Consider the following 57,671-nt stretch of genomic DNA (forward strand, 5'->3'; position numbering starts at 1 on the left):
ACCAATCGCCGCCACAGAAGCCTTCAGCAGCAAGCCAATAGCCTCTCCAAGCGTGAGGAAAAAACGGGTCATATCAGGACTGGTCAGCGTCAAATCCTGCCCTTCCGCGATCTGGCGCTTGAACAACGGCACAACACTTCCGCTTGTACCCAGCACATTGCCGCCGCGAATACACACAAAACGGGTGCGCTCGCTCAGATCGTTGGCACGAATCATCAGTCTTTCGCCAATCGCCTTCGTCATGCCATATACATTCACCGGGTCTACTGCCTTGTCGGTAGAGACGTCAATAACCTTGGCGACTCCCTGCTCAATGCTGGCCCGGATTACATTTTGCGTACCGTATACGTTCGTCTTGAAAGCCTCTTCTGGCTGTCTCTCGCACACGGGGACATGCTTCAACGCCGCCAGATGGAACACATAGTCCATCCCGCGACATGCCTCTTGTAATGCCTGAAGATCCCGAATATCACCTATAACAAAATTCAACCGGGGATCAGACTGGAATTGACGCTGCATAGCAATCTGTGCAAATTCACCGCGTGAAAAAATACGAATTTCCGCTGGTCCTTCCTTGAGTAATTCCGCCGTTAGACGTTGCCCCCAAGATCCCGTTCCTCCGGTCACCAGCAGTTTTTTGCCTTTGAACAATATAATCTCCTCCTGACCGTTACGAATTGACAGTGCCCGTCCCCAGAAATTCAGCCAGCACAGCCTTCATGTCATCCTCTGTCAGCCGATCCTTCGCTGGCACTTTTTTTACAGAAGTATTTGCGGCATGGATGACGTTCACATAGTTGCGAAGCGGAATGACCTCATGCGGCAGCTCCGTTACATATCCGTGCGTACCCTTCCCAGGAATGGCGACACGGTAATCGTTCAGAAAATCCTCCACTCGATAGCGAAACACATAAAAAGAAGGCGAACGGTGAAATACCGGTGCCATCTGACCTTCTACGGCATCCCACAGGTAACCCATCTGGTTCACCAACGCGACCGTATCCGGCTGAAATTCGTAATCATGCAACTGCTGCACAAACGATTGATGATACAAATCGTCGGAATCAATTCGCGCAATAAGCAGTTCGTCCGCGCCTTCGATATACGCATTAATGCGGCGCTTGCTTTCGATGCTGGTACCAAAGCGGATATGGTCGGGAATCGGCTCACGCTTGGCTAATTCATCCTCCACGATGTCACTGCATCCTCCCGCCAGCTTGACGACAGACAAGAAATCCGCATTCGTCTGACTGAGCAAGCTGCGCAGCGTAAAGGTTCTGAATACATCCAGCCGCTCGCTGATCCACTCACGTGTCAGCCGATTGGGATTCATCCCGTAGTTATTAAAATTAATTTCAATCACAATCTTGCGATTCATTCATCTTCCTCCCTTTCAACCGTCTCCTCACAAGTTATGAAACCGCCGGGGAAACGGCACGTACAAATGCATCAACTCTTTCAATAAATAGGTAGAATCCAAAAAGAATAGCTGATCATACAAAAACCTTGCCGCTTTCGACATATGATAGAATACAGAGTTTTTTGCACCATTCTAAAAGCTGAAGAAGAAGGATAGACAGGGAGGAAGCATGATATGACTAAGCCAAAGTATCTGGAGATTGACGAGGTATTGAATCATTTGAAGTTGGCACTGGATCAACAGCAGCCCTTCTCGCTCATTCGGATTGGGGATGGTGAAAATTTGATTTTGTCTCAGGATACCGTCTGGCCGATGGAAAAGGTGTTGCAGGAACGTTGGGCAGTCAAAGCCAATCTCGGGCAAAAAGGATTGTTTCTACCGAATACGAAATTGCGAGATTCGGTAGCCGAGGCGGTACGCAAAGTCGATATTGCTGGCATCCTGCCTTATGATGACGAATCTATCAAAGCACCGTCCTATATGAAGCGGGAGCTGACCGACCAGGTTTTTAACCATTACAGCCTCTCTCCTGCGCTGACCTGCCATGCCTGCCTGAACCGGTATTTGGCTGAGACACCCGCTTTCTGGGACATGCTTAAAAATCGGCGCATCCTGCTCGTCACCCGTACAGCCGCCGAAGTGAAGCCCGTCCTTGAAGCCGAGCCGTATCAGCTGCATATCCCGCACACGCTTGCATTTCATCAATATGAACAAATGGATAAAACGCTCCAGTGGATCGCAGCGCATAAAGATGACTTTGATATTGCGCTATTCTCCTGCGGGGTCAATGCGGTCGTACTGGCGCAAAAAACGGCAGAACTAACTGGCAAAGTAGGTATAGACTTCGGCAAGGCAATTAATATCGTAATGTTCGGCAAAGCGAATTAATGGATAGCCTCTGCTTCTCATATCAAAAAAGCACTAGCAAATTCAAGATTTGCTGGTGCTTTTAGCTATCACAAACCGTCCTAAAGTACGTGGTCGCATGGAATATCTAAATAAAGCCTTGAAACCTTGCTAGCTTAAAAATAGACTTTGAGATTTCATGTCACTTATTTTACAATATTATAGAAACTAGCATTAAATTGGAGATCACGAGGAGGATATCGTAAATGACACATAACAAGAAATTGAAGACATATCCACTTACAAAAGCTAAGCATGTAAAGGTTCATGGTCGAACTACGCAAACACTTACACCACTAACTCTGTTTTGGACAGGCAGCGGCATTGAATTGAATATCAAGGGCTCGGAGCTGTGGATTGAAATTGAGGCCGATTACCAGGTGTATGAGCACTGGATCAGTATTGTCATCAATGGTGCCCCGATGAGTCGCTTGATGGTGACCGCAGGACGGCATTGGATTTGTCTTTTGAGAGGAATGAATCCTAACATGGTTAAAAATGTCCGGGTGGTCAAGGATGTCCAGCCTATGAGTTTTGACTCGCGCATCTTGTTGCAAATTCATGCCCTGAAGGTTGACGGAGAATTGCTGCCGGTCACAGATAAGCCTTACAAGGTGGAATTTATCGGTGACAGCATTACCTCGGGAGAAGGAACGATTGGAGCAAAGGAGGAGACAGACTGGGTTCCCATGTTGTTCACGGCACTACATAATTATACAGCCATAACTGCCGAAGCACTGAATGCCGATTACCGAGTATTGTCACAAAGCGGATGGGGTGTCCTAACGAGTTGGGATAATAATCCGCATGCAAACATACCAGCATATTATGAGCAGATATGTGGTGTGCTCAGCGGAGAGAGAAATGAAGCATTAGGGGCATTTTCCGATCATGATTTTACCTCATGGCAGCCGGATGTGGTCGTGGTGAATTTGGGGACTAATGACGGGGGAGCCTTCTATTCTCCCGCATGGACGGACCCAGCAAGCGGGAAAGTGTACAAGCAACGCTTGAACGAGGACGGGACATTCAATGAAGAAGATTTACAAGCTTTTGAAAACGCTACCGAAAATTTCCTTGTCAAGCTTCGGACCTGTAATCCTGCTGCCCATATTGTGTGGGCCTATGGGATGCTTGGTACTCCGATGATGCCAGCGATCTACCGGGCGGTAGACGCGTACAAGAAAAGAACGAGGGATCGGAATGTGTCCGTGTTCCAACTGCCTAACACGACGGAAGAAACGTTAGGGTCTCGCAGCCATCCAGGGCTTCTCGCCCATACCAAAGCGGCAAATGAGTTGACAGGGTATTTGCGAGAAATTTTAAAGAATTAGAATCCAGGAAGCAGAATCAACTCTGTTGAACCACTCTCTTGAAGTAAACATAACATCACAACACCCAGGATATTTGTGTTCTGGGTGTTGTTGACAATCATAGGAGAACCATAAACAGGAGGCAAATTCTTAATAAAGAAATACTCGTCTGATCTATTTAGAAAAAAGGAGTCGAAGCGATGCCAGTAAATACCTCTGGACCGTTACGTACGGTCGTCGATACCCCGGAAATATAAGAGGAATACACTGTTTGTATCGCCCATGGCGCGGAAAGATCCTGTGCATTAAAAGCTTGCGTTTCAGTGGCTCCTGTGACGCCAAGTACACCCTCTGCCCGGTAAATAACATCGCTCGGATCGTAGTCGGTGCCACGTACGATTTCAACCGCATACGTATCACCAAGTTCACCAATCAGACCTATGGAACCGCTAAAGGTCACAATCGGACCCGGTACAAGAAAAGTTCGCAGGGTAATCAAACCAAACCGCTCCGGTTCAGGACCCAGCTGGACATCGGGACCCTCACCTGATTTTGATGAATTTGTTGAACTTCTCATATCCAGAAAAAAACCCATTGCTTATCCCTCCAAATTGCAAGATACTCCATGATATGCGAGAAATTCTTAAGCGACTTGGACAAATTAGCAATAAATCTATCAATTCAGCTTAAAATAACCGATAGTAAATACATATGATATAAGCACTAGAAATGAATATGTAGATAGAAAGCAGGGGGTTTGATGAAACAACTGAAACGACTGAAAACATTAACACTACGTAAGAAATTAACAGCAGCATTCTTGCTGGTCATGCTTGTTCCTAGTATTATTGTCAGCTCTTTTTCTTATCAGGCAGCGTATAACCAGACAGACCAGCAATTAATGGACAGTGCGACGACTAGCGTTACCGCAGCCGACCGCGCAGTCACCCAGACGATTCAAGCCAAAATTGCAGATATCGAATATTACGCTACTACGATGACGGCCAGTGACAACACTCCAGAAGCAGATGCAGCACTCCTGACGGAGCTGCAAATCTATTTGAAAATGCATGCGGAAGCCCTCGATATGTTCGTAGGAACTCCTGAAGGAAAACTCATTATTGGCAAAGCCGTAGGCTCCACAAACGATCCTCGTGAGCGTCCGTGGTACAAACAGGCCATGGAGAAACCCGGACAAACCGTAATCAGCCCTGTCGGACTCAATACAGCTAAGGTCGCCGTTGTGTATATTTCACGTACGCTTCCTGACAATAGCGGTGTTCTCGGTCTTTCCCTGAACCTGAATAATTTAAAGGAAATTACGAATTTAAAAATCGGGCAGCAAGGTTATGTCATGATATTGGATAACACCAAGCGTATCGTTACTCACCCGATAGAAGTCAGCGGAAGTACGAAATTGGGAGAAATGTTGCCACAACTGTTCACCTCCAAGGAAGGCAGCTTTAATTACAAACTGGATGGCGTAGCCAAAAACCTGATTTTTAAAACTAACGCTCTGACCGGCTGGAAAATTGCTGGAACGATGGACAAGTCGGAAACAAATGCTTCCGCCAAACCGATCCTCATCACGACCATCGTGGTGCTGGTCATTTCAGCTATCGTCATCGGTGTGCTGGCGCTGTGGCTAATCAGCAGTATACTCAAACCGATCCAAAGATTGCGTAATTCTATGGATGCTATCAGCCAAGGCAATCTTTCCATCAATGTCGCTACGAACAGCACAGATGAAATCGGCGACTTATCGAGATATTTTCAAAAAACGGTGGATAGCCTGCGTAACATGATCAAAGAAATCCAAGCCATGACAGGCAATCTGTCAGCCTCCTCGCAAGAGCTCGCCGCAGGTGCAGAACAAACAACCCGCGCGATTGAACATGTGACCGAAGCCATTCAGGATGTGGCCGCAGGCAGCGAAAGACAAGCCAACAATGCCAAAGAAAATCAGGATCGTGTGTCAGGTATGTCAACAGATATCGCGGCTATGACCGAGGCCATGACTGAAATGACCACGTTCTCTTCTCAGGCCATTCAGGCGTCGGATACAGGCAGTGAACATATCGGCAATAGTGTCGTCTCCATTGACGGCATTCGCACAACAGTGGAAGAGCTGGATACGATTATTGGCGCATTGAGTGAACGATCCGGACGAATCGGAACGATTGTCACGGTCATTACCGAAATCGCCAGCCAGACCAACCTGCTCGCCCTGAACGCTTCTATTGAAGCAGCACGCGCCGGAGAGCATGGTAAAGGCTTTGCAGTTGTAGCGACTGAAGTCCGCAAGCTAGCGGAAAACTCAGCTCATTCGGCACAACAGATCCGTGAGCAAATTCAAGGGATTCAAAACGGCGTATCCGAGGCCCTGACCTCGATGGAATCTGCCAAAGAGCGCGTAAGCGAAGGCATTAATTCCGTGGATCTGTCCGGCCGCTCCTTCTCCCGAATTCGTAGAGCGATCGTTAAATCGGCGAAGCAGCTTGACAACGTCTCAGCTTCTACAGCAGGAGTAGCACAAGGAACAAGTGCAGTGGTCGGCAGTATGGAGGAAATTACACGTATTGCCGAAGAAGCCGCATCCCATACCGAGACGGTATCTGCGGCCGCAGAGGAACAGCTCGCCTCCATGGAAGAGATCGGTTCCTCTGCCGCAGATTTAACCCGTCTGGCAGAACAGCTCCAAGATTTGCTGGCACAGTTCCAATTGGATGAAACAAATAACAGTTCTGACCGATAAATAGTAAGAGTCTTCACGACAAAGGAGGAATGAAAACATGGATATCGCAGCATTATCAACAGGTATGAGCCAGGCCAGCTTGGCGCAAGCCGTGAGCGTGAAAGTATTGGGTATGGCTAAGGATCAAGCTGGTGAACAGGGACAAGCACTGATCCAGATGATGGAAAAAAGCGTACAGCCTCATCTCGGAGGTCAACTGGACCTTCGGGCGTAGCTTCACCGCTATTCGACGGGCGATCTGTTCGGTTCTAAACGGACCGGAGCAGATCGCCTATTTTTTTAACACATCTACCATCGCGATTTTTCGTTCAGCGCAAAACGTAGTAAACTATACATATCGTCCACGGCCTTGGTTCGGAGGATAGAGCAAAAACCGCACAATGAAAGAGGAGGATACATAAATCATGAGTTATTCCGCATATTTCGAAAAGGTCAGAGAGCAGCAGCTTGATGAGCTGAAGGATTGGTTGTCCATTCCGAGTATTTCCGCATTATCCGAGCATAAAGGAGACATTAACAAAGCAGCCGATTGGCTTGCCGCCAAACTGACGTCTGCCGGATTGGAAAACGTTGAAATCATTCCGACTAAAGGCCATCCGCTGGTGTATGCGGATTATCTGCACGCACCCGGTAAACCGACAATCCTCGTGTACGGTCACTATGATGTACAGCCAGTCGACCCGCTTCATCTGTGGGAAACTCCACCGTTCGAGCCGTCGATCCGTGACGGAAAGCTGTATGCGCGCGGAGCTACAGATGATAAGGGTCAGGTATTCTTGCACATTAAGGCGGTCGAAGCCATTTTGAAGCAGGAAGGCAAGCTGCCGCTGAACATCAAATTTTGCATCGAGGGCGAGGAAGAAGTGTCCAGCCCGAGCCTACTTGAATTTTTGCAGACAGGTGCAGACCGTCTGGCTGCCGACGCTGTACTGGTATCCGACACCTCCCTGATCGAAAAAGGCAAGCCTGCCATTTGCACAGGTCTGCGCGGATTGTGCTCACTGGAAGTTTCGATCCACACCGCCAATACGGATCTGCATTCTGGCTCCTTTGGCGGCGGTGTGCCGAACGCGTTGCATGCCCTAGTATCCTTGCTGGCAACGCTGCATGACGACAAGGGACGCGTCAGCATCGACGGTTTCTACGACGATGTCGCGCCGCTATCGGCTGAGATGAGAGCAGAGTTCGTGAAGCAAGATTTCAATGAGAGCAAGTTGCAAAAGGATCTTGCGCTTGATTCCCTGTACGGCGAAGAAGGATTCAGCTTCGTCGAGCGTGTCGGGGCACGTCCGACGCTGGAGCTGAACGGCGTGTATGGCGGCTTCCAGGGCGAAGGCACGAAGACGGTCATTCCGAAGGAAGCTCACGCCAAAATTACGTGCCGCCTGGTTGCCAACCAGAATCCGCAGGACATTCTGGACAAAATCGAGCGCCATCTGCGCGCCCATGTTCCGACAGGTGCCACGCTGAACATCCAGCAGGGTGAAAAAGCGAACGCGTTTAACATCGACCCGTCACACGCATTTCTGCAAGCAGCGGCAGATGCTTTTGAGAAGGTATACGGTGTACGTGCCCTGTTTACCAAGGACGGCGGCTCCATCCCAATCGTGGAAACTTTCTCCCGTGTGCTAACTGCACCCGTCGTATTGATGGGCTTTGGCTTGCCGGATGAGAACTTACACGCGCCGAATGAGCATTTTAATTTGGAAAATTTTGATAAGGGTCTGCTGACCATTGTGGAATTTTTGAAATCTGTGTAAGCTGATACCAAAAAAGCATTCACGGCATGTGATCAACCATGCTTCGTGAATGCTTTTTTACATTGGCTGCCGTCGCCTAAGAAAAACGGGTGTAGCGCAACAGACGAACCAGCCGATTCAACCGTTCTATTTCCCGATCCAACTCGTGAAGCGGTTGCCCGGCCAAAGCAGCGTTCGCTCTCAGATCACGCAGCGGGTTCATTTTCCGACCCATAAGTTTCAACACCGTGGCCTTCCCCATGTTGTTCACCACCGCATATTGCGTTAGCGGGTCAAGCTCAATCCACAAAACATGATGATGCTGAAAAAACGACAATAGTTGCTTTTTCAATTCTTCAAGCTCACCTGTAATTTGCGGATGATGATGAAAAGCCACATAGCCCATCACCCGCAGGTCACTTATGATTTGTTCCAGTTGAAGCGTTTCGTTTATGTACACATTATTCGTCCTCATGCGATTCCTTGCGCCGTTCGTATAATTTTCCCGGATGACGTTCACCACCTGACTATCGTTATCTTTTTATCGGTATGCTTCCATCATATACAAAAAAACAACCGGCTTATACGCCAGTTGTTTCCCGTTCCACAAAATACTTATTGGTCATATAATGAGCCTTGCCTCTGGAAGTGTCGACCATTCCCTTTTTGTTATCGAGAAAAACAATTTCCCGGCATTTGGTGCAATACCACTTGGTCCGCTTAAAGGGAGATTCCGTTACATACGAGGTACCGCATTTGCAATCTACTTTGATCAAGGTTTCTGTTGATTTGTAAGCTTGGGACAGCTCCTTCAAGCCTGTATCCGGCTGTTGAACCGGGATAATGACTTCCTGATAGCTTGAATACTGATTATGAACTTTAAAATCAGCCACCAGTTCCGCATGTAGCCCAAAGTACTCTTTGCCAATCTCGGTTACAAATTTTTTGCCAATTCTGTAACACTCAAGCCATTCCTGTATCTGTTGATTAGACAAAGGCACTGTGCCCTTGATACCGCTATTTAATGTGTAAGTCATGATGTATAAAGTATCATCTTGTCTATGTCCGTACATGAGAAGCCTCCTTATAATACACTTGATAATGTACTACAAAGCGCAAAAAACATCAATTTTATTATTTGGCAAAAGGTTATAGCTGATTTATAAAGCTCAGGGAATGCACATATAGAATAAAAGCAACTGACCTGGGTCAGTTGCTTTGTCTTTCCACATAGTATTTGTTGGTCATATACCACGCCTTGCCTTTTTCCGTATCCACCATACCCTTTTTGCGATCCAGGAACACAATGTTATTGCATTCCTTGCATGACCACTTGGTCCTTTTATGCGGCGACTCTTCTATATAGGAAGCTCCGCATTTGCACTCTACCTGAATTAACGTTTTATACTGACTGTACGCCTCTGCCAACGGGTCTACGTCTACAGCTTTACTTACCACCGCAGGCTGTATCATGGATATATGATCCCGCTGCTCCGAGTATTCATTATGTACCTTAAAATCTGCTACCAATTCAGGATTCAAACCAAAATACTGTTTACCAACTACCGTTACAAACTTGCTGCCAATTCGATATGCTTTTATCCATTCCTGAACCTGCTTACTGGATAGGTCGACTGTTCCCTTTATACCGCTGTTCAGCGTATAGGTCATCAAATGTTCGTTTTGTGTCATATGTCTCCCCGTTCACCTCCGATCAAGAATATACCACAGGTAGACCTAAGCAAAAGCTACTTACTGCTACCTGAAGCAACGAGCTTTTCTGCCTTGTGATCCTTTTAATACAAGTATAACTCAAAACCCGAGCTGTCTTCCATTTTGTCTATATCCTGAGCACTGATTTCGCAGGGATCTATACTCGCCTCCTTAGACTATCACAAGATGCATTTTTATCTTTTTATCACTTTGTGGTACAGTCTTCTACATTAATCATTCATGCGAGTTGGCGGATAAGCTAATGGTAGTTTCTTCCTTCCTTATATATTACAACACTTTTGTACAAATTCCTACATGTTTCAGCGGTGTAATCGTTTTTTTCGTCACCTTGCCAGAGTAAGTGCTCCCGCTTATACTCAATAGCCTTTTCATATGTACCACCAGGTTCGCAACATACATTTTGATGAATTCTTCATTAGGGAGTTGAGCGTACCAGAGATACTGGCTTTTCATTTTATAGAGTAAAAATAATTTCCAAAGACCATTTTCGTTTTTTGAATTCATTCGTGTGATATATTTTCTCTTAGGGAGGCGAATCCATTTTGGAAAGAAAAAGTGTTATGGTGTATGAAGATATAAAAGAAAAATTACAATCTATAAAAACAGAGTTAGGTTTGAGTAATGAAAATGATGTTGTCAGTTATTTGATCAGTGTATATGAACACTCCGATTCTCTGCCCAAAAAATCTCAAATTCAACTCATTAAACTTATAAAATAGAAACACCAAAAATCCTTGAGTGTATAAGCGCCCAAGGATTTTTGGTAACGTAATTAATCAGGTATTTGAAAACACATAAAAATATTTTTATCTGTAAAATGTTCTTAGCATCTCCTGCGCAATCTGATCGACCTCTTCCAATTTATCGTTTTCACTCGGATTAGTGCTGAGCCTATTTAGTTCGTATGTTAGCTTTCCAAGTAAAGCATTAGGAAGCTGCTTACAAAAATGTATAAGCACGAAATACTTCCACGAACTATCGTTTGAATTTAATATTTGCCGGATGACTGGGATTAGCTCCATATCGAACTGGAACAAAATATTTCTTACTTCCGCTGAAATGGGCCAATTACTGTCTTGTAACCAGGTAAAAAGCTCAGGAATGATGGGTCGAATTTCTGCCTTACTGCACAATTTCAATTGATTAATGCTATCAAAATCCGACTTATGTTTAGGGATAAGATCGTGAGGATTCACCATGTGGCCTCCTTTACCTGGTTATTCCCCAAACATCTATGATTAATCTTTTTGGTTCAGTTTCTGCATTACATTGGAAATACATTTTGAAGCACGCACTCAGTAATTAAAAAAACAGATCATATCTTTTTACTAAATTATTAAAACGAATAGCCGTGAACGGTTTTCACTGAATCCTCATTGCAGCTATCACTGTGATATTAATGGACTAAGAGTATAAAAAGCTGTACCATACACGTGAGTTGTATGTCTTTCATACCAGTCGAACCGATGTACAAGTCGTTGAATAATTTTTTTCTGGGATCCACTTCCCACTTTCACCTTTAAAATAACTCCAAGCAGGTGACTCATGCCTAATCATATAAATCAGATTACCATCACGCTCAGCCCGTAGAAGTATTGATTATACCCTTGGTTTCTCCTGCGGGCTGAGCCTTTGCCCAAGGGAGCGTGATGGTAATGAAGCCTAACCGAAAAAAACGTAATCAAGCCTATTTTAGACATCACAGAAAGCGGGTTATTCAGCGTAAGAAACGACTTTCAGCACACCGGGGATGGGTCGTCAAATTCGACGGTGTATTCTCCAAAGGGAAAATTCATTGTTCCTGCTGGATGTGCAGCGCAAAAACAAAACGACTTGGCTATCCCAAATCGGAGTTATCAAGAATAGCTAACTGTCAGGAACAGCTTCTGGATTATGATTTTTAAACTACAAATGATCAAAACAAGCGAATGTCTTTTTCTGCGACAATCGCTTGTTTTTAAGTTGACTCACTTGGCAAGGTCATCCTACAAAACAAAAGCCTTCTCGACCAGCCTTCACTTTTGAAGGATCATCGAGAAGACTTTGCACCCCGCAAGGAACAAGAGGTCAGATTTTTAATTCGCCAAGCCTGATTAATTCCACGACCGCCTGTGAACGACCTTTTACGTTCAGTTTCTGCATTACATTCGCGATGGGGTTTGAAACACACCAAGTTTGTTGTTAAGGTAAAAGGGCACTACTTTTTTATCCAATTGATTTTGTTTGATAAATTCATCAAAATCATCACTTGTGTCCATAACCAATCTTTGTCGATTGTATTTGTCGTACTCTGCTGTCGCCAACTTCTCTGCAATCTCTTGCGAAATACTTCCTGCATTTATCAGAATATCTCGCTCATTGAATTTCAGGAATGAGTCCAGCTTCTGGGTCCAGTCCTTCATATACATCGGGGATTGACGTTCCGCCTGATCTTCCGCATAGTCCAGATACATCGTTACGATGCGATTCAACGTTTGTATTTCTTTATCGGTCAAATAGTTCTTGGCTACGGTTATATCGCTCTTCCTTACTTTATCGCCTTTCCAGCTCGTTAATCCCATATTGCCTTTATCAGCGCTTGCTCGCTCGGCAATCAGCTCTGCCGCGGTATGACCATGGACGGCAAAATGAAGTTTGTTTTGTACAGTAGCGAAAAACTCTTTGGACACACTGGAATGGGGGTCATAATCAACCGATAAGGCGTAGATATCCGTAATCTTGCGATAGAACCTTTTCTCCGATGCACGGATGTCGCGAATACGCTGGAGCAATTCATCGAAGTAGTCTTGTCCAAAGTGACGCATATCTTTCAAACGCTCATCGTCCATTGTAAAGCCTTTGACAAGGTACTCATTAAGCCGCTCGGTTGCCCACCGCCTGAACTGCGTGCCTCTGTGCGAGCGGACACGATACCCGACAGCAATAATCATTTCAAGATTGTAATGCTTGACCTTGCGTTTTATTTCTCTTGAACCTTCAATTTGAACTTGTAAGTATTCCTTACAAGTTGCATCAAAAGCTAGTTCATTTTCTCCATAGATGTGTTTAATGTGAAGCGTAATGTTTTGAGACGTAGTCTGATATAACTCTGCAATTGCCTTCTGAGTCATCCAAACGTTGCCGTTCTCCAGTTTCACGTCTATTTTGGTATTCCCATCTTCTGTCTGGTATATTAAGATATCTGTACGATTGTCCAATTTCTCAACTCCCACTCCTCCCCAACTAACGCTTACGGAATCATACGTTCTTATTTTATCATATTCGAAGTAAACACATTGACAATAAAGTCTCCTATTTTACAATCCTCGCCCTTTTTTTATCTATATTTAACATATGTCACAGCCATTTAAAGCTTTTTCACTCCAATTTACTTAACGAAGTTTCCAATCTCAGCACTAAGAATCGGTGGTTCAAACGGTTCAAACCGCTTAATGAAACCGTTTGATCCAGTAGACCATTTTTGTAATACGTATATTTGGCATCTGGAGATGAAGACTCTGTTCCCGCTGACGTTAACCGATTAAGGTCATCAAAGGTATAAGAGATTTCGCTGCCAAATGGCTCCCTCAGCTTAGTTCGATTTCCAATTAGTCATACTACTTGTTTACTTACCTGATTTTTCTCATCAGTTATTTTAATAACCTGTCCCAGTTCGTTAAATTCTCTTCACTTTTGGTTATATTTCGCCTCACCTTTGGCATTAGCAACGGAAGCACGACGATCCATCACATCATAATTGTAGGAAGTGCTATTTTATTGCCATCCTATGCTGTTACGTTATTGCCGCTAATCTTGTCGCAGCTATGTTTGCCCAATAATTGTATTTTTTAGAAATAAAATATATTTTATGCATTTTTAAAAAAACAAAAGCCTTCCCGACCAGCCTTCACTTTTGAAGGATCATCGAGAAGACTTTGCACCCCGCAAGGAACAAGAGGTCAGATTTTTAATTCGCCAAGCCTGATTAATTCCACGACCGCCTGTGAACGACCTTTTACGTTCAGTTTCTGCATTACGTTGGAAATATGGTTACGCACCGTCTTCTCACTAATAAATAGTTGTCCGGCGATGTCACGTGTTGTTTTGTCCTGCACAAGCAGTTCAAATACTTCACGTTCACGGTGAGTTAACAAAAACTTGTTTTTGTGGTCGTTACCCTTCGTCAATTTCACCCCTCCTTGCTCGGGTTTTGTGTGGTGTAACAAGGTTAAGGGATACAGTCAACACATTTTATGTCACGTGCTTAGGTATGGTTCAATATGCGGATAAAAATGGGCCTAGGCACTTATTTTCAGCCTTTGCAGAATCGTTAGACTCTGCGTCTAATTTTATGTATTGACAGGCATATGGGGCAGCCTTATGATAAGAAAAACCGCGACTGATAATCATTATCAAAATAATGATACATATAGATATCGCGCAACAGACTATTGTTCATGGCCGCTTGGCCAGAAAGGGTGTTCATTAATTATGAAATTACGTTACGCTGTACCGGCCGGAGTGCTGGTTTCTTCTATTCTGTTCGCAGGTTGCGGCCAAACCGGAACTGCTACTCAGCAGCCTGCTGCAACGACCAAAGATGTGGGAGCAACTACACAGTCAACGACTCCTGCGGCCTCTGCCCCCAATTTTGATCAAGCGGTGGCCGCTTACCGTGCCTATGCCATAGAGCAATGCGATACGTTTGTGAAAAAGACAGAAGAATTCACGAACGCGGTCAAAGCTGGCGAGCTGGACAAAGCCAAGGCGCTGTATGCTCCTGCACGTATGTACTATGAACGGATTGAACCGATTGCAGAAGCGCTGGGCGATCTTGACCCGAATATTGATGCGCGTGACGGTGATGTAGATGCAGCAGATTGGCGCGGTTTCCACCGGATTGAAAAGACATTATGGGAAGAAAACACCACCAAAGGGTTGGACGAGTTTTCCGACCGCCTGTTGAGTGATGCAAAGCTGCTGCGTGCCAAGGTGGAGACGGTCAACATTGACGCCAGTCTGATGGTAACGGGTGCAGTCGAGCTGCTGAACGAAGTATCCACCTCCAAGGTGACGGGTGAAGAGGAACGGTATTCCCATACGGATTTGTACGACTTTGCAGCCAATGTAGAGGGCGCACAAAAAATATATGAGATTTTGAAAACAGACCTGAACCAAAAAGATGCAGCGTTGGAAACGCAAATTGGCGAGCGCTTTGAGGCATTGCAGAAAGAATTGGCTCCTTTCAAGAAAGGCGAAGGCTATGTATCTTATACGAAGCTGAAACCGGAAGAAATTAAAAAGCTGAGCCAAAACCTCGATGCCCTGGCAGAGCCGTTGTCCCAAATGGGAAAATTGTTAGGAGTGTAACGATATGAAAGGCTTCAAGCGGCAAAAGGGAACGAGACAGGAACCGCAGCAGCGTACAGATTCCCGTGAAGAACAGGTTGATCTGGTCAAAAAGGATGCTAAGTCAGAGGATGTTCTGCTAGAAAATGATGTGCTGTCAGGAAAGAGTAAATCTGTATCACGCCGGGATCTATTGAAGCTGGCCGGAGTCGGGGGACTGGGTCTCCTGCTCGGCGGCGGTGGCGTGGGGGCTGTGCTGACAGCCAGCCAACGGCTTGAAAGCATGATGACGGAAGCGGATACCAAGGATGTGGTTCCTTTTTACGGGAAGCATCAGGCGGGTATTGTGACTCCGGCACAGGATTTCATCTGCTTCGCCGCCTTCGATCTGACGACGAGCGACAAGGAACGGGTACGCAGCCTGTTTAAAGCCTGGACAGAAGCCACCGCTACGATGACTTCCGGCGCGCTGATCGGCAACGATAACGAAAACCTCAACCTGCCTCCGTCCGATACGGGCGAAGCGGCGGGGTTATCGCCGTCACGGACGACGATTACCTTTGGTGTAGGTCCGTCCTTTTTTGATGGGCGCTACGGTCTGGCAGGGCTTAAACCTGCCGGACTTCGTGAGCTGCCCCGTTTTCAAGGAGATGCGCTGGACGATCAATGGTGCGGTGGCGATATCGGGGTGCAGGTATGCGCCAATGATTTGCAGGTAGCTTTCCATGCCCTGCGTAATTTGGCGCGTATCGCCAGAGGAACGGCGGTGCTTCGCTGGACACAGGAAGGCTTCCAGCGGACAGCACAGGCCGATCCGGCGGGAAGCACGCCGCGGAATTTGCTCGGCTTCAAGGACGGTACGGGGAACCCGGATACCTCCAAGGCTGATGAGATGAACCGACTGGTATGGACACAGGCGAGTGACGGTCCTGCGTGGATGGGCGGCGGCAGCTATATGGCTGTGCGGCGTGTACGCATGCGGGTAGAGGTATGGGATCGCTCGACACTGGGCGACCAGGAGGATACCTTCGGACGCCATCGCAGCAGCGGGGCCCCACTGGGCAAGGCCAAGGAGTTCGACAAGCTTGATCTGGCGGCCACAAGTCCGGAAGGCAAGCCGATCACGCCCCCCACCTCTCATGTGGCATTGGCTCATGGGGACGGGAGCATTAATATTTTGCGGCGGTCTTATTCTTATTCGAGCGGATTGGACAAGCAAACAGGACAGCTCGATGCCGGGTTGCTGTTCATCAGCTACCAACGTGATCTATTCAAGCAGTTCGTCCACATTCAGGAGAAGCTTGCGCGCAATGACAAGCTGAACGAATATATTGTACACAAAGGCAGTGCGGTGTTCGCCTGCTTCCCGGGTGTATCGCAAGGCGGCTACATCGGGGATACGTTATTTTAGCAGCAGGCCAGGAAGGGGATTTATATGAATCGGCGCAATAAAAGCTTGGGATGGGTGTTTCTGCTGGTGGCTCTGCTGCTGACAGCAACTCCGTTCATATCCGGATCCGGGTCGGTCGCTTTCGCACAAACAGATACCAAAGCTGCTTCCAATGATCAGCTCATGCCTGTGGTGGGTGGCGCACTGGTGGAGGCGGGACAATCCCAATGGACGGAAGCCTCCAGGGACGTCAAAGAATTCCGTACGCTGTGGGAAGCTGCCAAAACAAACGGCGGTGATGCAGCCCATATCGCAGCGGTGGACAAGGCTCTCACGGATGCAGAGCAGGCGCTTGCCAGCGGCGGCGGAGAACCAGCGAAAGCTGCACTGTCCGTGCTAGCTCGTTCGGTCAACGAATTTGTGACTGCTGCGGAAGGCGACAAACCCGCCCCGGCTGGAGCCAAAGCAGCGGAAAAGCTGCTCCCCATGGCGAAGGGCAGTCTGGCTGCCATGCAAAAAGGCGACTGGACTGCGGCCCGCGCTGATTACGACCGGATCGTAAAAGCATGGTATCAGGTGGAGACACCGATTCGTTCGGACAATTTTCCGGTATACAGTGCGCTGGAAACTAAAATTAGCCTGATTCGCATCTCCATGCAAGCCGAGCCAATACGACAAGAGCAGGCTCTCAAGGAAATGCAGGAACTAACGGCTTTGTTGTCGGATTACAGTCAAGGCAAGTTGGTGAATACGGGTCAAGAAGCTGTTGCAAACAACACGGCTAATGGCTCAGTAGTCTCGCTAAGTGATGCGGTCAAGCTCCTCGAATTCGCACGGCAGGATGCGACAGCCAATCAGCCTGAGCAAGCGGCTGACAAGGTAGGGCGGTTCATCGCCCTGTGGCCTTCGGTTGAAGGACATGTGCAAATTTCCGATCCGGCGTCCTATACCGCGATTGAAAATGAAATGACCGAGACTTCCGGTTATCTGCTGTCTTCTCCACCGAACACAGTCAAAGCCATCCAAACCCTTGATCAGATGCTGGAAAGGCTCCGTCCGTTGACGGAAGAACGTTCCTACACCGCTTGGGATGCGGCACTGATTTTGCTGCGTGAGGGGCTGGAAGCCATTCTGGTGCTTGCGGCTCTGCTGGCGTATGCCAAAAAAAGCGGCGAAGCTGTGGCTGGTCGCTGGATATGGGCTGGTGCCGGAACGGGGCTGGTGCTGAGCGGAATCCTGGCGGTGCTGTTCACCACACTGGTCGCGGCCGCCACATCGGGCAGCATGCGTGAGCTGCTGGAGGGTGTGACTGGACTGGTCGCGGTTGTGCTTATGCTGACCGTCGGTAACTGGCTGCATACCAAATCCAATGCTGACGCGTGGAACCGCTTTGTCGAGAACAGCGTAGACAACGCGCTGGCGCGTGGTAGCCTGTGGTCGCTGTTCGCCGTTTCTGCGCTCGCGATTTTGCGTGAAGGCGCCGAGACGGCTATCTTTTATATCGGTATGGCCCCGGCCATCGAAACCTCTCAATTGCTGATTGGTATTGGCTCGGCAACTGTCGTGCTGGTTGTGCTGGCATTGGCGATTATCAAGTTTAGCGTACGGTTGCCGATTCGCGCCTTTTTCCTGACGGCCACTGTACTGATTTACTATCTCGTATTCCGGTTTCTGGGCGAAAGTATTCATTCGCTTCAGGTGGCTGGCAAGCTTCCGGGGCACACGGTCTCTTCGTTGCCATCCATTAGCTGGCTGGGCATGTATCCTACTTGGGAAACGTTTATCCCACAGGTCGCTGTGCTGATCTTCATGGTGTGGCAGCTTGTACGTCAGGAAATGCGCAGCTCCAAGCAACGTTAAAGTCCAAACTGCAACACATACAATTGAGGATTTTGCAAAAATCCAGCACGCGACTTCCAATGAACAATATATAGATCGAAAGGGTCTAGTTCGTCTATATATTGCACTTTCGAGCGACTGGAATCGAATTTTGCAAAATCCTGAATGCAAAAATAACGAAAAAAAACGTCAAAACGCAGGTCCGATCTCTATCGGCTCCGACGGTTTTGGCGTTTTTTTAGTCACGAGAAGGAGTGCTGACTTTTATGATCAGAAAATATCCTCCAGCAACGGAATCATACGCTGGTGATGGAGCAAGTCTGTACGGTCACCGTGCTCACGAATCACGTGTACCTCACCGCGAAAATCCAGCAGCTCCGCCGGCGTAGCATGTCCCAGAAAATGCACCGGACTATAGCTTAGTCCATAAGCTCCTGCATTCGGAATGACAATATAATCACCCTCCTGAATCGGAGGAAGCTGCGCTTTTTTCACAAGACAATCCTCGGGTGTACAAAGCGGTCCGACAATGCTCACGGTTTCCAGATCCACGGTTGCTTCTGGCTGAAGCTCCCCTATCCGGTCTGCGGCCTTCCCTAATTTTAGCTCGACAGCAGCAGCCTCTTGAACAGGAATGTCCTTCCCCTGCCCTATCTGAATCGCCACTTCCTGTCCCTCTCCTTGCCCGCGCATAATTCGCACCGGATAGTTGTCCCTAATCCGACGTCCTCGAAAGGCAGCCGAGGCATAATGGTTCATACCGCCATCAGCTACAACGAACTTCTCTCCCTTGGATTCCTTCGTATACAACGCCCGACAGACATACATTCCTGCCTGAGCAACCAGATATCTGCCGCTTTCGATGATCAGCATAACACCTGGCAGACGGGATCGAGTCTGCTCGGCCATTGCGTTCAGTCCATCAATCACTTGCCCCATATCCAATGGCTGCTCATGAGTAAAATAAGGAACGCCAAATCCGCCGCCCAAATTTACCGTATGCATCGCCACACTATACTGATCCTGTATGCGTTCTGCCAATTGAAGGGTATTCGAGAATGAAGCTAAAATCTGATCCGCTTTCAGCATTTGCGTGCCTGTATACACCTGAATGCCCTGGAAATATACATGTGGGCAATCTTCCAGCACCGTAAAAAAGTGATCCAACTGCCCCTCGTCCACACCAAAGGGACGAGGAACGCCACCCATTTTGATCGTCGATCCCGACAAATCGTTATCGGGATTCACACGAACCGCAGCGCGGACAAACAAGCCTGCTCGGGCAGCAATATCCTCCAGCAAGCGCAGCTCCCGCACCGACTCGACATGAATGCAGCCGATTCCACAGGCTACCGCCTCACTCAGTTCGGCTACCGTTTTTCCCGGCCCGGCGTACAACACATCTTCTGGGGCATACCCGGCCTCCATCGCGACAAACATTTCCCCGGCCGAAGCGATTTCGACGCCACAGCCTAACGTGCGAAGCAATCCCGCCAAGGCTACGTTGCCATTGGCCTTGAGTGCGTAATGCACACGCACAGCCGGGTGCAGCCGGGATAGCAGCGAGCTGACATGAGCATGTAGCGCGTCGCCATCGTAATAATAAAATGGCGTCGGATGTTCGCCGAAGCGTTCCAGCAAGGCTTCGTCCTTTTTATCCATCTGCTGAATCTCCCCCCTTCTTCTTCCTATTCCGCATAGATCGTCTGGCCTGAACGGGCGGCCTCATGAATAGCTGCCAGCAATCTGACGCGCTCGGCGGCCTCGTGGAACGGAATAGGCTCCGCGACTCCCCGGATGATATCGCAGAACGTGTCCAACTGATTGACGTAATAGTTCATGGGCTCGAAAACGGTTTTGATTTTGGAGTCTATCATTGTATCCTTCGTTATTTTCGTCTTGAGCGTTATTTTATAAAAGCCCAGATTCGCCCGAAAGCAGTCCTGCAAAGTAACTACCGCCGAATCAAAGGTTAATACATGAGCGCAGCGGTATGGCCGCTCGAATGAAAAGAGGGCGGATGCCTCCAATCCCCCCGGATAGCGGGCCTGTGCACGAAATGTCCAGTCACAGCCGTTAGGACCGTCGAAATCCGATTGACTGCGGAACTCCGCCTGCTCCAGTCCAACGACTGCCTGAAGAAACTGGAGCCAATACACGCCCAAATCCCAAAAGCATCCCCCGCCCTGCTCGGGTCGGGATCTGTAATTCTCCGCATGCCCGTCCTTTGCGGGAATGCACAGGCTGGTCGCTATGGAGCGCAAACAACCATAGCGACCGGAATCCACGATATTGCGCAGCTCGCGCTGCCAAGGATGATGCTGCACCATGACTCCTTCCAGCAGGTGAGCGCTGCTCTGCCCGACTGCCGCTTCCAGGGGAGCCAGCTCCGCCGTATTCAGACATAACGGCTTCTCCACAAGCACATGTTTGTGAGCCTGTAATGCTTTACCGATCCACTCCGCATGCAGATCGTTACTCAGCGCAATATACACGGCGTCAATCTCCGGGTCGATCAGCATATCCTCGGCATGCCGATAAACGACACTAACGCCAAAACGGTCCGCCAAATCTCCTGCCTTGGCAACGGTCCGGTTCGCAAGCGCGGTTACACGGGCCCCCGCAACGTAACGGATCGGCTCCAGCAGCGCACGAGGGGCAATGGCTGAACAGCCAATGAGGCCAAAACGGATATCACGTACCGCAGGCTCTTGCGCCGCTGCGGCGGTGTTCATGACCCCTTCTCCAATCCCGCTGAGTTTACTTGCACCTGGACGTTCCTCACATATGACTCCACATAGCGTGGTGTCTGACTACGTAGCTCCACGATCCTCCGGTGCATGTCCTCCAGAATCTCAGCGCTGCCACCATAGATTTGCATCCACGTATCGTACCGTATCCCCAGTCCCAGCCGTTCCCACAGATCCGCATTATGCATTTCATGCACACCGAACGGCTCCAGCATAATGAGTGGAGTGGCTGTGGCGAACGAATCTGTCAGACTACCCCCGCCGGGCTTGCTGACAATGGCCTGGACATGACATGCCTGGTCCAGCATGCTATGGTAATCCGGCCCGGCCTCATACAACGTCTCCTCGCCAGCCTTCACCTCACCGAAAGGCGGAAAAGTATGCTCCCCGGCTTCATTCCGCTTCCATGTTCTCCACTGCGGGTCCATCCGGAAATAACGTATACCGTCCCGCTGCTCATCCGGCTGGTCCTGATCATACAGCAGCAAATCCAGCTCCCAACCCGCCTCTTCCAGCCGTCCGACCTTTTCACGGTACGTGCCCATACCCCAACCGCCGCCGTGCACAAACAAGCGGGATTTCCGGGCCTCAAAGGGAACATGCTCTACAGCCGGGACATCAATATAGTGGCTGACTCTATTTGGGTCATTTTCAAAAAATGTCATTTCTCCACACCCATCGGCAAAGTTCGGGTTATGCTTGGCCAGATTTTTCCATGAAGGAGAAGGCGTCGAGTCCATATATACAATGTCCACATGTACCGATCCCGGCTCCCTGCGCTTGCGATACTCCTCCAGCACATACATCCAATGGCCGGACAAGCATATAAAATGCCGCCGATCTTCCTCCATCCATCGGGTCAGCAGCACTTCCATGGCAGCGAGATCAAGCGAATTGCGCATATCCTGCGGAACCTTCTGTGACATTAAGGCTACAGCGAAATTATCATGGTAAGCTTTGCGGCTTTTGTCCACCTTGAGACGGGCCGACTCAGGCAGTACATTTTCAAATACGTGAATCGCCGTCTCCACACCCAACCTGCGAAGACCCGCTTGCATCAGCAAGCCGGGAGTATAAAAGCCCAATCCGAAACCGGAACACAAAATCGTTACCTTCATACTCTTGTGCATACTCATGCTCATACGCCTCCCGTTTAATTCAGCACTGTAAAATGATGCTCCGCCAAAAAATGCTCCAGCTTCGTAGTCAGACGCATTTTTTCCTTATCACCCGCGGCAACCAGTTCCAAATAAAGACGACCTTTTCCACGTGCCCGCTCACTTCCAGTTGCCCTTTCTTTACCTTGGATATTCGCTACGCCTTCAGGCCCACCAGACACGGAAAGACCGTCACCACTGCTAATCCCGCTAACACGAACCTGCTTGGCAGATGACCTGCCCCCGCGCTCTGTTGTATTTCTGCTTGGCGTGCTTTTATCACCTGCATTCCTGTTTTCGCCATCTCGTCCGCCCGTGTTCACATACAGCGTATTGGCGCCCAGCGGCATGACGCCTTCTTCACTTTCGCCTGTGAACAGCAGTCCTTCACATTCCAGCCCTTCCAGCAATTCTTCATAGGACAAACTGCCATCATGGGACAACGAATAATTCGTCAACGTGCCACGCATATTTTTCCCAGCCAAAAAGGTGTCCAATTGGTGCTTGATCAGACTCATGGATTTACGGGCGTTAATTTCGATAATAGGCTCCAGCTTCCCGCCGCGAAGTGTCATCGAGTCAATGCAGACGTCGCCGTAATAACCGTCCTGATACAGCTGCTTCCCTACATCCTGCATTAAGCGAAAATAGCCCTCACGCTCCAGCCGCTCCATAAAAGCCTCATCCGGCGACAACGATTCCCGATAGGCGAATTGGGTGTTAGCCAGCCACTGCACAGACAGGATATCGACACTTCCGTTATCACCAATCGTAAATTGGCATGAAAAATCCTGCTCCTTCTCCAAGAAAGGCTCCAGGAGGAACAGTACCCGTTTGCCTTTTCGTTCCTGCCCACGTAAATACGATACAATTCGGTCCAGCATCTGTGTTGAGGTAATGTGCAGGTTTCCTTTGCCGGATACGCCAAAATCATCCTTGATTAAAAAGCTTCCATCCCGCAGCAGCTTGCGTCCCGCCTCAGCTACATCCGCAAACGAAGTCACAATATAGCCGGGATGGCGCAGTCCAAGACTGCGTTTTAAATCAGAAGAATAGGTTTTGGCATTCACCTTGCGGATCGTTTCCAGCGGCGGCTGATGCAGCGTAATACCCCAAGCGCGTGCGGCCTCCTCCACATGAGGCAAACCCGCAAACGGGCTAAGCACACATCCCTCCAGTTGCGGAAACCCCGTACTGGTATCGGCCTTGCGACTGCCCAGCAGTTCAAAAACGGAAGCCGCCGACACATTCCCCGCCTGCTCCGTTCCGTCAGTCAAATCCCGTTCATTTACAGCCGGGCGAAAGCCCAACTGCGCGATATACTGACGATGCACAGGCGAAATAGCATAGCGGGTCAACAACGCGTCTCCCGGCTGGCAAAAGCTGAACAGCAGCTCATCCATTGCCGCCACAATCGCAGAAGAAGCCCGGTCAGGAATGGCGGGCAAGGAAGCTAACTGGGCATCCCGCCAGTAAACCTCCGCTTCGAACGTTCCCATATACAAATGACGCTGGTTCGGTGTCGCATTCATATGATTCGCTTCCTTTCCTGCTTCGTTATTAGCCTGCTATTACGGTAGCGCTACTGGCTTGCACTTGTATAATCGCGCAAGGCAAACTGCCATATAAAGCGGATCACCGCCAGTAGCCAGATCGGGGCGAGGAATGCCCATATGATCAAGCCGGGTTCCATTTTGCCCAGAATAAACATCGGTGGAAAATTACAAATCACAAACACCGGAAGCACGAACAAGCCGATACGCTGGATCAGATTACTATACACCGCCATCGGCACATGGTTCGTATCGAAAATGCTGTTGGATAGTTCTGTCACCCCGTTCGTGCGGATGATCCAGAAGGCTAGCAGTTGGGGCAGCAAAAACACGGAATAGGCCGTCAACACCCCGCAACCGAGCAACACAGAAAAGCCCCCCGACCGTTTCAAAGTTAAACGGCAGACCGAGTTTATACCAGCCAATGCCCGTCATGATTCCGCCGCCGACTACGTTTGGAATGGTGTAGCCCAGCTCAAATTGCCGCAGCGTCACCATAAATTGCAGGGACACCGGCTTGGTCATGAGCACATCCAATGAACCGGTACGGATTTTGTCAGGCAGACTTGTAAAATTGCTGTAGAACAAGCCGCTGTAAAAACCGCTCATCATCGTAAATACGCCGATATATAACAGCACCGCGTCAGGAGACCAGCCGTTAATATCCGTTCCGGCCCGGTATGGAACCGAGGCGTACAGCAGCTTGATGAGCAAATAAGCGGTTTCGACCAGAAAAGCAGTAATGAAATTAATGCGGTATTCCATCTGCGACATGACGGAAAACTGGACGAACTTCCAGTACAGTCGGATATAACGTCCAGCATTTCGGAAAACATTTTTCATGTTAACCTCCTACCGAGACAAAGCGTTTGACCCCGGCTTGCCACACCCGGCGCGATACGGCCGCCAGCACTACAATCCAGAGCCATTGCACGCCAATGCCTTCAGCGGCTTCCAGCATGGTCAGCTTGCCCGTTAATGCGTTCACCGGAAAAAATACGGTGTAGCTAAACGGGAGCAAACTGAACATGCGGGCCAAAACGTCTCCAAAAATCGTCAGCGGAAACACAGTGCCACTAGCTACATAAATGACGAGCGACAACGTGTAAAATAGTCCCCCCGATTCCGTCACCCAAAAGGCTATGCCGCTCAGCGCATAATAGACCACAAAATTGAGCACCAGCGCCCCCGGCAACGCCAATATGTAAAGCAGGATATACGACAGCCTGAAGCTGATTTGACCTTCCAGGCTAAGACACAGCAGCAAAATCGCAGCCGCCAGCAGCACTACTGCGGACTGTACCGCCTTGCCTCCAATAAACCGACAAAAACGGTAAGCAAAATAGTGTACAGGCTGCACCATGAATTTGGGCCAGTCCGCCTTCTTTGATGTCTGTAGCAATTTCGTATTCAAAACCCGTAGCGATCAGCTTACCGGTTACCCCTGCCATGACTACATACACCAGCATTTCCGGCAAAGAGTAGCCCAGCACCCTTGCTTGTCCCGAAGAACCGAATACCGCAAGCCAGAGAAAAATTTGCGTCATGATCGGCAGCATGAACCCCGCCATCTGGAGCCAGTAATTGGCCCGGTATTCCATTTCGTTTTGCATGCCAAGCTGGAGCACCTTCATATATTTGTTATTTCGCATCAGCTAGCCTGCCTCCATCGTACAAATTGGCTATCCCCTCTTCCAACGGGACGTCCTCAATCGTAAAATCAACGACAGGCAGCGCATCCAAAATCTTTTTGGACCAGGTCAGAGTATCTTCTGCATCCAGCTCAAATACCGCCTCCAGCTCCGAGTTGGAGCGCAGCTTGCCAAGTCCCGCCAACGTCAGGTTAGGCACAGGGGTCTCCAGTCGAACCTTGAGCAACTTGCGGGCGCCGATCACCTCATTCACCTTGTTCAAATCCCCGTCATACACCAGTCTTCCCCCGCTGATAATGATGGATCTGCTGCACAAGTCCTCAATATCCTTCATGTAATGGCTTGTCAGCAGGATGGTCGTCCGGTGTGTGCGGTTATAGGCTTTGAAAAACTCGCGAATGCGCCGCTGAGAAACCAGATCCAGTCCAATGGTCGGCTCGTCCAGCAAAATGACCCGTGGACGATGCAGGAGCGCGGCAATCAGCTCCATTTTCATACGCTCGCCAAGAGATAATCGCCGAACCTGAACATGAAGCTGTTCCTCCACCCCAAGCAAGGTAACCAGCTCGTCCAGCGCCTCTTTGTAACGACTTTCATCTATTTCGTAAATAAGCTTGTTCAGCTCGAACGACTCGCTTGCGGGCAAATCCCACCAGAGCTGGTTTTTCTGTCCCATCACGATGGAAAACTGCCGTTTAAACTCCTTTTGCCGCTTCCACGGGGTAAAACCAAGTACAGATGCCTCCCCCTCACTGGGATGAAGAATGCCGGACAGCATTTTGAGCGTCGTTGTTTTGCCCGCCCCGTTCGGGCCGAGAAACCCGACGATTTCACCTTCCTCAATGGTGAAGCTGACATCCCGTACGGCCTCCTTGGTCAGCTTTTCCCGCCTGAACAGGTTTTGTAATGATTTGCGCACGCCCGGCTCCTTTTTATAGTACGTAAACGTTTTCGACAATTGATTCAATGTAATGGACGGCATTCAATTCTCCTCCTCTTTCATCTGTCCGTGACACCTTGTTGAGCATTCCTGATACGATTTGCCTGATACGTTATGCCTGAACTACTCGGCTGCTTGCTCGGCTAAAATCATCAATTCCTCCAGCATATGCCGCTGTTTGTCAATCAGGCCGAGGGCGCGGTCGCTAATGTCAGGCATCCGATGCTTGCGCAGTTGAAGACCTGTTTTGTAAATATGCAGATTGAGCTTATGCCATTCCGCATTCAATGACTGCGCCAGTTCCATCACATGCTGCGCTCGCGGTCCCAATGTGGCTTCATGCAGCATGCAATAATCCGCTGTGTAATCGGTCAGATGAAGGGCACTGCCCAAACGCAGATTGTAATAGATTTCATGGCAGTACGTACGGAAGTCCGCATCCTCCATGTCTGTCAGCAGGCGGAAGTCCTCGACAAAGGCCCGGTATCCCTCATCTCCCCGCTTGACCTGTTTGCCAACTGCGACATTTCCGGGGTTATTTCCCAGGTCATTGGACGAAGGTACACCTCTCCAGACCGCTTCATGTCCAGTCACATATTGACGAATATGGTATGCACACGCTGCATGCAATTCGCCTGGCGAAAGCGGCGCGGGCTGTTCCACCACCCAGGCATATTCAATAATGCCCTGCATCAGGTCGTCGAGCCGGGCCGAACCGACGTAAGTCATGGCATGGCCCGAAGAATCCAGCAGGAAGCTGTCATTTACCTGTGCTGTTCGCTCCTGCAAGTCCAGTCCAGACAGCTCAATGACATGGCCCCTTGGGTAATTTTTCACATACACGTCGTGGTAGGTTAAAGCGGTACTCGATGTGTGCAGCATCGTACCGTAGCCTGATGTCAGCGCCCGCAGCAGGTCGGTTTCATCGCTTACACCAACAATCCACGGCTCCACCCGAATCACCGGACCGCCGCTGGCTGCCATTTCCTGAAGCTGCTCCGGATATTTCTCGGGACCGAAGCGCTTCAAATCTCCGCTATATTCCGCGCACATACTGCCGCACAGCATGAACAGCTCGGATTCCGCCATGTTCACGCCATACCGCCGCAGCGAGGTGCGCAGGGATGAATATACACAGTGCTTGCCTGGAGGAGCATCTATAATTTCTTCAGCAGCGTAATCGACAACGGAGTCATGAACATCCTCCATGCCGGATACCTGCATAGGCTTGATCTCTGCCGCCCCCTTATGCATATTTGCCCAGCAGACGTTCAATACCTCGAAGTGTGGAAAGATGCTCCAGCACCAGATCGTCGTCCTCCATCGTAATATCCAGCTCATTTTCCAGCTCTACAATCAATTCAACAGCGGATAGGGAATTCAGCCCCAAGGTTCGCAAATCTTGCTCCGGCGTCAATTGTTCCAGTTCACCTGGAGCCAGCTTCAATACCTTTTCCAGCAAAGGTACTACATGGTACACATCTGTTTTCATCCTAAATTCCTCCCGATTATGAGCTTGCCAATCCCGCAATGACATCTTCCAGCCTGTGCGCATAGGCTTCGGCTTCCTGCCAGCTATCTGCCATAATAAGCGTGAAAATCCGATTCACATACCCCCGCTTCACCGGAGTACCGGACAACGTACCTGCTGTATAAACAAACACCCCTTCGGGGCGTTCGGGCGTGTAGAGCAAGCCTTCCTCTGCGAGCAAGCCGCACAAGCGGCTGTAGGTCAGCGGTGTGGCGGTAACGTTGCGGTAGTAGCGGGACAGCGTTTTATGCTGCTCTCCCAAGACCGAAGACAGGAACGAAATATAGGTAGACAGGGTAAACCTGCCGTTAATCTCGATCACCGGAACCAGCAAGCCTCCTTCATCGACAAAGCCGTCAATGGAAGCCATGCCTGTATAACCGATGGAATACAGATACGTTCCCAACTGGTAAGCGCAGCGTCTCACTTCTTCTTCCAGCGCAGCGCCAAGCTCAGCCGGAACGCGGGACCCGGTGTACACCGTGCCGTCCACATTTTGCCTTTTCAGCGAAAACATTGTCACCCCACCGCCCTCGTCAATACAGAGCTGGTAGTTCAGATCCATCTGCTTGTTATGCCAGCGCTCCACCAGCCAGCCTCCCGAAGAAGGGGATGAGCCGCCAAAGCGTTTCATCACACTTAGCAGCGTATCCAGCTTGGACAGCTCGTCCAGCATATACATACCTTGTCCCGATGCGCCATGCGGCTGCTTGATGATCAGCTTCACAGGCCCGTCCGACAAGTCGTCCAGTCTGCCGCACTCCCTGCGGATCGCCGCTTCGTCCGCGCATACGGCTCCCTCACTGACGGCAAAACCGAGCTTTTGCGCAGTCAGGCGGCTGAATATTTTATCATTCACCCGAGCGCTGACGGAGGACGGAGCGCCGATCAGTTCCAGTCCACAGCGCTCCGCAATCGCTTCCTCCTGCGGGGTAACCGCATACGGAACGAGCCACGCTTTGGCACGGCTACTACTGTGGCCTGCTTCCGCAACCACTCGCAGCCGTGCCAAAAGTGCCTCGTCCGCCAGCACCAGCTCCGAAATCGGCGTTAACGGATCAGTCGGCTCCGGCACCTCAATACGCGGCAGGCTAAAGCCCAACCGCTGAAGCATGTCCAGAAAAGCCTGATCCGGCTGTTCTCGCAGCACGATCACATCCTGACTTCGGCACAACAGAAGATTCATTTCCTCCATCCGATTTACCACCTGCTGTTCATCACGATCTACCATCCCCCCTTACGGGGGGACGGATGCCATACCTGCTCTGCGCCAATATTAAACAGCCAAATCAGGACTCCATGATCGCGTTCATGGGCAAGCGCTTCCACAAGGTTAATGGTTTTAGTCGTCACGTCCTGTCATCCCTCTCTTCCATCCAGTAAGAAACAACTGCGATCGAAACTAAATATATTTCAGGGAGCCAGCTCCGTGCAGATACAATACGCTGCATTTGGAGCACACCGGCGTTAATCCTTCGTGATTAATCGTTTGGCGTGTTTTCTCATACGCATCCGAATTCCAGATTTCCTTCAGACTGTGCTCTCGCAAGCTTCCAATCGTGAATTCGCTAAAAAATTTGCAAGGCATCACCTTTCCGTCCGGCAAAATATCCGTTCTGGAGGTGAGCGCCAGGCAATGATTGGAGCAGCGACTGACCATTTCCTCGCCATGTATAAATTTGTCGATTTCCTCATAGTCCAGACCGGGCTGATAGCGCACACGAATGTTCCACGTCCGCTCATTAATCCGCTGTAGCTCCTGCATCAAAGGATCGATGTTATCCGGGTTGATTTTATATTTGAAAGCATGCCAGCTACTAATATTTTTTTCCTCCAGTTGTCGGAGCCAAGAAAAGTTTTGTGTAAAATAGTCATCCATTTTGAGGGAAGTCTCTTTGGAAATGTACCAGGGGAACGTCAGCAGCACCAGATCCAGCCTCTTGTCCTCCAGCATTTGCAGAAACTCGTACATCCGTCCGATCATGTTATCGTTAATGACGGCATGGACGGTCACCCGTCCCTTGTACAATCCCTGGTCACGCAGTTCAATCAGCTTATCCATCTGCCGCATCGTTTTTTGAAAGGTGCCTTTACCGCGAATCAGATCATGTTCTCTTTCAAAGCCTTCAATCGCTATTAACAGCTCCAGATTTTCAGATAAATCCAAAATCCGGTCCAAATATTTATCAATGAGCAGTCCATTGGTACAAAAGGTCATTTCGCGCCGATCTTCGGCCAGCACGTCCAAAATTTCGTCAAAACGCCGATGAAACATCGGCTCTCCGCCCCACATATACAGCCGGGACTTGGCCTCCTTCGTCTCGCTCAAAATTTGCCGAAGCATATCCGGGGCAAGATCCATGTTTTGCTCTTCTTTGTCCATTTGATGATGATAGCCTTCCTCGTTCCATTCAAAGCAGTGCGTACATCTCAGGTTGCAGCGGTTGGTCAGCTTAATGCCGATCGTCTGGGGCATGTCCGTTTTGAAGGCAGGGTCTTGTGTTGCGTTACGGTAAGATACAGAAGCGTTTTTCAGGTTGCGCTTAATGAGCTTGAACGCTTTCTCATCAATCAGCACATTGCTTTTGGGCTGCATGCTAACACCTCGTTTAATGGATTTTCAGGCACATGTACCAAGCTGTACGTCAGACTGTCTCCATTCCCTCCGGGTGCGGCGCTTTTTCCGCATCGCTGATCCCCTGAATGTAGCTGCAAAACGCATCTACCGAGCTCAAATGCTCCAGCTCAAAGGAATCAAAATCAATTTCCACGTCAAACGCATCCTCCACTTGCAGCATGAAATGAACCAACTGTAACGAATCCAGTCCTGCATCATGAATAATGTCCGAATGTCCATCCAGCTTACCGACCAGCTCAGGATCTTCCTTGACCGCGCTGATCATTTCAATCACTTGGCTTTGCATAGCAAACTCCTCCTTGTGAATGATCCTATTCGTTCCGCCCGACAATGCCATCTGCAAAGCTCCTCGAAAAATTCCTACACTGGAACTTTATTCAATTATACTCCTCCATGGAAGAGACAAGTCAATAGGTGATTTTGTAAATATATCGCACAATATGTAAATTAATGTGTGTTTTTTTCTACAATTTTCGCTATCTTTTTTTCGTAAAATCTAGCTCACATCTTGCTTGCAAGTGCGACAGGATTATTTTACAATAGATATGAAAATAATTTTCTTTTTAATGTTTATTTTTACGATATTTATTTTCATGTAAAATACTCTACAGCCAAAGGAGCGCAGCTCATGTCCCCCATTCTTCATACCTTAACCCACAGATTGGAGCAGCTTCCCGTCCAAGAGCGCAAGCTGGCGGAATCCATTCTGCAATCTCCGGGAGATGTGCTGCATCTGGGCATTCGGGAGCTGGCGGAGCGTTGTGGTGTGAGTCCGGCGACCGTTACGCGGTTTTGCAAATCACTTCATTTTAAAGGCTATCCCGATTTCAAAATGAAGCTGGCCGCCGAGCTGCCCCGTTCTAATAGTGACGGTGAAGCCTCCTATCAGGACATCGTCGCCGGAAATTCGCTCTCTCGTATCGTGGAAGCTATAGAGGCGAATCATACCGCATCTATTGCGGACACGACCCGACTGCTGGATTTCAGCAAGCTGGAGCAGGCGATTGCATGGCTGTCCGCCACAAGCCGCATTGATCTGTACGGCATGGCGACTTCCTCGATTGTGGCGCAGGATTTTTATCAAAAGCTCATTCGAATTGGCAAAAATAGTACCGCCTTCGCGGACTCGCACATGCAGATTACCTCTGCCTCCTCGCTTGGGCCGGGAGATGTCGCCTTTGCCGTCTCCTATTCGGGGGAAACACAGGAAACCATCGCGGCTCTGCGCTGTGCACAGGAACAGGGAGCCAGAACATTATCCCTGACCTCCTTCGGAAATAACACGCTGGCAGGTGTTGCGGATATTGCGCTATTTTCCTCCTCGCTGGAAGAAGGGATGCGGCGTGGAGATATGGCGTCCCGCATTGCCCAGCTTCATATCATAGATATCCTGTTTACAGGTATGGTCAGCGCGGATTTTGACAAATATATTCCGAGACTGGAAGGTTCGTATCAGCAAGTAAGCAAGCTCAAAAAACAACCAGGGGGCCACTAAAGATGAACATACGTATTTTGAACAGCCGTGAAGACCTGAATGCTACCGCTGCCGCTGTGATCGCCAGTTTACTGCTGAACAAGCCTCAAGCCATGCTTGGGCTTGCTACCGGAAGTACACCTATCGGCATTTACCGTCATCTTGTAGAAATGTACCGTAAGGGACAGGTGAGCTTTGCACGAGCCTACTCCGTGAATCTCGATGAATACGTTGGTCTTCCCCCGGAACATCCGCAGAGCTACCGCAGCTTTATGAATGAGCACTTGTTTCAGCATATCGACATTCCTCTTGCCCATACACGCGTACCTGACGGTAATGCGGCTGATCTGGCAGCAGAATGTGCGGCCCACGAGCAGGCAATGCTAGATCATGGACCCGTGGATCTCCAATTGCTCGGCATTGGTCACAACGGTCATATCGGTTTTAATGAACCCGGGCACGGCCTGACCGGAGCCACACATGTGGTAGATTTGGAAGAGAGGACGCGTACAGCGAATGCCCGATTTTTTGGCAATATAGATGATGTACCCAAGCAAGCAGTCACAATGGGGGTAGGCACGATTCTGAAGGCGAAGCAAATTATACTGGTAGCTTTTGGCGCGGATAAGGCAGACATTGTAAAGCAGGCTTTCACCGGACCTGTAACCACAAAATGCCCGGCTTCCCTGCTGCAATGTCATCCCAACGTGCTGATTTTACTGGATCAGGAAGCGGGAGGCTGGTTGAATTGAACTCGGATGAAACGATTTTTGATTTAACCCAACTACTGTATGGACAAGTCGTTATTGGGGATCACATGATTGAAAAAGGGGTTGTCGCAATTGAGGGGCAATCCATCGTATATGCTGGTGCAGAGGATGATTTGCCTGCTGATCTAATTGCAGCAGTAGTGGAAAATCAGGGTGATGGGGCAGCGGTGGGGGCAAACATCATGCGATTGGAAAGCGGCTACCTGCTGCCGGGCTTTATTGATATTCATGTTCACGGCGGTAACGGAGAGGACTTTATGGACGCCGATCCGCAGGTACTGGATACGATTACCTCTTTTCACGGCTCACAAGGAACGACCGCCATGCTGGCTACCACCATGACCGCACCAAAAAAGCGAATCGACCAGGTGCTAAGTGAGGTTTACGCCTATATGGCGCAGCCTATGCCCTATGCACAACTGGAGGGCGTACATCTGGAAGGGCCGTTTATTAGCCCGAACTGGCCGGGAGCGCAAAACCCGGAGCATATTCAACTGCCGAATCTGGCCTGGGCGAAGGAATGGGAGCAGCGCTATCCGGGCCTTGTCCGCCAGTTGACGCTTGCACCAGAGCGGGAAGGCGCGCTAGAGCTGATTGCCTGGCTGCGCAGCCATAACATTACTGCGGCTCTCGGTCATACGGATGCCACGTATGAAGAGGTGGAACGCGCAGCGGCGGCGGGCCTGAACCATGCGGTGCATACGTTCAATGCCATGACTCCGCTGCATCACCGCAAGCCGGGAGCCGCCGGAGCCGTGCTTACCGATCCGCGCATTGAAGCGGAGGTGATTGCGGACGGTATCCACGTGCATCCGGCAGCGGTCTCCCTGCTCGCCAAGCTGAAACGGGAGCACAATCTTATTCTTATCACCGATGCTATGTCTGCCACCGGACTGGAGGACGGGCATTACACACTCGGTGATTTACCAGTAATCGTGCAGAGCGGTGTGGCACGGCTGGAGGATGGCGTGACTCTGGCAGGAAGCACGCTGACGATGATTGAAGGCTTCCAATATCTGGTTCGTCATGTGGGTCTGACCATTCCCCAGGCATCACAAGCCGCCAGCCTGAATCCGGCTAAGTCCCTGAACATTGCGCATCGAACAGGTTCGCTTGCAGCAGGCAAACAAGCAGACGTTCTGTTACTGGATGCGGACTTAAAGCTGCAAGGCGTATGGATTAAAGGAATACGAAGATAATTTCTTCTTATGATTCCCCTAAACCAAAGAGCTATCCCTCAGCGATTTCGCCGAGATGGATAGCTCTTTCTTTGGCATTACACACATATGTGGTGAATTAGCGATGATTCATAGGTGCAGGGGTATAATTTTGTGGACGAGTTGGTGCGGTTGTTGATCCATCTGTTGGATGAGTTGCACCAGCAGCAGGAGTCGGGAATACCCGTTGGATGATATCCGCCAATTGGGCACTCATTCCTTTGATCGGATGACCGTTTTGCACACTGCGTGTAAAGTCAGTGGTATGCTTTACAAAATCGGGGTTAGCCGATACATACACCTGTTCAATCGAAGGTGCAAATTGCTTTACCTTGTTGGCGATGCGACTTTTGACGGCTTCGGTCAACGTACTAGGCTCATACGCAGTTCTTGCGCCTTCCACTGTGGTGCCATCCGTGCGTCCGATATCCGTGCGGGTACCGTCCGCCAAGCCACGAATCATACCATAAGAACCAGTACCCATCGTGCCGTACAATCCGTCACCACGACGCGGAGGTGTTACGGGTCGGCTCATTCCATTGTCCGTAATTCCCGGCGCTATGCCATCGGTGGTATAGTTGCCTCTTGTACCATCCACCCCATACGTAGTCATGCCATGTGTATTCATGGGATGCTTAGTACCTTTAACGCTTGAAGTACCTACACCGGTTCCGTTGGCTTGGTCCTTCAAGGAAACCGCTACATAAGCATTACGGTTACCGACCAGCACTGTCGCAGATTTTACATCCGGCAACTCGGATATACGTTTGGACAAATTGCGATCGACTTGCAGATTACCAATTTGGTGTCCAGTTCCATTGGCATTTTGGTTTAAACGCATCCCGTCCATACCATTGGACTTAACTCCGAAACGGTTCACACCATCCATATGATGTGTACTTTGCGCGTTATAGCGGGTAGTGTTCGTGCGGACATTATGATTCGCAGTCCCACACCCTGTCAAAGCAGCCATACTGGCGAGCAAAGCAGCAGAAATCGTTAAACTGATTACCTTCTTAGTCCCTGGCATGAACTCATCCTCCATACATATAAAATGTGTGACGAGATTAGGATGCGCTATGATTCTCAGGGCTATCCTGACTAAAAAATGACTAAATAAATAAATTTTTAATGTAAATATGAAATACAATTGATGATTTACCACAAGATGGCATGTATAATAAGGTTGAAAAATACTTTATTTTACAAAGGAGGATTTTCAGTTTGAAAAAGATCACCGTTTTGATGCTCATTTTTTTGTTATCCGTCACTCTTGTCCCTGTCGGCGCTTTTGCAGGCTCCACTACACCCCAACCCCCGAAAGATCCTGGAGGAAGCTGGGCAGAAGGCCCACCACCTAATCGCGTGGATCCTGCCAAGCCCGCACTATTATTTGTACATGGTTTGAACAGCAGCGCGGAAGTCTGGAAGAATAATAACGACATGCTTCAGCGCGCACGTGACGCCGGATACCAGACGGCCACCGTTAATCTGTACGATGCAAATGGCACATCACAGGATATGTGGGACAATGGTAAGCTTTTAGCCGACAAAATCAAGGTCATTAGTAATCACTTTGGAAAAAAACTCATCATCATTGCCCACAGCAAAGGTGGAGTGGATACTCAAACCGCTCTTGCATATAACGGAGCCGCTCCCTATGTACAACGTGTGATCACCCTCAGCAGTCCCCACCATGGCTCACAGCTTGCAGATCTTGCTTACAGTAGCTGGGCCGGATGGCTGGCAGATATTGTCGGCTCACAAAATCCAGGCACCTCCACTTTACAGACATCTTATATGAAGTATTTCCGATCCAAGACCGATGCACTCAGCAACGCGACTACAATTCCATTCTTCACGTTTGCTGGTGATAACTGGTCTGACGGAAGCGCTTCCTACATACTGGGCGGACTTTATCTTTCATCCTTTGGCAAAAATGATGGAGTAGTCGCAGTCGACAATGCCAAGCTTCCCGGTGGACGTGTAGTTAAAGTCGGCCCCTGGGATCATGCCAAAGTTCGTACCGGCTCTTATGTCTTCTCCCTGATCCAACCTTACCTCCAAGCAAACACTCCAGCATTGAATCAGGAAACTGAAGCACTTTCAGCAGCATCTTCCTTGCGTGCTTCCGCTTTAACATCCACCTATAGCGAGATCGACAATTCATACTTTATCCGCGGCGGAAACTATAACGGAAAAGCCTCCGAAATCCTCACCGTTGAAAATGGTGTCAAATCCATTAATATGGATTGGATCAGCGATAAACGTGTGAGTAAACTGGAGCTGACCAAGCCTGACGGTACCAGCGAGATCGTTAATCTGAAAGCAGGTTATGATGACGAAATTTTTGCTGGTGCCTGGCATCATAACGCCGTCATCAAAAATCCAAAACCGGGTACCTATAAACTGAACGTCACGATTCCTGATAAAGGAGCGTATCTCCTGATCGCCCGTTATCAGGCCGCTCAGGTTCCTGAGCTGAAATATAATCTGAATGCCGTAGGTCCGAAGCTGAATCTGCAACCACAGGATTCCCCTAAAAGCGTTACACAAGTCACGTATCAGGTTCAATATTACGGTGATCCACAGCAAGGAATTACTCCTGCGTCCACAGATCTGACGGTACAACAAAAAGCGGTTAACCCCACCGGACAAATCGAGCTGTCCAAAGCGGACAAGCCCGGCATTTATTCCGTAACCTATGAAATCGAGGGAACTACAGAGGCAGGCTATCCATACCGCCGTACAGCTGTTCAGTCCATTTATATTGACGCTGACGGGAATAAGTATGTTGATTAAACTCCCCCACGCAATCATTTATATCATTCACTAAAACAAAAAGGTGTAGGCCCTCAAAAGCCTGCACCTTTTCTTTTCTGTATCATAATAATGGCATCCGGTTTAATCACTTCAAATATCGTCACGCTTCAAATCTTCTATAAAATCAGTCACAATACTTTGGACGGCATCTTCCCGGGACATTCGGATATACCGACTGGTTTTCTGAATATCTTCCTCGAACAGATGAAGTATACTGCTCATAGCTTCCTGATCTCCGTTTCGTGCTAATTTGAGCAGTTTGATGAACTCAGCATCTGAGATAATTGACGCAGCATTTTCTTTTTCCATTTATTCACCGCCTGTTGGGATAGCTTCAGCTCTCTTGCAATCTGTGCTTCGGTTTTGTCTAGTATGTAAAGGTCAAAGATGATGGCTTTTCCGATCTCAGATGGTAGAGAGTTAATGAGCTGTAGAATGTACATTTTAGAGTTTGCAGAGTCTGTAAAAGATGGAGTAGCGACGGCTTCGTTCTTTTCCATGACAAATTCATGATTGGTTTGTACCCGGGCACGATACTGGATTCTCCATGCAATGCGATACAGCTTCTTACGATATTGTTCAACCAATGTTAGCTGAGATTGATTCATCATAAACCACCCTTTCTCTTTGGATTTGGCTTTTCGAAATCCTCATATTATAGGGTAATTTGAGAACACATTTCACAACCAAATAAGAACATTTGTTCTTATTTATTATACTATTTTTTAGGTCGGTTGTATACGGTTCTTTTGATTTACCTTCCTTTATATACGGCTAAAAAGGAGGGAAACCATTGCAGATGGATGATGCTCTTTCTATCATAACCAACGTAGGCTTTCCGGCAGGTCTTTGCTTTATTTTGTTGCGGCACATCCTGCACACCATGGAAGAAAAACTGGATAAGCTGGATCTCTCGCTCCATGAGCTGATTGAGGTCATTAAGGAATTAAACGATGGGAACCGTCATTCTTCCAAAGGCAGCAAGCCTGATGAATAACGAACACAAAGAAGCTCCAACCGACGATCCTCGCCGATGGAGCCTCTTTGTTTGTTTCATACCGGAAAATTTGTTTGATTGCGGATCTGATCATGCTCCAAGCTCGTGTTCAGATGATCATTTTCCAGTTTGAGCCTGGTCATGTCCAGCCTGTTCAATACGCTTCACGTCAGATGCCGACAGACCATACGCCCAATTGCTTTGCGGAGGCACGACCCATACGATATCCGGTTCACCGTTCACCATCCAGCCCTGATACACCTGCTGCGACTCATCCTGCTTGCCCAGCGATACGCTCAGCGTAAAGCGGTGAACAGGTTGGTTTAGCTCGGAGGCTTTACGCAAGGACTGGCTGCTGGCCAGATTTTTGATTTGCTGCGATAAGGAGGTCGCCGTATCACTGGTTACCGACTTTCCATTCAACGTCCAAGCTGTGGAAGAGCTTTCCCCGGTTCCCCCGTCACCGGATGACTTAAGCATCCAAGACGCAGACTGGCCTTCCCACTCCAGTCCGCCCAGCTTGTCATCATCCCAGTCAAACGGCGTCGTATCCGTAAAATCGGCTGCACCCAGTAACAACCCGGAAAGGGTATCCACAGGTACGGAAGCTACCTCTGTTTTATCTGACAGCACATAAGCAGCATCTCCGGAAGGCAACGTTTCGCCAAAAGCAAAGGTATGCTCGCTTCCATCCTTGGTCTTGATCTGAATTTGGTTGTTGGTGGCGCTGATTCCGTATTTGGCTACGTCTTTTGGAGAAGACTCCACCACCTCACCGAGCTTCACGTTTTGAATAGCGGCTAACCAATTGTCTATCGTATAACCGTTTAACGGATAAGACTGCGGCTTGCTCATGCTCCATTTGCCATCACGTTGGTTAAGCTCCACTGGCTTGCCGTCCTTCCCCATTATAGCGAAAGACGTAATATCCCCCTGCGTAAGCTGGACCAGCTGGCGAGCAGCAGGAGCTTGTTCACGAAAAAAGTTTTGGCTCTTGGCATAGACTATACCCGCTCCCAATACAACTAACAGCAGCACTGTGGGTATCCATTTTCTCATGCTCTTCTTCGCCTCCACCATAATAAGATTCCGGCTGCCGCAAACAACATCGGCAATCCGATCACGGATAGGGTCAATATAATCTTCGCTTGCGCAGGAGTCAAATAAACCACCTTATAATCCTGCTCCTGACGAGGACGAATGGTAAGCCCGTCAGATTGTTCCTGTACATAATTCAGACTGTTCAGCACAAAATCCCGATTGCCTCCCGTGCTGATCTCGGTGTCGCTCAGAAGGGCCGACGTTCCGAGAATAATTGCCTTAGGCTTGCCGTCCTTGCCATCTACCGCGTAACCCAGATCAAGCGGCCCCTGCGGGTCCTTGTCATCCTTCTGTGTTTCGTTGTTCAGCAGCCCCTGAATATTCGTTTCCCCATAGCTGGCGGCAGAAGATTTGAGCAAGGCCGTAGTCTTCCAATTCTTCTGCTCCCCCGCTTGCAAAGCAATAGACAGCGAAAGCACCGGGTACAGATTGGAGGCCGCCAGCTTATCGGTAATCGCATGACTGCCAAAGGTGGGTACTGTAAACAGAGGTCCAAGCGTATTCGTCTGCTCCTGATCCACCACGATCGCATGTGTATCCTTCACACCGTAATCCGCCGCCAGTGCGTCAAGATTTTTCCAGTCCGATTGCATGTTCGGATGAAAGCCCAACGCCAGAAACAGCTTTCCACCACCCTCCAAATAGGTGCGAATGCTTTTCAGCTCCGTCGCGCTGATATCCCGTTGCGGCCCAACAATAGCCAGCACCGATGCATCTTTAGGCACGCTACCCGCCTGATTGAGCTGCACTTCTTCTGTTTTCACATTATCCTGCGCCAGTGAATTGCTCAATCCGGTCATTTGGGACAAAGGGATTTCCTCATGTCCGGTCAGGAAAACGGCTTTTCCCTGGCGGGTAGACGATAGCCCCAGCAGTCCGCTGGTCAGCTTTTCTTCCCCTGTAAACTGGTACGCCCCCTCGCTACTTCCCTGTGCCTGTGTAAACAGACTACCTATATCAATAACACGTTTCTTCTCACCCTGAACCAGCACGATGGATGCTTCGGTGACACCGTATTCCTTGGCCAGCAGCGGCTCCTGATTCAGATCATATTGCTCGACCTTGAGCTTGCTGTTACGCTTGGCGTATTCCCTCAGCATATCCGTAACGTCCCGGTTCAGCTTTTGATTTTGCGAAGTCGATACGGTAAAAGCAATCAGACGCACGTCTTCCTTCACTCCCTGAATGGCCGTCAATGTCTGATCAGACAACGTATACTGTTTGCCTGCCGTCAAATCTAGCTGAAAGCCTCCCAGCGAACGCAGAAACAACGTCAGCAAAATAAAAATACCTACAGCAGCAACCGACAATACCACACTGTTTGTATGACCCAGCCATTTTTTCATGTTCATCACCTCCACCGTTTCCGTTCGACCACCTGAATGCTGAATAACAAAAAGAGCCCCGCCACCGTCACGTAATACAGCACATCGGCTCCGTTCAGCAATCCTTTGGTGAAGCTGTCAAACCGTGCGGTTAGTGAAAAAGGCTCCAGCCATTGCTGCAATGCCGCAGACGCGCCTGTTTGTCCACCAAACGAATCCAGCATCCAAAATACAAGCAAAATAATAAAGCTGACGACCGCGGACATCATCTGATGCTGCGAAAGCGTCGAAGCGAACAGACCAATGGCCATCATGGCTGCACCCAGCATAAACAGACCGATCACAGACGTAAATACCAGTGTCCAGTCCAACGCCCCGTAAAAGGACATTACGACCGGATATGCCAGGCTGCACAGCACCAAAATGAGCAGCATGCCCAGCGACGCCAAAAATTTACCCACAATCATTTCCGTCACACTCACAGGCGAGGTAAGTAACAGCTCATCCGTACCCTGCCTGAATTCCTCCGCAACCAGCCTCATCGTGAGCAGCGGGACGACAAACACCAGCATGGACAGCGTATCACCGAGTACCAGCCGATAATCCAAGATGCTTGGCTGATACATGACAAAATTTGTGTAAAAGAGCAACCCCGTCAGCAGCATGTACACCGCAAGCGCAAAATACGTTGTCGGCGTCCATAGATAGGCTTGAAGCTCTTTTTGACAGACCGCGAACAAACGCCTCATGGCCGTTCACCTCCTGTACTTTTGTTTTGCCCGTCCTTGTCGTTGCTGGACGCAGCCTCCTCACTGTCCTCCGTAACATCTGCGGAGATTTCATTTTCCGTCGAATGCTCGACTTGTTCCACTGAATTCACTTGATCTGCCTGACCCGTTTTCGACTCGCGAGTCGTTAACTGCTGGAATATATTTTCCAAGCTGAGGCTTTCTTTTTTCAACTCCAAAATCGGAAGCTTCGCACCAGACAGCACATAAAAAAGCTCCTCACGGAAATCCTCACTGGAGGCGCCTGTCAGTAACAGCCCGGTCAAATCTTGCTCAGTTGCAGTCTGCTTCGTGTCAGCTTGAGACAGGCCAGATGTTAATAGCTCCACCTCTACTTTCCCCCAACCGCTAAGAACGTTCAGCACCTGCTCACGGCTGCCTTTGACCTCTACTTTTACCTTAAATCCGTCTTCCATCGAACCGCCGAGCGCCTCAGGCCGTCCATCCAGCACCAACTCACCCTCATGGATGATAAGAACCCGATTACACAAGGCGTCCACCTCGGGCAAAATATGTGTGCTGAGCAGCACCGTATGATTTTCTCCAATCTCCTGAATGAGCTGGCGAATTTCGAGAATCTGATTCGGGTCCAAACCTGAGGTCGGCTCATCCAGCACCAGCAAATCCGGGTTATGAATAATTGCCCCCGCCAGTCCCAAACGCTGCTTATACCCTTTGGACAAACTGCGTACCAGTTGCTTTTCACGCCCGTTCAGCCCAAGCCGGGAAATCATCTCAGAAATGCGCAGCTTTTGTTCTCTCGCAGGTACATCTCGAATGCTTGCCACAAACTTTAAGTAGGATCGAACGGACATATCTCCATACAGAGGGGGCGTTTCCGGCAAATAACCGATTTTGGAACGAGCCTGTCTGCCCTGCTCCTGAATCGGTATGCCATCAATCGTAATCACTCCCTCATTCGGCTGGAGATACCCTGTAATCATGCGCATCGTCGTCGTTTTGCCTGCACCATTAGGCCCCAGAAACCCGACAATCTCGCCACGCTGCATTTCAAAATCCAGCTTATGTACGCCCCGGTTGCCCTCGTACCACTTGCTCACCTGCTGCACCTTGAGCACACGCTTCACCCTTTCTTTTATCATATTGCAAAGTCATAGTCTTTCACTGTAAACTACCCATTCGTCCAAACGGCTCTATTCCCTTCTCACACATCCAAAATGTTGCGTAGCGGAGGTTTTGAAGCTGGAGAAGCGCTAGCGCTCGCCTGATCGAAAGCTCAAATCCTTCGCGGAGCGGCCTCATCTGCACCTCATGCAACACTTTTAAACTCTAATGTTAATCCCACACATATAACTCCAGCTTAAAGTCACTTAAATATAAGCTTAAAATAATATGTCTAAAATGTGAACGAATGTACTTTTACACTCGTTAACTTGTACGGTTCGCTCTAACATTCATTTGCATCCCCGCATCAGCCACAATTTTATGCTGATTCCATCTAGGCTTCCATAGATACCCACACCCTGTCCTTTTGCTGGAATACCTTGGTATATAAGAAACTTTCGATTGGCTGAAGGGGGTTATTGAGATCAAAGTCCTATTTACCTTTTATATACCCAGCGGCGGCGTGGAAACCTTGAACCGCCAACGCTGCAAGGTGCTTAGCCAGGATGGGATTGAATGCCATCTTCTCTACTATCAGCAGGGTACGGGGATGCAAAACTTGCATGGAGATATTCCCGTGTTTACGACTTCTTCCGAGGGAGATATTTCTAGTCTGATACACACTCACCGTTACGATGCCATCATCGTCTCGTCGGATTACCAGATGCTCGCAAAACTGCGCATGTTGGGCTATCAGGGTGTGCTAATCTATGAATCACAGGGCTTCGGTCCGCACGTGGAGGCTGCATTGGTAGTAGGCGAAGCCACACCGTTTCTTCAAAGATACGCCAATGCAGTACTGCTACCCACCACTACGCATCTGGTCGAACTATTTTCCAGCATGTGTCCGTGGCTTAAGCGTTACGTGTTTCCAAATGTACTGGATACCAGCGTATTTAATTATGTACCTAACACTCCTCCGGTCAATCCGGTCATTGCATGGGTTGGGCGACTGGAGCCGAACAAAAACTGGAGGCATTTTATCGATATCTCTTACTGGATGCTGCAAAACCGCCCGGATCTTCGCATCTGGATGTTCTATGATAATACCCTTTCGCAGCCAGAGGATAAGGTACAATTCGAGAGCATGGTTACACAGCTTGGCTTGTCCTCCATTGTAGAACGTTTCAACAACGTGCCCCATGCTAAAATGCCTCTGTATTACTCCATGATTGGCGATTCGGGAGGGTATCTGTTGTCCACTTCACTGGTAGAGGGATTTGGATACGCCGTAGCTGAGGCCATGGCTTGCCGCTGTCCCGTGCTCAGCTCTGATTCTGACGGGGTGCGAGCCTTCATCGATCACAACGTAACGGGTAAATTTTATGCGCAAGGAGATATCTTGCAGGCGATATTGGAGGGACTGGATCTGATGAACAACGCGCCCGACCGCGAATCCATTCGCCAGAAGGGGCTGACAAGGGTCGTCGACCTGTTAGCACCGGATAAATATGTGCAATCCTTCCGGCAAATGATGGGCGCGCTGGGCGTGGGGTAAGCTATTATTTTAATGAAGAATTACTCCAGCAGCTTAAAGTAGGGCAGGTCTCCAAGACGATACAGAAACCATTATCCCCCAAAAATAATAGCTGACGACATCCCTTTTTACACACGGGCCATCGTCAGCATTATGACTTTCTTTTTTTATCACTACTGTTCGGAATCTATCTAATCTTTAATAATTGGTCTCCAGCATGAATAACTGTTGTAGCTTCCATTATGATATCTGTGTACACGGCTGTATTAGTTACAATGACGGATGTGGTGATATCATATCCTTCATCTGCTATAGCCTCGGGATCAAATTCAACCAGCTTGTCTCCTTTTTGAATGGTATCTCCTTCAGACACAAAAGAAGTGAAATGCTTTCCTTTCAGGCTGACCGTATTTATTCCAATGTGAATGAGCAGTTCAACACCATCCTCAGAAATAAGCCCAATCGCATGTTTTGTTTTGAAAACGGTAACAACAGTTCCGTTAAACGGCGCGTAGGCTACCCCGTCTCTTGGAATAATAGCCGCGCCCTGACCCATCGCACCACTGGAGAACGCTTCATCTTTTACTGCGGTTAAAGGAATCAATTCCCCGCTTAAAGGACTGAATACCGCTTTTTCCTCCTCTTTGCTTTCATCTGCAACCTTAATCTCAGAAGCAGGTTTAGCATTTTTATAGCCGAAAAGATAGGTCAGGATAAATGCGAGTACAAAAGCCACAACCAAAGATATGATAAAGCCGATGAAACCTGCATCTATACCTTTTGGATTAATGAACAGAGGAATACCGAAAACGCCGCCTGAGGCAAAACCATATGCCGTGGATCCCAGCAAACCTGCTGCGGCTCCCCCTATACCTGCGGCAATGGAAGCTAAAATAAACGGCTTTTTGGCAGGTAGCGTAACACCGTAAATAGCTGGTTCCGTAACTCCCATCAAACCCGCAATTGAAGCAGAAGTGGCAATAGGTTTTAATTTAGGGTCACGTGATTTCAAAGCAATGGCAAAGGCCGCACCGGTTTGAGCAAAAGTAGTACAGAACAACATACCGTTAATCGGATCAAACCCGTTCGTAACTACATTATTCAGGAGGATTGGAATAAATGCCCAATGCAGACCGAAGATAATAATGGCCTGCCAGAACCCGGCCAGAACGAGGCCAGCTACAGCTGGACTTAACTGGTAAATCCACATGGAGCCTTTAGCTAACCCATCGCTGACTATAGTTGCTATCGGCCCGACAACCAGAAAAACAATCGGTGATATGATGACCAAAGTCAGAAAAGGCACAATGAACATTTTAATGGAGGCAGGTGCATACTTACTTATAAATTTTTCGACCTTAGCTGCCAACAATGCTCCAATAATGATAGGTATAACAGAAGAAGTATAATTAATCAGAACGACAGGTATGGTCAAAAAGGACAGCGCCGTTTTATCCGTAAAGGCGGAAGTAATGGTCGGATATACCAAGGCGGCTCCCAAAACAGCAGACAGGTACGGGTTTCCTCCAAATTTTTTACCTGCTGAAAACCCTAAAATAACCGGAAAGAAATAAAACATAGCGTCTGCTGTCGCATATAAAATTTTATACGTGCCCATCTGATCCGTCATCCAGCCCAGGGATGTGCATAAAGCCAAAAGTCCTTTTAGAATCCCCACAGCGGCGAGCACACCAACAACGGGCATGAACACGCCTGAAATTACATCGACAAATCGGGAGAATAAACTGGATTTCTCATTGTTTTGCTCTTCTTGACTCGCTTGATTCGGCTTTACTCCCATCGTCTCCAAAAGAGCTTCATATACCTTTGGGACCTCATTACCAATGACCACCTGAAATTGTCCGCCGCTTTCTACGACAGTAATGACACCGTCAATCTGTTTGATTTTTTCTTTATCTGGTAATTGATTATCCTTTAATTTGAACCTCAATCGAGTGACGCAGTGAATTACACTGTTCACATTTTCGCTTCCTCCCACTGAACTTAATACTTCTTCGGCTGTTTTTTTATGATCCATCATGTTCACTCCTTCTTGGATGCGCTTTCTATTTTCTTTCTTGCAATAGCAGCGACAATTATGACGCTTATACCGCCTGCAAGCTTACCCACGATCATAGCTGCCATCATGTTCGTCTTTTGTTTTATTTTGTTCCGATGATCACAACATCACTTTCAAAACTATGCATGTCTATAATGGATTGACCATCCTGGATGTACACCTCTGTTTGGGCAAAACGTTTTCCCGCTAAATCAATCGTTGTAAACTTGTAATCCTGCACATTGATGCTTAACCGCACCTTTGTGTTAACCGGAATATACAAAACTACGGTATTCTCGTTTCCGGCGGCTCTAATCTCTTCTGTCTTATTTAGAACAATATCCAGCGGCCTAATGCCAACAAGCTTATACATTTCAAACAGATATTTAATAAATGAATAATCCCATGCACCTTCAAAACGCAATGCCGTTCTCCAATCATAGGGGCTATCAAAGCCTTCCCCTTCTACGATGCCGAATTTCTTCCCTTTTTTATGCCAGCTCCAAATTCCGTGCGCTCCGTATGTTACTCCTGCTCCCCCACCTGCAAGGAGACTCTGCCATGCTGCTTTTCTGGCATCCAATGCAGTATATCTGCCATACACATTGCGGCTGTAACTAATTTGTTCATAACATGGCTCCCCGTTAATTACAGGCCGTATATCCGACTTATGATAGAAATGTTGAGCAATCTCGTGGGCTACATGTTGAAACTGGGAGTTGTGTCCTGATTGATACATATAGAATGCAAGACCCTTGTGTTTCTCAAAGACATGAGGAATTTCCCTCAATCTTCCTTGAATATGCAGCGTAGTTAAGCTTGCCGGGCTTAATTGGTGTACAATATCCAGTGCTTTTAAATAATAGGAATTGGCACGTTCAGTTGGAAAATCACTATCCCCACTGATCAGAAAAATAGGATCAAATGGAGAAAAACGGTTTACGACGTGCGTTACGTAGTGTTCAATGCATTCAAACGGCATTTTATTGCCCCTTTGGAACATTTCAGCCCATGTATCCGGTACGTAGTTACACCACAACAGAACCAGTGCTGGAACAAATCCACGCTCTACAGCCATTTTTATCATGACTTCCGCTCGATCAAAATAAGCTTCGTTTAATGTATGGTAGTCGAAGTCTCCATTTTCCAGTAACGCAAACGGCTGTAGATTCAGATCCGATTCACTTGCATCCCATTGTTGAAGCATGTTGATTTGTAACACATTGAAACCCTGCATCTTCCGATAGTCAAGGTAATCGCTCCACTCCTCCAACGTCGCGTTGGTAAATACGCTCCAAACCGTATCTGCCAAATAAAAAAAGAGTTTTCCCTCTTTGATAAAACTTCTTTGATTTTCAGCAATGTTTAAACTCAAATGAATCACCTTTCCTTTCTCGCCAAATTCACAACATTCCCTAAACAAAACTAAATAAACAACTAAATTATATGTTTTATTCGTAAAATAAACTAAATTAAAGCGCTTTACATTTGAATATTAACACCATCATTTATAAAAGGTCAACATTTTTCTGTTCAATGTTTTTTAGTTTAGTTTAGTTTATAATCTAAACTTTTTTGTAGAATAATGATATAATTTATGTAGTTTAGTTCAATAGGGGGTTCTGCATTGAAAATTGATGATATTGCAAGGCTTGCAGGTGTTTCGAAATCTGCTGTCTCCCTTGCTTTTAATAACAAACCCGGAGTTAGTGAAGAAACAAAGGAGCAAATTCTAAAAATTGCACAAGAGCATGGATATAAACCACGTACCATGAAGTCCAACAAGGAATCTATTAAAAATCACCATGTGATTCGCTTTGTGGCATGTAAAAATACAGACATCGTAACAGAACATTATGATTCATTTCCCTTTTTCAATGAATTAATTCATCATATTACTAATCAGGTGAGAGAGCATGGAAATACCCTAATTTTTTCGTCTTTTGATAGCCATAACCTCGAAGAAGAATTATCTGCTTTGGAAAAAGATCAGCCCTCTTCAGGCGTACTTCTGCTTGGCACCAATTTAACTTCCGAGATTATTCATTCTATACAATCCATTCATACCAATATTGTGATTTTGGATACCTGCTTTGAACACGTCGACGCCAGTTTCGTATCCATTAATAACTATCTTGGCGGGTATCAGGCAGGCCAATACTTAATTCAGTCTGGACACAGACGAATAGGATACGTGCAATCCAGTACCAGAATCCTCAACTTTAAAAAACGAAAGGAAGGGTTTATGGCGGCTTTAGAGGAGCACAATCTTTCCATAGAAAATGGGCTTATATTTGATATGCATCCCATGCTTGTGATGTCACAGGACTCTTTCAAAACAGCTATTCATGAATTGAATGAGCTTCCTTCGGCCCTATTTTGCGAAAATGATTATATGGCGATCAGTGCCATTAAAACGTTTCAGGAAACGAACATTCGAGTGCCTGAACAAATTTCCATCATGGGGTTTGATAATATTAATGAGGCTAAGGTCATTAGCCCGGAACTCACAACCATTCATGTGAAAAAGGAGGTTTTGGCCCGAACTGCTGTAAACTTGCTTATGGAGAGACTTAACAACGATCAGAAGCATCATACTCAGGTTCTGGTGAATACAGAGGTTATTGAAAGAAAATCTTGTTTAGCCTCAGAATGACCTATGATAAGGTAAACTAAATGGGGTGATAGAGAAGATAACAAGAGGGAGGGTTCAGCATGATATATGATTATGTGAGCTGGACAGGAGCGGTCTTCATCATACTCGCCATTATTTTAAGTGGAACAGGGGTTCTATGATTCTAAAATAAAGCCGCCGGGTAGGCGGCCTGCCTATTTACTCTCCTGTTTCAGCAAACTTATGAATGCGTACCCCAATTTCATCACGCACACGCTGGAAGACGGCCCATTTTTCCTCTTCGGTACCCTGCGCTTTCGCTGGATCATCAAAACCCCAGTGCTCACGGCGCACATGAGGAGGCGTAACAGGACATTTATCCGCTGCATCCCCGCACAAGGTCACAACCAAGTCGGCGGAGTTTAGCCGTTCAGAGCTGATGATATCTGATGTTTGCCCTGAAATATCAATCTCCACTTCCTGCATAGCCTGTACAGCTTTCGGGTTCAGTCCATGTGCTTCAATGCCTGCGCTGTATACGTTCCAGTGATCGCCCAGAACCTTTTTGGCCCAGCCTTCTGCTATCTGACTACGGCAAGAATTACCAGTACACAAGAAGTAAATTGTCTTTTTATCCATGATGATCGTCTCCTTTAGTGTTTAAATCATAATATTGTCAACCACAAATACAAACCCAAAAGTGTGAAAAAAAGCGTAGGCAAGGTCAGAATTACACCTGTTTTGAAGTAGGTTCCCCAACGAATCTTTATGCCTTTAGAAGTAAGCACATGCAGCCAGAGCAGCGTAGCCAAGGAGCCAATGGGTGTCATCTTGGGCCCTAAATCCGACCCGATTACATTGGCGTAAACAAGTGCCTCCCGGATCATTCCTGTTGCGTTCGTAGCATGGATCGCCAGCGCATTAATCATGACTGTAGGCATGTTGTTCATCACCGACGAAATGACGGCAGCCATAAAACCCATAGCCATCGTAGCCACAAACATCCCCTCGTCTGCTGCCGCTTGAATAAGATGAGCTAGCAAATCTGTCAAACCCACATTACGCAACCCGTATACTACGACGTACATCCCGATGGAGAAAAATACGATGGCCCATGGCGCGCTTCTCATGACTTCTTTTACAGGTACCACAGGACTTTTACGAGCAATAAATAAGAGAATAACAGCAATGATTGTCACAATTACCGAAACTGGAATGTTGAAAAATTCGCTGATCAGATAACCTGCAAGCAGAAGGGTCAGGAAGATCCAGGAAAGCCGGAACATTTTCGCATCCTTAATCGCTTTAGCAGGAGCCGTTACATGAGCAACATCAAACTTCCCTGGAATGCTTTTACGGAAAAAGAGATACAGCACTAACATGCTCGCAGCTATAGAAAAAAAATTCGGAATAATCATGCGGCCTGCATACTCCATAAATGTAATGTTGAAGAAATTGGCGGTCACGATGTTAACCAAATTGCTGACGACGAGCGGAAGCGAAGCCGTATCTGCAATAAAGCCGCTGGCTATGATAAAAGGGAATACCCTTGTTTCTTCAAACTTGAGCGCCCGTACCATCGCAAGCACAATGGGAGTCAGGATCAAAGCGGCACCATCATTTGCAAAAAAAGCAGCTACCACCGCTCCCAGCAAAGTCACATACATAAACAGCCGGACCCCGCTTCCCTGCGCAGCCCTCGCCATATGTAAAGCGGCCCATTCAAATAGTCCGATCTTATCCAGCACCAATGAAATGAGAATAATAGCTACAAAAGCCAGCGTGGCATTCCACACGATTCGGGTTACTTCCCACACATCTTGAATATGAACCACGCCAACAAGCAGAGCCAAAATTGCTCCTGCGGAGGCTGACCATCCAATAGACAGGTTCTTGGGCTGCCAGATCACCAGCGTCAAAGTTAACAGGAAAATAGCGCATGACAAGAAAACCGATAACACGTTCAAACCTCCGATCCAAGATGTATCATCACATCAAATCATTTTATAAGCATATGCTTATATATTGGGCATCATTTTCCATGCTCACAGAGGCAACTTTTCCATCGAATCTTTAGCAGGAGCAGGAATTCGAATCAGGTCCGCAAGCAGCGGTTGGTTCTTCTTTATTTAAAAGCTTCAAAATTTGCTTCTCATCTGGCATACATTGAAGGACCGCTTGAATATGAGGCTTGTCCTCCACATTGAGAGAATAGTACACCCACTGCCCGCGTCGAGCTTCTTTTACAATCCCTTGAGACTTTAGCTTTCTTAGATGCTGGCTGATACCCGGTTGCGAAATATCAAAAATCTCGACAAATTCGCACACACACCATTCCCTCTCTTGGAGCAAAGAGAGCATCGTCAGCCGTGTTCTATCACCCAATAGCTTTAATTGATCCGCTACATAAGCCAGTTGGTCCAATATGATCACCTCTTCTCTCTATATATAATCATTTGCTTATATCTTAATTGTATACTCAACACCACTCTTTTTCAATACAATCGTATAATCAAATTTTTCACTTTTTCATAACCAATCTACCGTTGTATACTGTTCTTCAGAACTGCTATGGAAGGAGGCTCATTTTGCGTATTTTTGATATTCTTCGTATATTGGTTGCAGAACAGATGGTCAACGGAGAACACTTGGCAAATATATTGAAGGTATCCTCTCGAACCATACGAACGGATTTAAAGGAATTGGGTGCGCTGTTGTCGAAGCATGGAGCAGCAGTCAAACCTCTCAAAGGATCGGGCTACAAGTTAGAGATTCGGGACGAACAAGAATTTCATCATCTGCTGAAGCAGTTAAAGGATTATGAAAATAATGTGCCCTATCCATTAGCGAATTCTTCTGAAGCGAGAAATCGTTTTTTAATGAAAAAGCTGCTGCTCACCAATGCATATATCAAACTTGATGATTTAGCTGAGATCCTGTATGTTAGTCGATCTACTTTACAGAATGACCTCAAAGAACTGCGCAAGTTACTGGCAACCTACGGACTATCCCTGGAGAATAGACCGTATCATGGTATTCGAGTCAAAGGTAACGAGGCCAAGCTGCGTTATTGCATTTCCGACTATATATTCAGTAGAACAGATGAAATAGGCGAGCAGCAGATGTCCCACCCTCCTCTGATCTCTAACGAAGAGATGGAATGGATAAGAGAAGTGATTCTGGATCGCATTGAATTCAATGATATTCAGTTGTCGGACATTGCTTTGAACAATCTGGTCATTCATATTGCTATTGCATGTAAGCGTATTCGTGAAGAAAGGTATGTTTCGTATTATCCTCAAGAAATGAAAAAAATTGAAGCGCAGAAAGAGTTTATGGTGGCGACTGAAATCGTATCTGCTTTAGAACAAAAAATGAAGCACTCCTTTCCACTTGTTGAAGTTGCGTACATTGCTGTGCACCTGCTGGGTGTAAGGACAGTCGTTAGTGCCCATTTGGATGAAATAGAGATTAAAAAGATCATTGATAAAGATATCTACGAACTGACTATTGAAATACTAAACCAAATTGATCAACAGTTGAAAATGAACATTCACAACGACAAGGAATTGCTGATTGCTTTTTGTCTTCACCTCAAACCGGTCATTAACCGTTATCAATACGGAATGAATTTGCGGAATCCTATGCTGGATGAAATCAAAGCCAATTACCCGCTTGCCTTTGAAGCAGGTATCATTGCTGCGGAAGTCATCAAGCAGCGACTTCATATACACATCGAGGAAAATGAAATTGGGTATTTAGCCATTCATATCGGAGTCGCGATGGAAAGAAAGAAAATGGAAGGCGCACCCAAAAAGTGCATGATCGTATGTGCTTCTGGACTCGGCAGCGCAAAGTTGCTGTATTATAAGCTTCAATCGGTCTTCGGTTCCAGGTTGGAAATCGTGGGAACCACTGAATTTTATAAGCTTAAACAAATGCCGTTGGATACACTGGACTTTGTCATTAGCACGATCCCCATTTCAGAACCGCTTTCTGTACCCATGATACATGTGAATACATTTTTAGGCGGTTCTGATATCACTAAAATTGAACAAGCAATCTCAGAGGCAAGACTTCCTGCTGTGCAGTATGTACGAAAAAAATTGGTTTTTCTTCAGCAGAAATTTGATAACAAACTCCAGGTGCTTGAATTTATAGCCGCAAAAATACACGAAGCCGATCTTGTGGAAGGCCCCCTGCTGCAATCTGTGGTAGAGCGTGAAGCTGTTTCCCCAACATCATTTGGCAATTTTGTCGCGATCCCGCATCCGATGGAACCTTTCGCTGATTCCACGTTTTGGGCCATCTGTACATTACAAAAAGCTATCGATTGGGATGGCAAGCCAGTACAGTTTATTTGTATGCTCTGCATACAGCGCACCAAATCAGAAGATTTACAGAGTATGTATCATATTTTGCTTGAAATTTTAAATAATGAAAAGCTCGTCCAGCAGCTTATCCGCTGCAAAACGTACACGGAATTTGTAGAAGTGCTGCATATAAATAGCTGAATATTAGCAATATGTAATTGCAAAGGAGGAACCTGAAGCCTGCAAGGCGGGGGTCTCTCCTTTTTGTGGTGATGGAGAAGTCATTTAGAAGAGACGATTTTTCCGTTAAGAAGCGGAAAAATTATGCGTTAAATTGAAAGCGATTCCAAATTATAATACTAAAGAAGGCAGCTTTTGAAGGGAGATAAAAAACATGAATAATGATGAAACTACAGAGCACGACGTGAGTATGGAGGGCATGGATGATACAGAAATTGTATTCCAAATTATATTATACGCTGGGAATGCACGCAGCTCGGCCATGGAGGCGATTGAGCTTGCAAAGGCGGGAAAGTTTCAGGAAGCCAAAGAAGAATTAGCCTCAGCTAAAAAAGAACTGGTGTCCTCCCACAAAATTCAAACCAGAATCATCAATAAGGAAGCAGCGGGTGAAAAAACAGAGATGTCGGTCATGATGGTACATGCTCAAGATCATTTGATGAATGCTATCACCATTCGAGATATGGCCTCAGAGTTTGTAGATCTGTATGAACGTATTGATCAATTCGTACCAAAATCGTAGAGGGAGGGGCACTATCCCATGGCTTTCAAAAACAAGCTAGTCGACGGCCTCACATCAGTGGCAAATGCAATCAACAATTTTAAATATATTATAGCGATCAAATCAGCCTTTATCACATTAATGCCTGTCATCATTGTCGGTGCCTTTGCTGTACTGATTTCCAATATGGTCATGGACCCGGTCAATGGTCTGGCCCATTTTAAACCTTTCTCCTTCCTGGCAGAGTACAAACCGATTTTCTCAGGCATTAACTATGCCAGTTTGAATATCCTTACCATCCTGGCTATTTTCATGATTGGTCTGGAGCTAGGAAAAATTAACGGGGAGAAAAACCTCTTCCCAGGACTACTCGCTGTAATCTGCTTTATATCTGTGACGCCGACCACGATTGAGTTGATGGTTAACGGGGAAATGCAGAAAGTAACGGATGTCATTGCCCGCCAGTTTACGGATACCAAGAGCTTGTTTTTAGGTATTTTCATAAGCATTCTATCCGTTGAGCTGTACAGCAAACTGGGCAAGTCCGATAAGCTAAAAATTAAAATGCCTGAAAGTGTTCCCAGCAATGTGGCTGTTTCTTTCTCGGCACTCATTCCAACCATCATTACGGTGACTGTCTTCTCGATGCTTGGATTCTTCTTTCATAAATTTACAGGTCTCTACCTGTATGATGCCGTCTATAATGTGGTGCAAAAACCTCTGGAGACCGTGGTGCAAGGACTGCCGGGTATATTGGTACTGATGCTGGTTGCGCAAATCTTCTGGGTGATCGGCATTCACGGGAACCAAATGGTAAAACCGATTCGTGAACCCCTGCTGCTTGGAGCGATTACCGTCAACATGACTGCTTATGAGCAAGGACTGCCGATTCCGAACATTATTACGATGCCTTTCTGGGACGTATACATGAGTATCGGTGGTTCAGGGATTACGCTGGCCCTTTTGATTTGTATTATGATTGCTTCCAAGCGCGAGGATATGAAGGAAATTACCAAGCTTTCGTTTGGACCTGGCCTGTTTAATATTAACGAGCCTGTCATTTTCGGACTTCCGATTATGTTGAATCCATTGATGGCTATCCCTTTCATTATTACTCCGCTTATCACAGGAACGATTGGCTACTTTTCGACGTTGCTTGGATTTGCAGGTAAGGCCGTCGTCATGGTTCCATGGACTACTCCGCCTATTATTAATGCCTACCTGTCTACAGGTGGAAGCATTGGCGCCGTCGTAACCCAGATCATTTGTATTGTGGTAGCGATTATCATCTATTTCCCGTTCGTCAAAATTGCCAACAAGCGAACGGCTGAATAATGCGCTACTATAGAAATATATCATTCAATTGAAAGCGTATTCTTAATGGATTCAGGTTAACGCTAACTTTAAAGGAAGAAGCTGATCATGGTGAAAATGACTTTTCGGTGGTATGGCGAGCAGGATTCCATTCCACTCTCTTACATCCGGCATGTCCCCTATATCAAAGGAATTGTAAGCGCGGTTTATACCGTTCCGCCTGGAGAGGTATGGCCTTGGGACCGTATCACTGCTCTCAAGCAGCAAATCGAGGAAGCGGGACTTACATTTGAAGTCGTGGAAAGCGTTCCTGTACATGAAGCGATCAAGCTGGGACTCCCCACCAGGGACAACTATATTGCCAATTATAAAGAAACGCTGAGAAGGCTGGGTGATGCCAGGGTAAAAGTCGTCTGCTACAATTTCATGCCTGCCTTTGACTGGTTTCGTACCGTCATTGACAAGCCTCTTCCCGACGGATCGTTGACATTGGCTTTCTCGGGGGAAGAACTGAAAAAGATTGAGCCGAACATTGCTGATTTTACGCTTCCGGGTTGGGATTTATCATATCCAAAGAAAGAACTCCCTGCTTTAATGAAGCAGTATAAAGAACTGGAAGCCGAAGGAATCTGGGAGAATCTAGCTTATTTTCTGGCAGAAGTAATTCCCGTAGCCGAAGAGGTCGGCGTAAAAATGGCGATCCATCCAGATGATCCGCCATGGCCTGTTCTGGGTCTGCCGCGTATTCTTAGCAAGGAAGCAGATTTTGACCGTCTGCTGGAGCTTCAGCCCAGCGTGCATAACGGTATTACCTTTTGCAGTGGCTCGCTAGGCAGCTCACCAGACAATGATTTACCCGGAATGCTAGACAAATACGCCGCGCAGAAAAGGATTCATTTTGTTCATCTACGTAATGTCAAACGTTATCCTAACGGTGATTTTGAAGAGTCAGCGCATCTGTCCGAATCGGGTAGCATAGATATGGCGGAGCTGATTCATATCCTGCATCGTCATCAGTTTGAAGGGTATGTAAGACCTGACCACGGGAGAATGATCTGGGGAGAACAAGGAAAGCCCGGCTATGGACTGTATGACCGTGCATTGGGAGCGGCCTACTTAACGGGCCTTTGGGAATCTATAGTACGAAAAGGAGAAGCATGTAATGGCTAAACATACGATACAAATTCCGTCGAATTTCATCATGGGTGCTGCGGCTTCCGCCTGGCAGACAGAGGGCTGGAGCGGTAAAAAGGAAGGGCAGGACTCATTTCTCGACCAATGGTACAAAAATGACCGCTATGTCTGGCACAATGGATATGGACCTGCGGGTGCAACCGACTTCTATAATCGTTACGCTGAGGATATTGCGCTGATGAAGCAGATTGGCCTAACCCATTATCGTACTTCTATTAATTGGTCCCGCTTCTTAACGGATTATGAGAATGTTGTCGTGGATGAAACGTATGCGGATTATATGAGCCGGGTCATTGACGAGTTGATTGCAAGTGGGGTCGAGCCCATGATTTGTCTGGAGCACTACGAGGTGCCCGCTTTTTTGCTGGACAAATATGAGGGCTGGTCTTCCAAGCATGTGGTGGAACTGTTTGTGAAATATGCAGAAAAGGTTTTTGAACGATACGGAGATCGGGTAAAACACTGGTTTACATTTAATGAGCCCATTGTTGTACAGACTCGTGTCTATCTGGATGCCCTTCGCTATCCCTATGAACAAAATACGCGGAAGTGGATGCAATGGAATTATAATAAAACGCTGGCTACTGCGAAATGCGTACAACTTTTCAAAACCAAAAACTATAATCAGAACGGGGCTAAAATAGGCGTTATTTTGAATCCTGAAGTAACCTATGCCCGATCCAGCGCCCCTCATGACCAGTATGCTGCACATGTGTATGATTTATTTTACAATCGAGTATTTCTGGACCCGCTTATTAAAGGCGAATACCCGCAAGAACTATTCGACTTAATGAGCAAGCATGATATTGCATTTGAAGCTACAACGGAAGAACTGGCAGTGATTAAGGAACATACCGTTGACTACGTCGGGATCAATCTCTATTATCCGCACCGGGTCAAAGCGCAGAGTAAAGCGTGGAATGAAAACATTCCCTTCCACCCCTCTTACTACTATGAGCATTTCGATCTTCCGGGTAAAAGAATGAACAAGTCACGGGGCTGGGAGATTTATCCCAAGATCATTTACGATATGGGAATGCGTATCAAGAATGAATATAACAATATCGAGTGGTTTGTCGCGGAAAATGGTATGGGTATTGAGAATGAAGTTGTCTTCAAAAATGAGGAGCACATCATTCAGGACGACTATCGCATTGACTTTATAACTGAGCATTTATGCTACACGTTACAGGCTGTAGAAGCCGGCTCCAACTGTACAGGTTATATGCTGTGGGCCTTTACAGACAACGTTTCTCCCATGAATGCTTTTAAAAATCGCTATGGACTGGTGGAAATTAACCTGGAGAATGATCGAAGTCGGCATTTGAAGAAGTCCGGCTACTGGTATCAATCTGCCATCAAAGAACGCTCGTTTGTTGCTGATCTGGATGAAGAGTATAAATAATTAAAAATCAATTTCTGGAGGCGTTCAAATATGAAAAAAATTATTCTGGCCTGCTCTGCGGGTATGTCCACATCCATTCTGGTTTCCAAGATGAAAAAAGAAGCAGCAGCCAGATCCATGGAGCTTAACATCGAAGCCATCCCCGAAAGTACCATTAAGGAAGAGCTGGAAGGCATTAAAGATTCTGTGATTGCTATTTTGCTTGGTCCTCAAGTACGGATGCGTAAAAAGCCGGTTGCCGAAATTGCAGCTCCCTATGGCATCCCGGTGGATGTCATTGATACGATC

The 57,671-nt window shown here is 47.6% G+C and carries 58 protein-coding genes and 1 pseudogene (2 of these 59 running past the window's edge); 22 read left to right on the forward strand and 37 right to left on the reverse strand.

Features of this window, described 5'->3' with window-relative positions; translation table 11 throughout:
• Together QMK20_RS20355 and QMK20_RS20360 are read right to left on the reverse strand one after the other, a co-directional pair.
• Positions 1-651, reverse strand: the 5' portion of a protein-coding gene (locus QMK20_RS20355; RefSeq protein WP_283653065.1) for a polysaccharide biosynthesis protein. The gene continues 330 nt to the left of window position 1, outside the view; 651 of the gene's 981 nt are visible here — the first part of the coding sequence; the start codon lies at positions 649-651; the stop codon falls past the left edge of the window.
• 19 nt (positions 652-670) lie between these two features.
• Complete coding sequence (locus tag QMK20_RS20360; protein WP_283653066.1) at positions 671-1,378, reverse strand: glycosyltransferase family A protein; 708 nt, start codon at positions 1,376-1,378, stop codon at positions 671-673.
• Between the two features lie 216 nt (positions 1,379-1,594).
• Here QMK20_RS20360 and QMK20_RS20365 point away from each other — a divergent pair, with 216 nt between their 5' ends.
• Both QMK20_RS20365 and QMK20_RS20370 read left to right on the forward strand, forming a co-directional pair.
• Complete coding sequence (locus QMK20_RS20365) at positions 1,595-2,308, forward strand: GT-D fold domain-containing glycosyltransferase (protein WP_283653067.1); 714 nt, start codon at positions 1,595-1,597, stop codon at positions 2,306-2,308.
• Positions 2,309-2,532: 224 nt separating this feature from the next.
• Complete coding sequence (locus QMK20_RS20370) at positions 2,533-3,660, forward strand: SGNH/GDSL hydrolase family protein (protein WP_283653068.1); 1,128 nt, start codon at positions 2,533-2,535, stop codon at positions 3,658-3,660.
• A 157-nt stretch (positions 3,661-3,817) separates the two neighbouring features.
• Here QMK20_RS20370 and QMK20_RS20375 read toward each other — a convergent pair whose 3' ends face one another.
• Positions 3,818-4,234, reverse strand: a complete 417-nt coding sequence (locus QMK20_RS20375) for a hypothetical protein (protein WP_283653069.1) — start codon at positions 4,232-4,234, stop codon at positions 3,818-3,820.
• Positions 4,235-4,399: 165 nt separating this feature from the next.
• Between QMK20_RS20375 and QMK20_RS20380 the strand changes: the two genes are divergently transcribed.
• From QMK20_RS20380 to QMK20_RS20390, 3 genes are all read left to right on the forward strand, one after another.
• On the forward strand, positions 4,400-6,394 hold the full coding sequence (locus QMK20_RS20380; protein ID WP_283653070.1) for a methyl-accepting chemotaxis protein: 1,995 nt from the start codon (positions 4,400-4,402) through the stop codon (positions 6,392-6,394).
• Between the two features lie 37 nt (positions 6,395-6,431).
• Positions 6,432-6,608, forward strand: coding sequence for a YjfB family protein (locus QMK20_RS20385; protein WP_082067275.1), 177 nt, complete (start codon positions 6,432-6,434; stop codon positions 6,606-6,608).
• 190 nt (positions 6,609-6,798) lie between these two features.
• Positions 6,799-8,154 (forward strand): dipeptidase, encoded by a 1,356-nt coding sequence (locus tag QMK20_RS20390; RefSeq protein WP_283653071.1) that lies wholly within the window; start codon positions 6,799-6,801, stop codon positions 8,152-8,154.
• 76 nt (positions 8,155-8,230) lie between these two features.
• Here QMK20_RS20390 and QMK20_RS20395 read toward each other — a convergent pair whose 3' ends face one another.
• The 3 genes from QMK20_RS20395 to QMK20_RS20405 all read right to left on the reverse strand — a co-directional run bounded on the left by QMK20_RS20395 (position 8,231) and on the right by QMK20_RS20405 (position 9,825).
• The gene (locus tag QMK20_RS20395) at positions 8,231-8,608 is read right to left on the reverse strand and encodes a hypothetical protein (RefSeq protein ID WP_283653072.1); all 378 of its coding nucleotides are present in this window, start codon (positions 8,606-8,608) and stop codon (positions 8,231-8,233) included.
• Between the two features lie 106 nt (positions 8,609-8,714).
• The gene (locus QMK20_RS20400; protein ID WP_137060035.1) at positions 8,715-9,206 is read right to left on the reverse strand and encodes a hypothetical protein; all 492 of its coding nucleotides are present in this window, start codon (positions 9,204-9,206) and stop codon (positions 8,715-8,717) included.
• Between the two features lie 136 nt (positions 9,207-9,342).
• A complete protein-coding gene (locus QMK20_RS20405; protein ID WP_044648314.1) occupies positions 9,343-9,825 on the reverse strand; it encodes a hypothetical protein in 483 nt (160 codons plus the stop codon).
• A gap of 584 nt (positions 9,826-10,409) precedes the next feature.
• Between QMK20_RS20405 and QMK20_RS20410 the strand changes: the two genes are divergently transcribed.
• Positions 10,410-10,586, forward strand: coding sequence for a hypothetical protein (locus QMK20_RS20410; RefSeq protein WP_161797194.1), 177 nt, complete (start codon positions 10,410-10,412; stop codon positions 10,584-10,586).
• A gap of 87 nt (positions 10,587-10,673) precedes the next feature.
• Here QMK20_RS20410 and QMK20_RS20415 read toward each other — a convergent pair whose 3' ends face one another.
• From QMK20_RS20415 to QMK20_RS20425, 4 genes and pseudogenes are all read right to left on the reverse strand, one after another.
• Positions 10,674-11,066: a DUF5071 domain-containing protein gene (locus QMK20_RS20415; protein WP_044648316.1), complete on the reverse strand. Its 393-nt coding sequence runs from the start codon at positions 11,064-11,066 to the stop codon at positions 10,674-10,676.
• An 868-nt stretch (positions 11,067-11,934) separates the two neighbouring features.
• Positions 11,935-12,033: pseudogene (locus tag QMK20_RS27745) on the reverse strand (helix-turn-helix domain-containing protein); the annotation flags it as partial.
• Positions 12,009-13,064: a virulence RhuM family protein gene (locus QMK20_RS20420; protein ID WP_283653073.1), complete on the reverse strand. Its 1,056-nt coding sequence runs from the start codon at positions 13,062-13,064 to the stop codon at positions 12,009-12,011. The pseudogene QMK20_RS27745 and the gene QMK20_RS20420, both read right to left, overlap by 25 nt.
• A 741-nt stretch (positions 13,065-13,805) precedes the next feature.
• Positions 13,806-14,033: a helix-turn-helix domain-containing protein gene (locus QMK20_RS20425; RefSeq protein ID WP_007431813.1), complete on the reverse strand. Its 228-nt coding sequence runs from the start codon at positions 14,031-14,033 to the stop codon at positions 13,806-13,808.
• A 304-nt stretch (positions 14,034-14,337) separates the two neighbouring features.
• Between QMK20_RS20425 and efeO the strand changes: the two genes are divergently transcribed.
• From efeO to QMK20_RS20440, 3 genes are read left to right on the forward strand one after another with little or no spacing between them, the layout of a single operon-like run.
• A complete protein-coding gene (efeO, locus tag QMK20_RS20430; RefSeq protein WP_283653074.1) occupies positions 14,338-15,216 on the forward strand; it encodes an iron uptake system protein EfeO in 879 nt (292 codons plus the stop codon).
• A 4-nt stretch (positions 15,217-15,220) separates the two neighbouring features.
• Positions 15,221-16,606, forward strand: coding sequence for an iron uptake transporter deferrochelatase/peroxidase subunit (gene efeB, locus QMK20_RS20435; protein ID WP_283653075.1), 1,386 nt, complete (start codon positions 15,221-15,223; stop codon positions 16,604-16,606).
• Positions 16,607-16,630: 24 nt separating this feature from the next.
• Positions 16,631-18,445: an FTR1 family iron permease gene (locus QMK20_RS20440; RefSeq protein ID WP_283653076.1), complete on the forward strand. Its 1,815-nt coding sequence runs from the start codon at positions 16,631-16,633 to the stop codon at positions 18,443-18,445.
• Between the two features lie 249 nt (positions 18,446-18,694).
• Here the strand turns inward: QMK20_RS20440 and QMK20_RS20445 are convergent, their stop codons facing one another.
• The 15 genes from QMK20_RS20445 to QMK20_RS20515 all read right to left on the reverse strand — a co-directional run bounded on the left by QMK20_RS20445 (position 18,695) and on the right by QMK20_RS20515 (position 30,931).
• The gene (locus QMK20_RS20445; RefSeq protein ID WP_283653077.1) at positions 18,695-20,086 is read right to left on the reverse strand and encodes a type III PLP-dependent enzyme domain-containing protein; all 1,392 of its coding nucleotides are present in this window, start codon (positions 20,084-20,086) and stop codon (positions 18,695-18,697) included.
• Positions 20,087-20,112: 26 nt separating this feature from the next.
• A complete protein-coding gene (locus tag QMK20_RS20450; RefSeq protein ID WP_283653078.1) occupies positions 20,113-21,159 on the reverse strand; it encodes a Gfo/Idh/MocA family protein in 1,047 nt (348 codons plus the stop codon).
• Positions 21,156-22,316, reverse strand: coding sequence for a UDP-glucuronosyltransferase (locus tag QMK20_RS20455; RefSeq protein WP_404580075.1), 1,161 nt, complete (start codon positions 22,314-22,316; stop codon positions 21,156-21,158). The genes QMK20_RS20450 and QMK20_RS20455 overlap by 4 nt, the downstream gene beginning before the upstream one ends.
• A gap of 11 nt (positions 22,317-22,327) precedes the next feature.
• Positions 22,328-23,863 carry a hypothetical protein gene (locus tag QMK20_RS20460; RefSeq protein WP_283653080.1) on the reverse strand — a complete coding sequence of 512 codons (1,536 nt, stop codon included), beginning with the start codon at positions 23,861-23,863 and terminating at the stop codon, positions 22,328-22,330.
• Positions 23,864-23,913: 50 nt separating this feature from the next.
• Positions 23,914-24,216, reverse strand: a complete 303-nt coding sequence (locus QMK20_RS20465) for an ABC-2 family transporter protein (RefSeq protein WP_283653081.1) — start codon at positions 24,214-24,216, stop codon at positions 23,914-23,916.
• On the reverse strand, positions 24,107-24,727 hold the full coding sequence (locus QMK20_RS20470; RefSeq protein WP_283653082.1) for an ABC-2 family transporter protein: 621 nt from the start codon (positions 24,725-24,727) through the stop codon (positions 24,107-24,109). The genes QMK20_RS20465 and QMK20_RS20470 overlap by 110 nt, the downstream gene beginning before the upstream one ends.
• 1 nt (position 24,728) lies before the next feature.
• Positions 24,729-25,247: an ABC-2 family transporter protein gene (locus QMK20_RS20475; protein ID WP_283653083.1), complete on the reverse strand. Its 519-nt coding sequence runs from the start codon at positions 25,245-25,247 to the stop codon at positions 24,729-24,731.
• Complete coding sequence (locus QMK20_RS20480) at positions 25,135-25,536, reverse strand: hypothetical protein (protein ID WP_283653084.1); 402 nt, start codon at positions 25,534-25,536, stop codon at positions 25,135-25,137. Before QMK20_RS20480 ends, QMK20_RS20475 begins: the two co-directional genes overlap by 113 nt.
• The gene (locus tag QMK20_RS20485; RefSeq protein WP_283653085.1) at positions 25,526-26,518 is read right to left on the reverse strand and encodes an ABC transporter ATP-binding protein; all 993 of its coding nucleotides are present in this window, start codon (positions 26,516-26,518) and stop codon (positions 25,526-25,528) included. Before QMK20_RS20485 ends, QMK20_RS20480 begins: the two co-directional genes overlap by 11 nt.
• 81 nt (positions 26,519-26,599) lie before the next feature.
• Positions 26,600-27,730 carry a hypothetical protein gene (locus QMK20_RS20490; protein ID WP_283653086.1) on the reverse strand — a complete coding sequence of 377 codons (1,131 nt, stop codon included), beginning with the start codon at positions 27,728-27,730 and terminating at the stop codon, positions 26,600-26,602.
• On the reverse strand, positions 27,723-27,968 hold the full coding sequence (locus QMK20_RS20495; protein WP_283653087.1) for an acyl carrier protein: 246 nt from the start codon (positions 27,966-27,968) through the stop codon (positions 27,723-27,725). Before QMK20_RS20495 ends, QMK20_RS20490 begins: the two co-directional genes overlap by 8 nt.
• Positions 27,969-27,984: 16 nt before the next feature.
• Positions 27,985-29,238 (reverse strand): preATP grasp domain-containing protein, encoded by a 1,254-nt coding sequence (locus QMK20_RS20500; protein WP_283653088.1) that lies wholly within the window; start codon positions 29,236-29,238, stop codon positions 27,985-27,987.
• Complete coding sequence (locus QMK20_RS20505; RefSeq protein ID WP_283653089.1) at positions 29,232-29,360, reverse strand: hypothetical protein; 129 nt, start codon at positions 29,358-29,360, stop codon at positions 29,232-29,234. The genes QMK20_RS20500 and QMK20_RS20505 overlap by 7 nt, the downstream gene beginning before the upstream one ends.
• A gap of 49 nt (positions 29,361-29,409) precedes the next feature.
• On the reverse strand, positions 29,410-30,603 hold the full coding sequence (locus tag QMK20_RS20510; protein ID WP_283653090.1) for a radical SAM/SPASM domain-containing protein: 1,194 nt from the start codon (positions 30,601-30,603) through the stop codon (positions 29,410-29,412).
• A gap of 49 nt (positions 30,604-30,652) precedes the next feature.
• Complete coding sequence (locus tag QMK20_RS20515; RefSeq protein WP_014277736.1) at positions 30,653-30,931, reverse strand: phosphopantetheine-binding protein; 279 nt, start codon at positions 30,929-30,931, stop codon at positions 30,653-30,655.
• A 342-nt stretch (positions 30,932-31,273) separates the two neighbouring features.
• Here QMK20_RS20515 and QMK20_RS20520 point away from each other — a divergent pair, with 342 nt between their 5' ends.
• The 3 genes from QMK20_RS20520 to nagA are packed head-to-tail and all read left to right on the forward strand — an operon-like array spanning position 31,274 to position 34,088.
• On the forward strand, positions 31,274-32,140 hold the full coding sequence (locus QMK20_RS20520; protein WP_283653091.1) for a MurR/RpiR family transcriptional regulator: 867 nt from the start codon (positions 31,274-31,276) through the stop codon (positions 32,138-32,140).
• A 2-nt stretch (positions 32,141-32,142) separates the two neighbouring features.
• Positions 32,143-32,871: a glucosamine-6-phosphate deaminase gene (gene nagB / locus QMK20_RS20525; RefSeq protein WP_283653092.1), complete on the forward strand. Its 729-nt coding sequence runs from the start codon at positions 32,143-32,145 to the stop codon at positions 32,869-32,871.
• A complete protein-coding gene (gene nagA, locus QMK20_RS20530; RefSeq protein ID WP_283653093.1) occupies positions 32,868-34,088 on the forward strand; it encodes an N-acetylglucosamine-6-phosphate deacetylase in 1,221 nt (406 codons plus the stop codon). Before nagB ends, nagA begins: the two co-directional genes overlap by 4 nt.
• A 97-nt stretch (positions 34,089-34,185) precedes the next feature.
• Here nagA and QMK20_RS20535 read toward each other — a convergent pair whose 3' ends face one another.
• Positions 34,186-35,136 (reverse strand): YhcN/YlaJ family sporulation lipoprotein, encoded by a 951-nt coding sequence (locus tag QMK20_RS20535; RefSeq protein WP_283653094.1) that lies wholly within the window; start codon positions 35,134-35,136, stop codon positions 34,186-34,188.
• Positions 35,137-35,330: 194 nt separating this feature from the next.
• Here QMK20_RS20535 and QMK20_RS20540 point away from each other — a divergent pair, with 194 nt between their 5' ends.
• The gene (locus QMK20_RS20540) at positions 35,331-36,908 is read left to right on the forward strand and encodes an esterase/lipase family protein (protein ID WP_283653095.1); all 1,578 of its coding nucleotides are present in this window, start codon (positions 35,331-35,333) and stop codon (positions 36,906-36,908) included.
• A gap of 111 nt (positions 36,909-37,019) precedes the next feature.
• Here the strand turns inward: QMK20_RS20540 and QMK20_RS20545 are convergent, their stop codons facing one another.
• Together QMK20_RS20545 and QMK20_RS20550 are read right to left on the reverse strand one after the other, a co-directional pair.
• On the reverse strand, positions 37,020-37,151 hold the full coding sequence (locus QMK20_RS20545) for a hypothetical protein (RefSeq protein WP_252361499.1): 132 nt from the start codon (positions 37,149-37,151) through the stop codon (positions 37,020-37,022).
• 23 nt (positions 37,152-37,174) lie between these two features.
• Positions 37,175-37,537, reverse strand: coding sequence for a sigma-70 family RNA polymerase sigma factor (locus QMK20_RS20550; RefSeq protein ID WP_283656318.1), 363 nt, complete (start codon positions 37,535-37,537; stop codon positions 37,175-37,177).
• A 191-nt stretch (positions 37,538-37,728) separates the two neighbouring features.
• Here QMK20_RS20550 and QMK20_RS20555 point away from each other — a divergent pair, with 191 nt between their 5' ends.
• Complete coding sequence (locus QMK20_RS20555) at positions 37,729-37,926, forward strand: hypothetical protein (RefSeq protein ID WP_283656319.1); 198 nt, start codon at positions 37,729-37,731, stop codon at positions 37,924-37,926.
• 117 nt (positions 37,927-38,043) lie between these two features.
• Here QMK20_RS20555 and QMK20_RS20560 read toward each other — a convergent pair whose 3' ends face one another.
• From QMK20_RS20560 to QMK20_RS20575, 4 genes are read right to left on the reverse strand one after another with little or no spacing between them, the layout of a single operon-like run.
• Complete coding sequence (locus QMK20_RS20560; protein WP_283653096.1) at positions 38,044-38,985, reverse strand: DUF4340 domain-containing protein; 942 nt, start codon at positions 38,983-38,985, stop codon at positions 38,044-38,046.
• Positions 38,982-40,373, reverse strand: coding sequence for a GldG family protein (locus QMK20_RS20565; protein WP_283653097.1), 1,392 nt, complete (start codon positions 40,371-40,373; stop codon positions 38,982-38,984). Before QMK20_RS20565 ends, QMK20_RS20560 begins: the two co-directional genes overlap by 4 nt.
• A gap of 5 nt (positions 40,374-40,378) precedes the next feature.
• Positions 40,379-41,101 carry an ABC transporter permease gene (locus tag QMK20_RS20570; protein ID WP_283653098.1) on the reverse strand — a complete coding sequence of 241 codons (723 nt, stop codon included), beginning with the start codon at positions 41,099-41,101 and terminating at the stop codon, positions 40,379-40,381.
• Positions 41,098-42,243, reverse strand: a complete 1,146-nt coding sequence (locus tag QMK20_RS20575; RefSeq protein WP_283653099.1) for an ABC transporter ATP-binding protein — start codon at positions 42,241-42,243, stop codon at positions 41,098-41,100. The genes QMK20_RS20570 and QMK20_RS20575 overlap by 4 nt, the downstream gene beginning before the upstream one ends.
• 485 nt (positions 42,244-42,728) lie before the next feature.
• Here QMK20_RS20575 and QMK20_RS20580 point away from each other — a divergent pair, with 485 nt between their 5' ends.
• Complete coding sequence (locus tag QMK20_RS20580) at positions 42,729-43,763, forward strand: glycosyltransferase family 4 protein (protein WP_404519585.1); 1,035 nt, start codon at positions 42,729-42,731, stop codon at positions 43,761-43,763.
• 166 nt (positions 43,764-43,929) lie between these two features.
• Here the strand turns inward: QMK20_RS20580 and QMK20_RS20585 are convergent, their stop codons facing one another.
• Positions 43,930-45,780, reverse strand: a complete 1,851-nt coding sequence (locus QMK20_RS20585) for a beta-glucoside-specific PTS transporter subunit IIABC (protein WP_283656320.1) — start codon at positions 45,778-45,780, stop codon at positions 43,930-43,932.
• A gap of 124 nt (positions 45,781-45,904) precedes the next feature.
• The gene (locus QMK20_RS20590; RefSeq protein ID WP_283653101.1) at positions 45,905-47,185 is read right to left on the reverse strand and encodes a glycoside hydrolase family 140 protein; all 1,281 of its coding nucleotides are present in this window, start codon (positions 47,183-47,185) and stop codon (positions 45,905-45,907) included.
• A 243-nt stretch (positions 47,186-47,428) separates the two neighbouring features.
• On the opposite strand from QMK20_RS20590, the gene QMK20_RS20595 reads away from it, so the two are divergent.
• Complete coding sequence (locus tag QMK20_RS20595; protein ID WP_283653102.1) at positions 47,429-48,457, forward strand: LacI family DNA-binding transcriptional regulator; 1,029 nt, start codon at positions 47,429-47,431, stop codon at positions 48,455-48,457.
• A gap of 177 nt (positions 48,458-48,634) precedes the next feature.
• On the opposite strand, the gene arsC is transcribed toward QMK20_RS20595, so the two are convergent.
• The 3 genes from arsC to QMK20_RS20610 all read right to left on the reverse strand — a co-directional run bounded on the left by arsC (position 48,635) and on the right by QMK20_RS20610 (position 50,839).
• Positions 48,635-49,054: an arsenate reductase (thioredoxin) gene (gene arsC, locus QMK20_RS20600; RefSeq protein ID WP_044645741.1), complete on the reverse strand. Its 420-nt coding sequence runs from the start codon at positions 49,052-49,054 to the stop codon at positions 48,635-48,637.
• 26 nt (positions 49,055-49,080) lie between these two features.
• On the reverse strand, positions 49,081-50,376 hold the full coding sequence (locus QMK20_RS20605) for an arsenic transporter (RefSeq protein WP_283653103.1): 1,296 nt from the start codon (positions 50,374-50,376) through the stop codon (positions 49,081-49,083).
• Positions 50,377-50,488: 112 nt separating this feature from the next.
• Positions 50,489-50,839 (reverse strand): ArsR/SmtB family transcription factor, encoded by a 351-nt coding sequence (locus tag QMK20_RS20610; protein ID WP_044645743.1) that lies wholly within the window; start codon positions 50,837-50,839, stop codon positions 50,489-50,491.
• Between the two features lie 164 nt (positions 50,840-51,003).
• Here QMK20_RS20610 and QMK20_RS20615 point away from each other — a divergent pair, with 164 nt between their 5' ends.
• The 6 genes from QMK20_RS20615 to QMK20_RS20640 all read left to right on the forward strand — a co-directional run.
• Positions 51,004-52,929 carry a BglG family transcription antiterminator gene (locus QMK20_RS20615; RefSeq protein WP_283653104.1) on the forward strand — a complete coding sequence of 642 codons (1,926 nt, stop codon included), beginning with the start codon at positions 51,004-51,006 and terminating at the stop codon, positions 52,927-52,929.
• 193 nt (positions 52,930-53,122) lie between these two features.
• Positions 53,123-53,491, forward strand: a complete 369-nt coding sequence (locus QMK20_RS20620; RefSeq protein WP_082067130.1) for a PTS lactose/cellobiose transporter subunit IIA — start codon at positions 53,123-53,125, stop codon at positions 53,489-53,491.
• Between the two features lie 18 nt (positions 53,492-53,509).
• Entirely contained in the window at positions 53,510-54,805 is a 1,296-nt protein-coding gene (locus tag QMK20_RS20625; RefSeq protein ID WP_044645745.1) for a PTS sugar transporter subunit IIC, read from the forward strand.
• Between the two features lie 90 nt (positions 54,806-54,895).
• A complete protein-coding gene (gene uxuA / locus QMK20_RS20630) occupies positions 54,896-55,954 on the forward strand; it encodes a mannonate dehydratase (protein WP_283656321.1) in 1,059 nt (352 codons plus the stop codon).
• Positions 55,947-57,383 (forward strand): glycoside hydrolase family 1 protein, encoded by a 1,437-nt coding sequence (locus tag QMK20_RS20635; protein WP_283653105.1) that lies wholly within the window; start codon positions 55,947-55,949, stop codon positions 57,381-57,383. The genes uxuA and QMK20_RS20635 overlap by 8 nt, the downstream gene beginning before the upstream one ends.
• Positions 57,384-57,413: 30 nt before the next feature.
• Positions 57,414-57,671: the 5' portion of a PTS sugar transporter subunit IIB gene (locus tag QMK20_RS20640; protein WP_283653106.1), read on the forward strand. The gene runs 66 nt beyond the window's last position; the window shows 258 of its 324 coding nt (coding positions 1-258); its start codon is at positions 57,414-57,416; its stop codon lies beyond the right edge, outside the window.

Source organism: Paenibacillus sp. RC334 (assembly GCF_030034735.1).
GTDB lineage: Bacteria > Bacillota > Bacilli > Paenibacillales > Paenibacillaceae > Paenibacillus > Paenibacillus terrae_A.

Excerpts from the sequence above, each read along its gene's own strand:
- QMK20_RS20450 (WP_283653078.1), bottom strand. The coding sequence starts at position 21,159 with ATGAACACCGCCGCAGCGGCGCAAGAGCCTGCGGTACGTGATATCCGT.
- QMK20_RS20555 (WP_283656319.1), top strand. The coding sequence starts at position 37,729 with ATGGATGATGCTCTTTCTATCATAACCAACGTAGGCTTTCCGGCAGGT.
- QMK20_RS20575 (WP_283653099.1), bottom strand. The coding sequence starts at position 42,243 with ATGATAAAAGAAAGGGTGAAGCGTGTGCTCAAGGTGCAGCAGGTGAGC.
- QMK20_RS20485 (WP_283653085.1), bottom strand. The coding sequence starts at position 26,518 with ATGCCGTCCATTACATTGAATCAATTGTCGAAAACGTTTACGTACTAT.
- QMK20_RS20380 (WP_283653070.1), top strand. The coding sequence starts at position 4,400 with ATGAAACAACTGAAACGACTGAAAACATTAACACTACGTAAGAAATTA.
- QMK20_RS20475 (WP_283653083.1), bottom strand. The coding sequence starts at position 25,247 with ATGGTGCAGCCTGTACACTATTTTGCTTACCGTTTTTGTCGGTTTATT.
- QMK20_RS20395 (WP_283653072.1), bottom strand. The coding sequence starts at position 8,608 with ATGAGGACGAATAATGTGTACATAAACGAAACGCTTCAACTGGAACAA.
- QMK20_RS20360 (WP_283653066.1), bottom strand. The coding sequence starts at position 1,378 with ATGAATCGCAAGATTGTGATTGAAATTAATTTTAATAACTACGGGATG.
- QMK20_RS20545 (WP_252361499.1), bottom strand. The coding sequence starts at position 37,151 with ATGAGCAGTATACTTCATCTGTTCGAGGAAGATATTCAGAAAACCAGT.
- QMK20_RS20415 (WP_044648316.1), bottom strand. The coding sequence starts at position 11,066 with ATGGTGAATCCTCACGATCTTATCCCTAAACATAAGTCGGATTTTGAT.
- QMK20_RS20375 (WP_283653069.1), bottom strand. The coding sequence starts at position 4,234 with ATGGGTTTTTTTCTGGATATGAGAAGTTCAACAAATTCATCAAAATCA.
- QMK20_RS20400 (WP_137060035.1), bottom strand. The coding sequence starts at position 9,206 with ATGTACGGACATAGACAAGATGATACTTTATACATCATGACTTACACA.
- QMK20_RS20510 (WP_283653090.1), bottom strand. The coding sequence starts at position 30,603 with ATGCAGCCCAAAAGCAATGTGCTGATTGATGAGAAAGCGTTCAAGCTC.
- arsC (WP_044645741.1), bottom strand. The coding sequence starts at position 49,054 with ATGGATAAAAAGACAATTTACTTCTTGTGTACTGGTAATTCTTGCCGT.
- QMK20_RS20470 (WP_283653082.1), bottom strand. The coding sequence starts at position 24,727 with ATGAAAAATGTTTTCCGAAATGCTGGACGTTATATCCGACTGTACTGG.
- QMK20_RS20480 (WP_283653084.1), bottom strand. The coding sequence starts at position 25,536 with ATGCGAAATAACAAATATATGAAGGTGCTCCAGCTTGGCATGCAAAAC.
- QMK20_RS20405 (WP_044648314.1), bottom strand. The coding sequence starts at position 9,825 with ATGACACAAAACGAACATTTGATGACCTATACGCTGAACAGCGGTATA.
- QMK20_RS20625 (WP_044645745.1), top strand. The coding sequence starts at position 53,510 with ATGGCTTTCAAAAACAAGCTAGTCGACGGCCTCACATCAGTGGCAAAT.
- QMK20_RS20440 (WP_283653076.1), top strand. The coding sequence starts at position 16,631 with ATGAATCGGCGCAATAAAAGCTTGGGATGGGTGTTTCTGCTGGTGGCT.
- QMK20_RS20490 (WP_283653086.1), bottom strand. The coding sequence starts at position 27,730 with ATGCATAAGGGGGCGGCAGAGATCAAGCCTATGCAGGTATCCGGCATG.
- QMK20_RS20370 (WP_283653068.1), top strand. The coding sequence starts at position 2,533 with ATGACACATAACAAGAAATTGAAGACATATCCACTTACAAAAGCTAAG.
- QMK20_RS20535 (WP_283653094.1), bottom strand. The coding sequence starts at position 35,136 with ATGCCAGGGACTAAGAAGGTAATCAGTTTAACGATTTCTGCTGCTTTG.
- efeO (WP_283653074.1), top strand. The coding sequence starts at position 14,338 with ATGAAATTACGTTACGCTGTACCGGCCGGAGTGCTGGTTTCTTCTATT.
- QMK20_RS20565 (WP_283653097.1), bottom strand. The coding sequence starts at position 40,373 with ATGAAAAAATGGCTGGGTCATACAAACAGTGTGGTATTGTCGGTTGCT.
- QMK20_RS20445 (WP_283653077.1), bottom strand. The coding sequence starts at position 20,086 with ATGGATAAAAAGGACGAAGCCTTGCTGGAACGCTTCGGCGAACATCCG.
- QMK20_RS20515 (WP_014277736.1), bottom strand. The coding sequence starts at position 30,931 with ATGCAAAGCCAAGTGATTGAAATGATCAGCGCGGTCAAGGAAGATCCT.
- QMK20_RS20635 (WP_283653105.1), top strand. The coding sequence starts at position 55,947 with ATGGCTAAACATACGATACAAATTCCGTCGAATTTCATCATGGGTGCT.
- QMK20_RS20390 (WP_283653071.1), top strand. The coding sequence starts at position 6,799 with ATGAGTTATTCCGCATATTTCGAAAAGGTCAGAGAGCAGCAGCTTGAT.
- QMK20_RS20365 (WP_283653067.1), top strand. The coding sequence starts at position 1,595 with ATGACTAAGCCAAAGTATCTGGAGATTGACGAGGTATTGAATCATTTG.
- QMK20_RS20585 (WP_283656320.1), bottom strand. The coding sequence starts at position 45,780 with ATGGATCATAAAAAAACAGCCGAAGAAGTATTAAGTTCAGTGGGAGGA.
- QMK20_RS20570 (WP_283653098.1), bottom strand. The coding sequence starts at position 41,101 with ATGAGGCGTTTGTTCGCGGTCTGTCAAAAAGAGCTTCAAGCCTATCTA.
- efeB (WP_283653075.1), top strand. The coding sequence starts at position 15,221 with ATGAAAGGCTTCAAGCGGCAAAAGGGAACGAGACAGGAACCGCAGCAG.
- QMK20_RS20460 (WP_283653080.1), bottom strand. The coding sequence starts at position 23,863 with ATGAATGCGACACCGAACCAGCGTCATTTGTATATGGGAACGTTCGAA.
- QMK20_RS20495 (WP_283653087.1), bottom strand. The coding sequence starts at position 27,968 with ATGAAAACAGATGTGTACCATGTAGTACCTTTGCTGGAAAAGGTATTG.
- QMK20_RS20520 (WP_283653091.1), top strand. The coding sequence starts at position 31,274 with ATGTCCCCCATTCTTCATACCTTAACCCACAGATTGGAGCAGCTTCCC.
- QMK20_RS20620 (WP_082067130.1), top strand. The coding sequence starts at position 53,123 with ATGAATAATGATGAAACTACAGAGCACGACGTGAGTATGGAGGGCATG.
- QMK20_RS20500 (WP_283653088.1), bottom strand. The coding sequence starts at position 29,238 with ATGGTAGATCGTGATGAACAGCAGGTGGTAAATCGGATGGAGGAAATG.
- QMK20_RS20385 (WP_082067275.1), top strand. The coding sequence starts at position 6,432 with ATGGATATCGCAGCATTATCAACAGGTATGAGCCAGGCCAGCTTGGCG.
- QMK20_RS20560 (WP_283653096.1), bottom strand. The coding sequence starts at position 38,985 with ATGAGAAAATGGATACCCACAGTGCTGCTGTTAGTTGTATTGGGAGCG.
- QMK20_RS20550 (WP_283656318.1), bottom strand. The coding sequence starts at position 37,537 with ATGAATCAATCTCAGCTAACATTGGTTGAACAATATCGTAAGAAGCTG.
- QMK20_RS20455 (WP_404580075.1), bottom strand. The coding sequence starts at position 22,316 with ATGAGCATGAGTATGCACAAGAGTATGAAGGTAACGATTTTGTGTTCC.
- nagB (WP_283653092.1), top strand. The coding sequence starts at position 32,143 with ATGAACATACGTATTTTGAACAGCCGTGAAGACCTGAATGCTACCGCT.